59 protein-coding genes and 1 other annotated feature (2 of these 60 cut by a window edge) are annotated in these 57671 nt (G+C 44.9%); of the genes, 28 read left to right on the forward strand and 31 right to left on the reverse strand.

All coding sequences use genetic code 11. From position 1 onward, the window contains the following. A protein-coding gene (gene brnQ / locus FFM75_RS00260; protein ID WP_137627185.1) for a branched-chain amino acid transport system II carrier protein crosses the window boundary here: on the reverse strand, window positions 1–558 show its 5' portion. The gene continues 813 nt to the left of window position 1, outside the view; 558 of the gene's 1371 nt are visible here — the first part of the coding sequence; its start codon is at window positions 556–558; its stop codon lies off the left edge, out of view. Between the two features lie 141 nt (window positions 559–699). Continuing rightward, window positions 700–957, reverse strand: a binding site (T-box leader). A gap of 34 nt (window positions 958–991) precedes the next feature. After that, entirely contained in the window at window positions 992–1828 is an 837-nt protein-coding gene (locus tag FFM75_RS00265; protein WP_137627186.1) for a Cof-type HAD-IIB family hydrolase, read from the reverse strand. A 131-nt stretch (window positions 1829–1959) separates the two neighbouring features. On the opposite strand from FFM75_RS00265, the gene FFM75_RS00270 reads away from it, so the two are divergent. From FFM75_RS00270 to FFM75_RS00285, 4 genes are all read left to right on the forward strand, one after another. Further along, window positions 1960–2832 (forward strand): AraC family transcriptional regulator, encoded by an 873-nt coding sequence (locus tag FFM75_RS00270; protein ID WP_137627187.1) that lies wholly within the window; start codon window positions 1960–1962, stop codon window positions 2830–2832. A gap of 88 nt (window positions 2833–2920) precedes the next feature. After that, window positions 2921–3718, forward strand: a complete 798-nt coding sequence (locus tag FFM75_RS00275) for a Cof-type HAD-IIB family hydrolase (protein WP_137627188.1) — start codon at window positions 2921–2923, stop codon at window positions 3716–3718. Continuing rightward, entirely contained in the window at window positions 3715–4863 is a 1149-nt protein-coding gene (locus FFM75_RS00280) for an MFS transporter (RefSeq protein WP_137627189.1), read from the forward strand. The genes FFM75_RS00275 and FFM75_RS00280 overlap by 4 nt, the downstream gene beginning before the upstream one ends. A 6-nt stretch (window positions 4864–4869) precedes the next feature. Next, on the forward strand, window positions 4870–5484 hold the full coding sequence (locus FFM75_RS00285; protein ID WP_137627190.1) for a sugar O-acetyltransferase: 615 nt from the start codon (window positions 4870–4872) through the stop codon (window positions 5482–5484). Between the two features lie 59 nt (window positions 5485–5543). Here FFM75_RS00285 and FFM75_RS00290 read toward each other — a convergent pair whose 3' ends face one another. From FFM75_RS00290 to FFM75_RS00300, 3 genes are all read right to left on the reverse strand, one after another. Further along, on the reverse strand, window positions 5544–6878 hold the full coding sequence (locus FFM75_RS00290; protein WP_137627191.1) for a dihydrolipoyl dehydrogenase family protein: 1335 nt from the start codon (window positions 6876–6878) through the stop codon (window positions 5544–5546). An 80-nt stretch (window positions 6879–6958) separates the two neighbouring features. Continuing rightward, a complete protein-coding gene (locus FFM75_RS00295) occupies window positions 6959–7927 on the reverse strand; it encodes an ABC transporter ATP-binding protein (protein ID WP_137627192.1) in 969 nt (322 codons plus the stop codon). A gap of 1 nt (window position 7928) precedes the next feature. Next, window positions 7929–9455: an ABC transporter permease/substrate-binding protein gene (locus FFM75_RS00300; RefSeq protein ID WP_137627193.1), complete on the reverse strand. Its 1527-nt coding sequence runs from the start codon at window positions 9453–9455 to the stop codon at window positions 7929–7931. 202 nt (window positions 9456–9657) lie between these two features. On the opposite strand from FFM75_RS00300, the gene FFM75_RS00305 reads away from it, so the two are divergent. Next, entirely contained in the window at window positions 9658–10074 is a 417-nt protein-coding gene (locus FFM75_RS00305) for an Lrp/AsnC family transcriptional regulator (protein WP_137627194.1), read from the forward strand. A gap of 115 nt (window positions 10075–10189) precedes the next feature. On the opposite strand, the gene FFM75_RS00310 is transcribed toward FFM75_RS00305, so the two are convergent. The 4 genes from FFM75_RS00310 to FFM75_RS00325 form a co-directional block, all read right to left on the reverse strand. Continuing rightward, window positions 10190–10813 carry a response regulator gene (locus FFM75_RS00310; protein ID WP_137627195.1) on the reverse strand — a complete coding sequence of 208 codons (624 nt, stop codon included), beginning with the start codon at window positions 10811–10813 and terminating at the stop codon, window positions 10190–10192. Further along, window positions 10806–12059, reverse strand: coding sequence for a sensor histidine kinase (locus tag FFM75_RS00315; protein WP_137627196.1), 1254 nt, complete (start codon window positions 12057–12059; stop codon window positions 10806–10808). The genes FFM75_RS00310 and FFM75_RS00315 overlap by 8 nt, the downstream gene beginning before the upstream one ends. Before the next feature lie 81 nt (window positions 12060–12140). Then, window positions 12141–14198: an ABC transporter ATP-binding protein/permease gene (locus FFM75_RS00320; protein WP_137627197.1), complete on the reverse strand. Its 2058-nt coding sequence runs from the start codon at window positions 14196–14198 to the stop codon at window positions 12141–12143. Between the two features lie 407 nt (window positions 14199–14605). Beyond that, on the reverse strand, window positions 14606–15736 hold the full coding sequence (locus FFM75_RS00325) for a GGDEF domain-containing protein (protein WP_137627198.1): 1131 nt from the start codon (window positions 15734–15736) through the stop codon (window positions 14606–14608). A gap of 311 nt (window positions 15737–16047) precedes the next feature. On the opposite strand from FFM75_RS00325, the gene FFM75_RS00330 reads away from it, so the two are divergent. Beyond that, window positions 16048–17226 (forward strand): GGDEF domain-containing protein, encoded by a 1179-nt coding sequence (locus FFM75_RS00330; RefSeq protein ID WP_137627199.1) that lies wholly within the window; start codon window positions 16048–16050, stop codon window positions 17224–17226. Window positions 17227–17275: 49 nt separating this feature from the next. On the opposite strand, the gene FFM75_RS00335 is transcribed toward FFM75_RS00330, so the two are convergent. Beyond that, window positions 17276–18184 (reverse strand): oxidoreductase, encoded by a 909-nt coding sequence (locus tag FFM75_RS00335; protein WP_137627200.1) that lies wholly within the window; start codon window positions 18182–18184, stop codon window positions 17276–17278. Window positions 18185–18322: 138 nt separating this feature from the next. On the opposite strand from FFM75_RS00335, the gene FFM75_RS00340 reads away from it, so the two are divergent. From FFM75_RS00340 to FFM75_RS00350, 3 genes are read left to right on the forward strand one after another with little or no spacing between them, the layout of a single operon-like run. Beyond that, the gene (locus FFM75_RS00340) at window positions 18323–19282 is read left to right on the forward strand and encodes a Gfo/Idh/MocA family protein (protein ID WP_137627201.1); all 960 of its coding nucleotides are present in this window, start codon (window positions 18323–18325) and stop codon (window positions 19280–19282) included. A gap of 17 nt (window positions 19283–19299) precedes the next feature. Next, complete coding sequence (gene rihC / locus FFM75_RS00345) at window positions 19300–20211, forward strand: ribonucleoside hydrolase RihC (RefSeq protein WP_137627202.1); 912 nt, start codon at window positions 19300–19302, stop codon at window positions 20209–20211. Beyond that, window positions 20211–20468, forward strand: coding sequence for a hypothetical protein (locus FFM75_RS00350; protein ID WP_137627203.1), 258 nt, complete (start codon window positions 20211–20213; stop codon window positions 20466–20468). Before rihC ends, FFM75_RS00350 begins: the two co-directional genes overlap by 1 nt. A gap of 127 nt (window positions 20469–20595) precedes the next feature. Here the strand turns inward: FFM75_RS00350 and FFM75_RS00355 are convergent, their stop codons facing one another. Continuing rightward, a complete protein-coding gene (locus FFM75_RS00355; protein ID WP_137627204.1) occupies window positions 20596–22098 on the reverse strand; it encodes a coiled-coil domain-containing protein in 1503 nt (500 codons plus the stop codon). A 173-nt stretch (window positions 22099–22271) separates the two neighbouring features. Next, window positions 22272–22754 (reverse strand): GyrI-like domain-containing protein, encoded by a 483-nt coding sequence (locus FFM75_RS00360; RefSeq protein ID WP_137627205.1) that lies wholly within the window; start codon window positions 22752–22754, stop codon window positions 22272–22274. A gap of 88 nt (window positions 22755–22842) precedes the next feature. Between FFM75_RS00360 and FFM75_RS00365 the strand changes: the two genes are divergently transcribed. The 3 genes from FFM75_RS00365 (at window position 22843) to FFM75_RS00370 (ending at window position 24456) form a co-directional block, all read left to right on the forward strand. After that, window positions 22843–23754: a helix-turn-helix transcriptional regulator gene (locus tag FFM75_RS00365; RefSeq protein WP_137627206.1), complete on the forward strand. Its 912-nt coding sequence runs from the start codon at window positions 22843–22845 to the stop codon at window positions 23752–23754. Window positions 23755–23852: 98 nt separating this feature from the next. Beyond that, complete coding sequence (locus FFM75_RS13880; protein WP_171001397.1) at window positions 23853–24014, forward strand: hypothetical protein; 162 nt, start codon at window positions 23853–23855, stop codon at window positions 24012–24014. A gap of 205 nt (window positions 24015–24219) precedes the next feature. Beyond that, a complete protein-coding gene (locus FFM75_RS00370) occupies window positions 24220–24456 on the forward strand; it encodes a hypothetical protein (protein ID WP_137627207.1) in 237 nt (78 codons plus the stop codon). Window positions 24457–24523: 67 nt separating this feature from the next. Here FFM75_RS00370 and FFM75_RS00375 read toward each other — a convergent pair whose 3' ends face one another. The 3 genes from FFM75_RS00375 to FFM75_RS00385 form a co-directional block, all read right to left on the reverse strand. Continuing rightward, a complete protein-coding gene (locus FFM75_RS00375; RefSeq protein ID WP_137627208.1) occupies window positions 24524–25069 on the reverse strand; it encodes an acetyl-CoA carboxylase biotin carboxyl carrier protein in 546 nt (181 codons plus the stop codon). Between the two features lie 102 nt (window positions 25070–25171). Beyond that, on the reverse strand, window positions 25172–25486 hold the full coding sequence (locus FFM75_RS00380) for a hypothetical protein (RefSeq protein WP_137627209.1): 315 nt from the start codon (window positions 25484–25486) through the stop codon (window positions 25172–25174). A 148-nt stretch (window positions 25487–25634) separates the two neighbouring features. Next, on the reverse strand, window positions 25635–26105 hold the full coding sequence (locus tag FFM75_RS00385; RefSeq protein ID WP_137627210.1) for an RrF2 family transcriptional regulator: 471 nt from the start codon (window positions 26103–26105) through the stop codon (window positions 25635–25637). A 111-nt stretch (window positions 26106–26216) separates the two neighbouring features. Between FFM75_RS00385 and FFM75_RS00390 the strand changes: the two genes are divergently transcribed. The 3 genes from FFM75_RS00390 (at window position 26217) to FFM75_RS00400 (ending at window position 29061) form a co-directional block, all read left to right on the forward strand. Beyond that, entirely contained in the window at window positions 26217–27413 is a 1197-nt protein-coding gene (locus tag FFM75_RS00390; protein ID WP_137627211.1) for a DUF2075 domain-containing protein, read from the forward strand. A 34-nt stretch (window positions 27414–27447) separates the two neighbouring features. Continuing rightward, the gene (locus tag FFM75_RS00395) at window positions 27448–27957 is read left to right on the forward strand and encodes a YbhB/YbcL family Raf kinase inhibitor-like protein (protein ID WP_137627212.1); all 510 of its coding nucleotides are present in this window, start codon (window positions 27448–27450) and stop codon (window positions 27955–27957) included. 192 nt (window positions 27958–28149) lie between these two features. Continuing rightward, window positions 28150–29061: a hypothetical protein gene (locus tag FFM75_RS00400; protein ID WP_223876576.1), complete on the forward strand. Its 912-nt coding sequence runs from the start codon at window positions 28150–28152 to the stop codon at window positions 29059–29061. 310 nt (window positions 29062–29371) lie between these two features. On the opposite strand, the gene FFM75_RS00405 is transcribed toward FFM75_RS00400, so the two are convergent. From FFM75_RS00405 to FFM75_RS00415, 3 genes are all read right to left on the reverse strand, one after another. Then, on the reverse strand, window positions 29372–29740 hold the full coding sequence (locus FFM75_RS00405) for a DUF1304 domain-containing protein (RefSeq protein WP_137627213.1): 369 nt from the start codon (window positions 29738–29740) through the stop codon (window positions 29372–29374). Window positions 29741–29871: 131 nt separating this feature from the next. Beyond that, window positions 29872–31377 carry a multicopper oxidase family protein gene (locus FFM75_RS00410; RefSeq protein WP_137627214.1) on the reverse strand — a complete coding sequence of 502 codons (1506 nt, stop codon included), beginning with the start codon at window positions 31375–31377 and terminating at the stop codon, window positions 29872–29874. Between the two features lie 390 nt (window positions 31378–31767). Further along, a complete protein-coding gene (locus FFM75_RS00415; protein ID WP_137627215.1) occupies window positions 31768–32346 on the reverse strand; it encodes a M57 family metalloprotease in 579 nt (192 codons plus the stop codon). Between the two features lie 221 nt (window positions 32347–32567). Here FFM75_RS00415 and rpiA point away from each other — a divergent pair, with 221 nt between their 5' ends. Continuing rightward, window positions 32568–33236: a ribose 5-phosphate isomerase A gene (gene rpiA / locus FFM75_RS00420; protein WP_137627216.1), complete on the forward strand. Its 669-nt coding sequence runs from the start codon at window positions 32568–32570 to the stop codon at window positions 33234–33236. 732 nt (window positions 33237–33968) lie between these two features. On the opposite strand, the gene FFM75_RS00425 is transcribed toward rpiA, so the two are convergent. Beyond that, window positions 33969–35285, reverse strand: a complete 1317-nt coding sequence (locus FFM75_RS00425) for an ammonium transporter (RefSeq protein WP_137627217.1) — start codon at window positions 35283–35285, stop codon at window positions 33969–33971. Between the two features lie 371 nt (window positions 35286–35656). Between FFM75_RS00425 and FFM75_RS00430 the strand changes: the two genes are divergently transcribed. Together FFM75_RS00430 and FFM75_RS00435 are read left to right on the forward strand one after the other, a co-directional pair. Continuing rightward, complete coding sequence (locus FFM75_RS00430) at window positions 35657–36619, forward strand: L-lactate dehydrogenase (RefSeq protein ID WP_137627218.1); 963 nt, start codon at window positions 35657–35659, stop codon at window positions 36617–36619. Window positions 36620–36887: 268 nt separating this feature from the next. After that, a complete protein-coding gene (locus tag FFM75_RS00435; protein WP_223876577.1) occupies window positions 36888–37151 on the forward strand; it encodes a hypothetical protein in 264 nt (87 codons plus the stop codon). Window positions 37152–37202: 51 nt separating this feature from the next. Here FFM75_RS00435 and FFM75_RS00440 read toward each other — a convergent pair whose 3' ends face one another. Together FFM75_RS00440 and FFM75_RS00445 are read right to left on the reverse strand one after the other, a co-directional pair. Next, window positions 37203–38642, reverse strand: coding sequence for an MFS transporter (locus FFM75_RS00440; protein ID WP_137627220.1), 1440 nt, complete (start codon window positions 38640–38642; stop codon window positions 37203–37205). A gap of 4 nt (window positions 38643–38646) precedes the next feature. Then, the gene (locus FFM75_RS00445; protein WP_137627221.1) at window positions 38647–39192 is read right to left on the reverse strand and encodes a PadR family transcriptional regulator; all 546 of its coding nucleotides are present in this window, start codon (window positions 39190–39192) and stop codon (window positions 38647–38649) included. 139 nt (window positions 39193–39331) lie between these two features. On the opposite strand from FFM75_RS00445, the gene FFM75_RS00450 reads away from it, so the two are divergent. Beyond that, entirely contained in the window at window positions 39332–40498 is a 1167-nt protein-coding gene (locus tag FFM75_RS00450; RefSeq protein WP_137627222.1) for a hypothetical protein, read from the forward strand. 182 nt (window positions 40499–40680) lie between these two features. Here FFM75_RS00450 and FFM75_RS00455 read toward each other — a convergent pair whose 3' ends face one another. The 5 genes from FFM75_RS00455 to FFM75_RS00470 form a co-directional block, all read right to left on the reverse strand. After that, a complete protein-coding gene (locus FFM75_RS00455; protein WP_137627223.1) occupies window positions 40681–40932 on the reverse strand; it encodes a hypothetical protein in 252 nt (83 codons plus the stop codon). Between the two features lie 62 nt (window positions 40933–40994). Beyond that, a complete protein-coding gene (locus FFM75_RS00460) occupies window positions 40995–42407 on the reverse strand; it encodes a C69 family dipeptidase (RefSeq protein ID WP_137627224.1) in 1413 nt (470 codons plus the stop codon). A gap of 248 nt (window positions 42408–42655) precedes the next feature. Further along, window positions 42656–42790 carry a hypothetical protein gene (locus FFM75_RS14100; RefSeq protein ID WP_263390543.1) on the reverse strand — a complete coding sequence of 45 codons (135 nt, stop codon included), beginning with the start codon at window positions 42788–42790 and terminating at the stop codon, window positions 42656–42658. 160 nt (window positions 42791–42950) lie between these two features. Further along, entirely contained in the window at window positions 42951–43718 is a 768-nt protein-coding gene (locus FFM75_RS00465) for an ABC transporter permease (RefSeq protein ID WP_137627225.1), read from the reverse strand. Next, window positions 43715–44629 carry an ABC transporter ATP-binding protein gene (locus FFM75_RS00470; protein WP_171001398.1) on the reverse strand — a complete coding sequence of 305 codons (915 nt, stop codon included), beginning with the start codon at window positions 44627–44629 and terminating at the stop codon, window positions 43715–43717. The genes FFM75_RS00465 and FFM75_RS00470 overlap by 4 nt, the downstream gene beginning before the upstream one ends. A 154-nt stretch (window positions 44630–44783) precedes the next feature. On the opposite strand from FFM75_RS00470, the gene FFM75_RS00475 reads away from it, so the two are divergent. Then, window positions 44784–45353, forward strand: a complete 570-nt coding sequence (locus FFM75_RS00475; protein WP_137627227.1) for a helix-turn-helix transcriptional regulator — start codon at window positions 44784–44786, stop codon at window positions 45351–45353. Between the two features lie 97 nt (window positions 45354–45450). Here the strand turns inward: FFM75_RS00475 and FFM75_RS00480 are convergent, their stop codons facing one another. Then, on the reverse strand, window positions 45451–45801 hold the full coding sequence (locus FFM75_RS00480) for a hypothetical protein (protein ID WP_137627228.1): 351 nt from the start codon (window positions 45799–45801) through the stop codon (window positions 45451–45453). Between the two features lie 106 nt (window positions 45802–45907). Continuing rightward, window positions 45908–46255: a bacteriocin immunity family protein gene (locus tag FFM75_RS00485; protein ID WP_171001399.1), complete on the reverse strand. Its 348-nt coding sequence runs from the start codon at window positions 46253–46255 to the stop codon at window positions 45908–45910. A 172-nt stretch (window positions 46256–46427) separates the two neighbouring features. On the opposite strand from FFM75_RS00485, the gene FFM75_RS00490 reads away from it, so the two are divergent. The 7 genes from FFM75_RS00490 (at window position 46428) to FFM75_RS00520 (ending at window position 53169) form a co-directional block, all read left to right on the forward strand. Further along, the gene (locus FFM75_RS00490; RefSeq protein ID WP_223876578.1) at window positions 46428–46637 is read left to right on the forward strand and encodes a hypothetical protein; all 210 of its coding nucleotides are present in this window, start codon (window positions 46428–46430) and stop codon (window positions 46635–46637) included. A gap of 14 nt (window positions 46638–46651) precedes the next feature. Next, entirely contained in the window at window positions 46652–47551 is a 900-nt protein-coding gene (locus tag FFM75_RS00495; RefSeq protein ID WP_137627230.1) for an SPFH domain-containing protein, read from the forward strand. A 129-nt stretch (window positions 47552–47680) separates the two neighbouring features. Beyond that, window positions 47681–47872 (forward strand): hypothetical protein, encoded by a 192-nt coding sequence (locus tag FFM75_RS00500; protein ID WP_137627231.1) that lies wholly within the window; start codon window positions 47681–47683, stop codon window positions 47870–47872. 217 nt (window positions 47873–48089) lie between these two features. Beyond that, window positions 48090–48545: an IS200/IS605 family transposase gene (gene tnpA / locus FFM75_RS00505; protein ID WP_137627232.1), complete on the forward strand. Its 456-nt coding sequence runs from the start codon at window positions 48090–48092 to the stop codon at window positions 48543–48545. Window positions 48546–48548: 3 nt separating this feature from the next. Then, entirely contained in the window at window positions 48549–50057 is a 1509-nt protein-coding gene (locus tag FFM75_RS00510) for a hypothetical protein (RefSeq protein ID WP_137627233.1), read from the forward strand. A gap of 341 nt (window positions 50058–50398) precedes the next feature. Continuing rightward, window positions 50399–51703 carry a hypothetical protein gene (locus FFM75_RS00515; RefSeq protein WP_137627234.1) on the forward strand — a complete coding sequence of 435 codons (1305 nt, stop codon included), beginning with the start codon at window positions 50399–50401 and terminating at the stop codon, window positions 51701–51703. 131 nt (window positions 51704–51834) lie between these two features. Next, entirely contained in the window at window positions 51835–53169 is a 1335-nt protein-coding gene (locus FFM75_RS00520) for an MFS transporter (protein WP_137627235.1), read from the forward strand. A 131-nt stretch (window positions 53170–53300) separates the two neighbouring features. On the opposite strand, the gene fba is transcribed toward FFM75_RS00520, so the two are convergent. Further along, on the reverse strand, window positions 53301–54164 hold the full coding sequence (gene fba / locus FFM75_RS00525) for a class II fructose-1,6-bisphosphate aldolase (protein ID WP_137627236.1): 864 nt from the start codon (window positions 54162–54164) through the stop codon (window positions 53301–53303). Between the two features lie 438 nt (window positions 54165–54602). On the opposite strand from fba, the gene FFM75_RS00530 reads away from it, so the two are divergent. After that, window positions 54603–55973, forward strand: coding sequence for an aldehyde dehydrogenase family protein (locus tag FFM75_RS00530; protein ID WP_137627237.1), 1371 nt, complete (start codon window positions 54603–54605; stop codon window positions 55971–55973). Between the two features lie 86 nt (window positions 55974–56059). On the opposite strand, the gene FFM75_RS00535 is transcribed toward FFM75_RS00530, so the two are convergent. Continuing rightward, the gene (locus FFM75_RS00535; RefSeq protein ID WP_137627238.1) at window positions 56060–57061 is read right to left on the reverse strand and encodes an acetoin ABC transporter permease; all 1002 of its coding nucleotides are present in this window, start codon (window positions 57059–57061) and stop codon (window positions 56060–56062) included. A gap of 15 nt (window positions 57062–57076) precedes the next feature. Further along, window positions 57077–57671: the 3' portion of an ATP-binding cassette domain-containing protein gene (locus FFM75_RS00540; RefSeq protein WP_137627239.1), read on the reverse strand. The gene runs 299 nt beyond the window's last position; 595 of the gene's 894 nt are visible here — the last part of the coding sequence; the start codon falls outside the window, past its right edge; the stop codon is at window positions 57077–57079.

Consider the following 57671-nt stretch of genomic DNA (forward strand, 5'->3'; position numbering starts at 1 on the left):
CGCACTAGTAACGGCCGTCGTATGCGCCGCCCCTAATGGCCGCGTAAAGGCGATCCCGAAAATAATCGCTAATAAAATCAAAAATGCCGGATTGAGCAACTTACCGATCGTATCGATAATCTGCGTTGGGCGCCGCGACGCCCAATACGTTAGGCTGAAAAAGAGCAGGGAATAAATCAGCAAAGCCCACGGTGCTTGACTCGTACTGACATGACTGGCAATCCCAATTTGAAATGGGGTGGTCGCCGTCCGTGGTGTGGCAAACAACGGGCCAAGTGTGGCACACGTTAAAATCATAAAAGCCGTGGCATAGCGTTTACCGATGGGCCGGGCTAACTCATAAATCCCATTGCTGCGCGTCACGCTGATGGCGATAATCCCTAATAAAGGCAACAAGGTCCCCGTCAGTAAGAACCCCCCACCAGCGGTTAACCAGTGGGCCCCCGCCAATTGGCCTAAATGAATCGGGAAGATTAAATTGCCGGCACCAAAGAACATGCCGAACAACATTGAACCGATAATGAGATAGTGTTTGAAAGATAATTTGTTCGTTTGCATAAGCTTAACCTCCGTTTAGTCGTTAGTGACGTCCAGCATGGGGCCCACGACACTCGACTTAACCCACCATTACTTGTCTTGCTACTCATATCCTTCAACCCCTCTCTTAATCGCAAAAAAAACGCGTCCTTTGAAATAACTTCAAAGGACGCGTTTGCGCGGTACCACCTTAATTCGTGATGGACTCACGTCACATCACCTCATCGCGTACGGCTGCTCAGTCCAAGACTGCAACAACGATACGTTTGCACGATAATGGGTGCCACCAGTTAACACTCGGTCACCCTCGCATTAACCGTTCTCAGGTTACTTTCACCCCAACGACGCTACTGACGTTTCCAGAATCTGTCAGCTCTCTGTAAGTGGCGTTGCGGTTACTCTCCTGATCATCACGATTTAATCTCATTTATTTTTAACATTTGCAATCATAAACTCATTTTTGTAACTTGTCAACTGCCTCGTTAAAAATAACTTGCGCAAAGGCGGCCGCAATCCCACCATCATCGTTACTTTTAGTCACGATATCTGCATGTTCGCGTGCTAACCAACTCCCATTGGCCATTGCCACGGCAGTCCCGGCCACATCAAACATCGACAAATCATTGGCTTCATCACCAATCGCCATGACCGCTGCCGGGGCCAACGCTAAGTGTGCCATTAACGCTTTTAGGGCCTGTCCCTTACTGACAACGGGATTCAAGACTTCTAAGAAATTTGCGCCCGCCCGAATAACGGCTAGCTCATCGCTAAAGGTTTGGCGTACGATTGGTTCCAGTTCATCCAAAGCGGCCTTTTCGCCACCAAAGACACCTTTGGTAATCTGAAAGTCCGTGGGCAACTCATCTGGTTGGCGAACCAAGAGCCCGGCGTTGTTTTCCCAAGCTTGAACGACCGTAATACGATTCACATCATGGTCAGCCGTATAAATCGTACTGTGCGCATCTAACACATTGAAGCTCGCCTGATGGTGCGTGGCAAACGTTGTCAAACGCCGATATTGGGCATTATCGATTAAATATTGGGCCATCACCTGACCACTGGTCGTCGCAGTGATGGCGCCATTATAAGTAATCACATACTGGTCAGCCCCTTTGATCCCGAGTTGGGCTAAATACGGGGCAACACCAGCCAACGGTCGCCCGGAACATAATACGACCTTGACACCTTGGGCTATGGCGGCTTTAACCGCCGTGATCGTGCTGGTTAAGACTTGGTGCGTTGACGTTAATAACGTATCATCGACATCGATGGCAACTAATTGAATAGACATCCTTTTGACCACCCTCTCTAAAAACGGTTACAATTAAGTTTATCAACTAACCAGCCAATTGGTGGTCGATTATTAAAAGCAATCAGGGTCATTTTACATAACCCAACATCATGCCAATGAGGTGAAGACAGGTGCAAATCCAACATGAAGCAGTCCAAACAATGCCGCGACTGCCATTTAAATATTACGAACATGATCCACAGACAACCATCGATGTGGCGCCGCATTGGCACCAAGGTATCGAGCTTAACTACTTAGTCGCTGGCGCTACTTTAAAGTTTGTCACCGATGGGCAAACGGTGGCTTACCAGCCTGGTGACATTTGGGCCACGAACCGGCGTAGTGTCCACAGTGCCACTGGTGATCCGACCGCTGATTGGGACGAATTTGGGTTGATTATCGATGATGATTACTTACTCAGCCAATTGCCCGCTAGTGCGCATTGGCAATTGACGCTCAACCAACCAGCGACTACGACTCAACAGCCAGCCAGTTACCAACGGATTCGCCAACATCTCCAAGCCATTCATGATTTATTGCATCGCGGGGTCAGCGATAATGTCCGCCTATTAGTCCTCAGTCACTTTTTTCAGCTACTCGTCGAACTTGATCAACATTTCGCGACGACTCAGCCGCAAACAACGGTCAATCCGAATCAATCACTAACGGATCAGATTATGACAACGATCAATGATCACTATGCCGAACCAATCAGTGGTTCAACGTTGGCCGCCCAATATCATGTCTCACTCACCACTTTGAATCAGCAGTTCAATGCGAACTTACAGTTATCCGTTAACCGCTACTTACGGTTAGTCCGCCTGATGCACGCACGGCGCTTATTGTTAGCCACCGATATGAAAGTCGATTACATCGCCATGCAATGCGGCTTCACAACTGCTAAGACGCTCAACCGCAACTTTAAAGCTTGGAAAGGTTTAACGCCGACTGATTATCGCCAAGCTTATCAACGCGACCATCAAATTGATACCAGTTGCCTTTAAAAATGACCCCTCTAGTTCAAATAGACATGCTAAACTACGCTCAGTGATTAAAAACTGAGTGTTTTTTAAATTAAAGGAGTTATGACTGATGATTAAATTAATTGCAACCGATATGGACGGCACCTTCTTGCGCCACGATATGACTTATGACGAAACCCGCTTTGCGGCCTTACATGCCCAATTACAACAACAAGGTATTCGCTGGGTCGTGGCGAGTGGTAACCAGTATTATCAATTAAAGTCGTTTTTTGAAAAGTATCCCGATACGATTTACGTCGCTGAGAATGGGGCCTACATTCGGGACTTGAACCAAACTTATGCCGCCCACACCTTTAATCCCGCCGTAGTCGCCCAAATTTTGCCCAAATTGCAAGCGATTCCAGAATTACAGATCACGGTTTGTGGCCTCCGTCGGGCTTACGTCTTAACGACCGAAGACCCGGTCCACGTCGCCGATGTCAACCGCTACTACCCCGAACTCGCCGCGGTTGCAAGCTTCGATCAAATCGATGACCAAATCTTAAAATTCGCCATTACTTGTCCAGTTGATCAAACCGACGCCATCGTGGCCCAATTACGCGACGCTTTAATTGGCCTCGCCGTCCCGACAAGTAGTGGGCATGGCGATATTGATGTCATTCAACTAGGGACCCATAAAGCGGCTGGCTTACATGAATTAGGTGATATTTTAGGCATTAGTCTAACTGAAATGTGTGCCTTTGGCGATGGTGGCAACGACCTCGAAATGTTACGCGAAGTTGGTTTGGGCGTGGCGATGCAAAATGCGCAACCTGCCGTGAAGGCCGTGGCTGACGACCAAACGACCGACAATGAAAATCAAGGTGTCTTGAACTTTATGGCTGACTTTTTGGTTGATCCCCAATGAGTACCCCTAATAAACTGACGACAACGAGTATCCTCAGCCTCTCGTTTGTCAGTGGCGTCACAACGGTCATCACCGGGATCATCCCACAACTGACACAACAATTCCCGACGGCGGCACCCACGTTGATCGAATGGCTCGTCACAAGTGCAAATCTCAGCGCCTTAATCACGCTCTTGTTGAATCCTTATTTAACCAGACGCTTTGGGAGTCGCCACGTCGTCATTAGTGGCTTGTTGCTCAGTGCCGTTGCGGGTGCCTTGCCGCTACTTCTGACCAACTTAACATTAATCATGGCAAGTCGGATCATCTTAGGTCTGGGCATTGGGCTATTTTCACCCCATGCGATCGGCCTGATTGCGCATACGTATCACGGTGAGTTGCGAGCCCGGTTACTTGGTTATCAGACGGGCTTGTCGGCCTTAGGTAACGCCGTATTACTAGTATTAGCCGGTTGGTTAGTCTTGCTCAGTTGGCGGGCTGTGTTCTTGTTGTATTTGATTTTAGCGGTTTTAGCATTCTTGGCCGTTAAAGCATTGCCCGCGACTACTGAAACCACCACGACCACCCATCAACATGCCAAGTTACCGGCCTCGCGTTGGATCTTACTGGCGTTAACTTTTATGACTTATTTGCTGATTTGGGGCGTGCAATTAAAACTACCGACGCTCTTTACTGAACGCCACTTTGGCAATGCCAGTGTTTTGAATCTGACTTTAGCGGCGATGAATCTCGGTGGCTTGCTAGCTGGCTTAACCTTTGGCAAACTCCACCAGCATCTCCATCGTTATACGTTGATGCTTGGCTACGCTGGCGCGGCTTTGACGGTGTTTATCTTGTGGTGGACGACCAGTGCCCCAATTGGCATTGCGGCGGCCGTTGGCTTTAACTTTATTTACTCGTATACCGGCCCATATTTGGTTTTCACGAGCCAAGCCGACTTGACGGGCCATCAAATCGATACGATGAGTAGTCGCATCACGATTGCGACCATCATCAGTGCTTTCTTTGCCCCACTCGTTTGGAACTGGTTGGGCACGTTGGGGCCAGCCACTTTAACAACCAACGTGTTAGGCTGGATTGCCGCTAGCTTAACGTTACTGACACTTTTGACCGGGCTATGGGCCTGGCGTACTCAGAAAGGATGATTTTCCATGTCAAATCTCAAAAAAATGCACACCGGTGACTTGTACTTACCTGATGATCCTGAAATCGAAGTTGATCAAAAACGCTACTTAGATCGGTTGTACGACTACAATCATACCCGGCCTAGTGAGCCCGAAAAACAACAAGCACTCTTAAAAGAACTCTTCGCCGAAATCGGGCCCAATTGTTACTTGGAACCCCCATTTCATGCTAATTTCGGTGGCCATCACGTTCACTTTGGCGCTAACATCTACGCCAACTTCAACTTAACGATGGTCGATGATACCCATATCTACGTTGGCGACCATACGATGATTGCGCCGAACGTGACTTTAGCCACTGCCGGTCATCCGATTCTGCCAGAACTACGGGCACAAAACTACCAATACAACATGCCCATCCACATTGGCCGCAACTGCTGGCTCGGCGCCGGCGTCATCGTCTTGCCTGGCGTGACGATTGGCGATAACGTTGTCGTTGGTGCAGGTAGTGTGGTAACCAAAGACTTACCAGATAACGTGGTTGCCGTGGGTAATCCTTGTCATGTCATGCGACCAGTTAGTGACCATGACCGTGAATTTTATTTTAAAGATCGCCGAATCGATCCCGAATTATTGTCGTAATTAAAAAAATCTGCTAACTCAGCCTTTAAAAAAGGGATAAGTTAGCAGATTTTTTTATTTTAATACAAATACTGCAAATCACTAGCTGGCGTTGGATAAGCTAAAATCAACCGTTGTAGTTCCGGTAAAGTGAGCTGCTTATCAATCAACAACGCCACATAGTTGACCATTTCATCCGCCAGTTCGCTTAAGAAGCTGGCGCCAACTACTCGGCCGCTCGCCTTGTCAACCACGACTTTCGCCAATGCTTGGGGCGTCTGGAGCCGATAGTACGTAAACCAATGCGTCATGTCTAGTGTCTTAACTTGATACGTGGCTGGTGCAGCGCTCGCCTGAGCTGCCGTAATCCCAACTTCGGCGAGTTTCGGGTCCGCATATACTTCAGTTGGCACCGCCGGATAACTGATTGGCGCACCCGCTTTAATTAAATCCCCAACTAAGTACCGCGCTTCATAGCCGGCCAGCGGGGTCAACTTCGGTACTGGCGTATCACTAACATCGCCAATCGCATAAATATGGGGATTGGCCGTTTGTAAATGGTTATTAACTTGAACGCCACGACGACTATAGGTCACACCAACGTTTTCTAAACCCAAATGATCCACATTCGGCTGCCGGCCGGCTGAACAAACGACTAAGTCCGTCATTAAGTTAAAGTTCGCATCATCGGTCAACTGCAGCCCAGTTGCTTGCGGCGTGATTTTGTTCAAGTTAACATCCAAGTCGATCGTTACGCCCTGGGCAGTTAAGTTCGCCATTAAGGCCTGGACCAAATCAGGGTCAAAGGCTTTTAACGGTCGCCGGTTATGATGAATCAAATGAACCTCAGCACCCGCTGCCCGCGCAATCGTCGCTAATTCAAACCCGACGTAGCCACCACCGACAAAAGTCACGCGCTTCGGCATCGTATTTAGATTTAAGAAATCAGTACTCGTTTTAAAACATTCGTTCCCCGTAATCGGTAGGATCACCGGACGTTGGCCGGTCGCAATCACATAGTCTTTCCCCGTCACGACGGTGCCATCGACCGTTAATTGACCATCTGCCCGAAAGTAAGCTTGACCATGTAATGTCGCGATTGCTTGTGACTTTAAGCCCGCTAACGTACCATCATTAATCCCATCCGTATACCCACGCTTAGTGGCCATCAAAGCTGGCCAATCCACATCAGGGACACCACTCAACCCATGACCTTGCAAGTTTTGCGCCTGCCGTTTGGCTTCCACCGCGCTCAACAGAATCTTTTTCGGGTCACAGCCACGATTGGGACAAGTGCCGCCCCATAAATCAGCTTCAATAATCAACACCGATTTACCTTGGGCACGCAGGCCGCCTGCCATGGCAGTCCCGGCTGGGCCACCACCAATTACGATTACGTCATATTGTGTTGTCATGAATTCTTGTCCCCCTTGGATTTTGTTGTTGGATTTGGACTAATCAAACCAGGTTCAGCAAGCCTGACTTACCTCACAGCTTAATCTGGTTCATGCGTACTCAAATAATGCATCACCGTCTGGCGATCCAAATACCCCCGGACCACTTGCTCTTCTGTGACGGCTAAATAATCATGGGTCGCTAAAGCTTCAAAGGCAGTGCGCAAGGTCGCTTGCGCATCGATTGCTTGGATGTTATCGGCCGCGACCGCTGGTTTAGCCGATAAGTAGCCTTCCACCAGACCGACCCGGCCAACATACACATCGTAAATCTTTTTGGCGCGACTGGCATTAAAAAAGTCGCGGACAAAGTCATTAACGGGATGTTGCGCAATCGCGCTTGGCGTATCAACTTGTAACAATTCACCATGCCGCATAACGCCAATGCGATCACCTAACTTCAACGCTTCATTCATATCATGCGTGACAAAGACGATCGTGTTGTGATACCGCTGATGCAGCTTTAAGACCAAGTCTTGTAACTGTTGCCGTGAGATCGGATCTAATGCACTAAACGGCTCATCCATCAAAACCGTCGTCGGCTGTGAGGCAATCGCCCGTAAGATACCGATACGTTGTTGTTCACCACCTGATAGTTCATCTGGCATCCGGTCACGATAGACCGCTGGATCTAGCCCGACTTCTTGTAGTAAGTCATCGATTGTCGCACTGATTTCTTTTTTGGGGGTCCCCTTCATTTCAGGAATCACGGCAATATTTTGCGCCACTGTCATTGTTGGAAAGAGGGCAATTTGTTGTAAGACATAACCCATATCCCAACGCAATTCACGCAACGGCATCGCCGTCGTATCTTGGCCGTTAACTAAGATCCTACCGGCCGTTAGCGGTTCTAACCGGTTGATCATCTTTAATGATGTGGTCTTGCCACTACCAGACGTCCCGACTAAAACAAATAATTCGCCCTTAGCCACTGTCAAGTTCAGGTCTGGAATAACGTTATTGCCATTAAAATCCTTTTGCACATGTTGAAATTCAATCGCCGTCGTCATCTTAATTGCCCCCTTTCAATAAGCCGTGTTTAACGAGGTAGTGATGGGCTACCGTTGCGGCAGATTCATTTTTAACATTCACTTCATAGTTCATTTCTTGCATATCCGTTTCTGAAATCTTCCCCGCTAACTTATTCAAAGCTTGGACCACCTTCGGATGCTTCGTGGCAAACGCCTTTTTCATTAACGGTGCCCCTTGGTATGTTGGGAAAAAGTGCTTATCATCCTTCAAAATAGCCAAGTTATATTGCCGCAATTCACTATCAGTGGAATACGCGTCGACCAAATTAATCCGGCCTTTACTAATCGCTTCATACCGTAAAGCCGGCTCCATTGACTTCGCGGTCACATCTAAGCCATACGCTTTTTTCAGTCCCTTTAACCCGTCATCACGATCAATAAATTCAAGCGTCATCCCTGGTTTCAAGAGCGATTCCACTTGGGTCAAGTCACTGATCGTCTTTAAATGATGTTGTTGCTTGAACTTTTTCGTCACCGCCAAAGCATACGTATTGTTATACTTCATCGGCTGTAACAATTGCATATCAGCTTGCTTGGCTAGCCGTTGCTTGGCCAATTGGTAAGTTTGATCAGCTGTCATATTTTTCGGATGACTGCCACTCACTAACGTTTCTAAGACTGAACCCGTAAATTCTGGGTAAATATCGATCTGGTCATGTTTTAACGCACTGAACAAGAAGGTCGTTTTACCAAAGTTGGGTTTCAACGACACTTTCACGTGGCTATCATTGGCTTCAATGAGTTGTTTGTACATGTTAATGAGGATCTCAGGTTCAGAACCTAACTTCCCCGCAATCGTAATCGTTTCCGTCCGGTTGGCAAATACACTGTAAGCCCCGCCACCACCAAGCAACACTAAAATAATGCCGAAAACCGTCAGTGCGCGTTTAGGTTTGGCTGTTTGAAACCACCGAATCAGGGCACTTAACACGATTGCTAGTAAGGCTGACGAAATCGCCCCAATCAATAAGAGTGACGTGTTGTTACGATCGATGCCTAACATAATAAACGTCCCAAGCCCGCCTGCTCCAATCAAAGCGGCTAACGTGGCCGTCCCAATAATTAAGACGACCGCCGTGCGAATCCCAGCAATGATTTGTGGCATCGCAATCGGTAACTCGACTTTAAATAACTTGCGCATGCGCGACATCCCAAAGGCATCCGCCGCTTCTTCAATCGACTCATCAATTTCATCGATCCCTAAGTACGTATTTTGAAAAATCGGGAGTAAGGCGTAAATGACTAACGCAATCACAGCCGGTACGGTCCCAATCCCCACTAGTGGAATCAGTAATCCCAAAAGTGCTAGCGACGGAATTGTTTGTAAGACACTGGTTAATTGCAGTAACCCTTCGGCTAGCTTCGGTCGCCGGACCGCCCAAATCGCTAACGGAATCGCGATTACCATTGCAATCACTAAAGCGGCTAATGAAATTCCCAGATGTTGCCAGAGCGCCGTTAATAAGTCCCCGCGACGTTCCATAAATGTTTGTATTAAGGTCTGCATAATACCCTCCCAATCCCTGACTTCTAATGTGTTTTATCGTAGCATAATCATTTCCAAAACCGCAGCAAAACGCTTTACGATTTCAGCTTACCTGTAACTTCAAAAGTTCAACGATTATTAGTTTACTTGTTTTTGTCAGAACTGTTAAGATGAAAAATAAAGGGTTTGCCCCTTAAAACTTTAAAAAATAAGGTGTTTATTTATGACCGACCCCACTGACCTCGCAATTCTCAAAGCATTAAATCAAAATTGTCGCCTTAAAGTTAGTCATCTTGCCAAACAAGTTCATCTCACGGCCCCAGCGGTCGCTGCCCGCATTGATCGTTTAGAAACTGATGGCGTCATCAAACACTATACGATTGAGACTGATTTGACCAAGATGGGCTACCAACGCCAAGTGTATATTCAAGTCGGGCTCAAGCAGCGGCAACACTCGGCTTACTTAGCTTTTATTCAAGCCAATCGCAATGCGATCCGCCACCATTACCGCACGACTGGTGAGATGAATTACTTAATCGAAGGCGCCTTCTTCGACAGCCAAGCCCTTGATGCATTTCTACAAGCTTTAAGTCAACTTGCCACCTATCGCGTTATCGATATCGTGGCAGAAGCTTTTTAAACGCTTAACAGCAAGTGACTACTGCATGCTAACGACACAAAAAATCTCACCAGCCTAATTGACCTTTCAATTAGGCTGGTGAGATTTTTATGTTAAAACCGACTAATCAGGCCGGTTAAATTTCAATCAATTGGTGTTTCAAGGCATACGCCACCGCTTCAGCCCGCGTAAAGACCCCGAAATCATTGTAGATTTGCGTTAAATGGGCTTTGATGGTCCGCTCACTTAAATGCATCGTCGCCGCGATTTCTTTACTATGGTAACCTTGCGCCACGGCGGTTAAGATCGCTTGATTTTGGGGACTGAGTGGGGCAGCGGTTGTCGTCGTCGCCGGTTGAAAGGCTTTGGCTGCAATCTCAGCTTCTAGCGCCACTTGGCCGTTTAACGCATTATGCAAGGTTTGAATAATCGTCTCGCGCGTGGCATCTTTTAATAAGTAGCCCTTCGCACCTAATTGCATCGCTTGTTGAATCGGTGCTTGATCATCAAAGGTCGTTAAAACGACGACCGGCACTTGATTTTGTTGGGCTCGTAATTGCCGTAACATCGTGATACCATCCATCGGTTGCATGCGAATATCTAGGATAATGATGTCTGGGGTCACCTTAGCCAACGCGTCCAGACCTTGTTGGCCATCAGTTGCTTCCGCCACAACTTCAAAGTCATTGGTTGTTTCTAAAATCGTCTTTAACCCTTCTCGTAACAATTGATGGTCATCGACTAACATCACTTTAATCATGCTTATCACCCACTTTAATTGGTATTAAAAACGTCACGGTCGTGCCTTCACCAGGTTCACTAGTTAATTGGAGTTGGCCGCCAATCGCCGTCATCCGTTCTTGCAATCCGACTAAGCCAAAATGGCCAGCGGGTTGTCGCATGGTGGCTTTGAACCCTTGACCAAAGTCGACCACTTGAACTTGATAGGACGCCGCTTGCCGTTGTCCGCGAATGATCACCGTATCGGTCTGCGCATGTTTGACCACGTTAGTTAGCGCTTCTGAGATACACCGTGAGACTTCGGTCAAGACATCCGGGGTGAACTGGGGCAAATCTGGCAACTTCGTTTGTACGGTAAGACCATAATTTTTTTGGAAGGTCTCGGTCAACAATTGCAGCCGTCCCAGGAGATCACCTTCACTAGCACTGCGCAAGTCCGTCAACGTTAACCGAGAATTTTGCAACGTTTTCCGGGCAATCGTGACGCTCCGTTTGATAATTGGTTTGGCCCGGGTCACTTGGTCATTATCTAATAAATTATCAGCGGCTTCCAGTTGCATGACCACGCCGGCTAACCCTTGCGTTAACGTATCATGTAGTTCACGGGCCATCCGTTCGCGTTCGTTACGGGCGGTAGAAGCTTCCAGCTGTTTATACGCCAACTGTAATTCAGCCAGGACTTTTTCACTCTTCATTCGTTCATCAACTTGGCGACTATAAAAGCGCCAATAATAAATCACAATAAACGCCGTGAACAAACTCGCCTGAATCATGATCGCCATCCGCATCCAACTCGTATTAAGCCCGTAAGACACCCAAACAGCACCATAGGTCAACCAAATCAGTGCCAACACCCACCATTTATTGCTGACCAGATTCAACCCTTCAATTAACATCAGTGGCAACATCCCCATATATAACAGTTCTTGACCACCATGTAGCCAAGTCCCGACACCCACGGTCAATGCTAATTGGCAAACCATCACCCCCCACTGACAAAATGGTTGCCCAATCAAACGCGGTAATAGCCAGATCAAGCCCCCGACCAGGCCCACAAAAGCCACCATCACCAGCCAAGTTTTCCAAGGGGTATTGACCACGCCCAAGCCACCTTGACCATATTGACCGGTCGCAATTAACGTTGCATTATGCATCCCTAACGTTAAACAAGCCACGATCAATAACCAAGCGAGACTGGCGGGGCGACCTTTCGTTAAAATTTCTCTTTGCACAGCTTGCTGTACTGGTTTCGGTTTTGGCGGCATGATTGATCCTTCCTTCCGTAAAAAAGTCGTCCTCGACTTACTGAGGACGACTTTACACTAGTTTCTACTAGAACACCAACCTTAATCAGCGGCTAACGCATCGATTGGATTCAATCGTGCTGCGCGCCAAGCTGGTAAGATTGCCGCTAATAATGCAATTGCCAACGCAATCACGAAAGTCGACACAATGTTACCGACTTGAATTTGAATCAAGTTATAACTGGCAATCTTATAAAGCACTTGATTCAAACCGGCACCAATGCCATAAGCTAAGCCGGTCGCTAATGCGGCACTAACGACCCCGATGATCAACGATTCACTCGTGAACAACCGTCGAATATCGCCACGGCTTTCACCAAGCGCTCGTAAAATCCCAATTTCTTTCTTGCGGGCACTGACCGACATGAACATCGTTACAATGATCATCAAGGCTGACACCAACAGTGAGATGCCGGCAATCGCCGCCAATACCGTTGTCGCTAAGTTGACATACGTATTGACCGTCGACAACATGCTGGCAATGCTAGTCGCCATAAATTGACGCTTGCCATTGGTCTTCAACTTGTTGATTTGTTTCGTCACCGCGTCATTATGTTGCCGTGAATCAACCTTAACAGTCACTGAAGTTGCTTTAGTATTGGCTTGCTTGCTAGCCTGCATCGATTGCATGGTCGCATAGGTCACAGCGTTCGCGCCACTCCCAGTACTACTATTCGTAATCCCAGCAACGGTTAAGCGTCGTTTGACGGTCACCGTTTTACCGGCTTTATTAGTTGTTTGATATGAGACCGTGACTTTTTTACCGACTAACTGTCGCCAATTTTTACTTGACCACTTTTTCGCAATTGAACTTTTATCTAGCACAATTTCGTTCTTACCAGCTTGATGACCAGCTTTGATCGTTGATTTCCGGTCATTGGCCGACCAAGTCGTTAAGGAACTCGCCGTATAGTCTTTTTTGCCAATCTTGATCGTCGCATTGCTAGCGGTTAAGCCGCCTTGTGCACTCGTCACATGGTTCAACTGACTCAAACGCTTGATTTGTGCCGTTGAAAAAGTCTTGACTTTACTAGTGCTAGTGGCCGCCGTCGTCGTTACACCACCAGCCGCACTAGGACTCGCGCCCCCTTGTTGGGCTTGCGCCTGTTGTTGCGCTTGGGCCCGTTGGCTACTTTGACTGCCACTGCCCTTAGTCTGACTCGTCTTGGTATAACGCGCGACGGTTACCACCTGGGGATTGACCATGTTATTGATTTCTTGATTAATGTAGCCTTTCAACCCATTACCTAACCCATTGAATAGCATAACGGCAAATAGGCCGATCGCTGTCCCGATAATAATCAGCAAGTTCCAACTCCACGTGTATTTCAAATGCTTGAACGCGGTGTTCAACGGGACATACCAAGGTAACTTACGGGCCGCAATTTGCGGATTTTGTTCATCGACTGGATAAGCCGACTTCAAGCGTTCATCCGACGTAATCTTACCATCGGCTAACCGCACGATTCGGGTCCCCGCATCAGCCACGGCTTGCGAGTGGGTCACACAAATAACCAAGCGTCCTTCAGCAGCGATTTGGTCTAACAACTGTAAGACTTCGGCCGTATTTTGTGAATCCAAAGCCCCAGTCGGTTCATCAGCGATAATGATTTTAGGATCACTCGCTAAAGCCCGGGCAATAGCGACCCGTTGCTTTTGACCACCAGATAACTGGTTCGGATACTTTTTAACTTGATCACTCAGCCCCACTTGGGCCAATAACTCATGAGCCCGTTGTTCCCGTTGTGACCGTGATAATTTCGTCATGTCTAATGAAATCAAAACGTTATCTAATACCGATAGATGACTGATTAAGTTATAGGATTGATAAATATAGCCGATGGTCTCGCGCCGATACCGGTCCATTTGCTTTTCTTGATGATGATCAATGGCTTGGCCTTGCAATAAAACTTGCCTCTCAAATTGGCGATCCAAACCACCGATGATGTTCATCAAGGTTGATTTACCACCACCAGATTCACCTAAAATGGCCACAAATTCACCACGTTCAAACGTCAAATCAATCCCGTTTAAAACCGGGAAAGCTTCTTTACCCAAGTAATACGACTTATGAATATCCTTTAACGCTAAATAACTCACGCGCTAATCACCTACTTCTCTCTTAATTAGTGTGCTAAGTTTAACGCGCCCAACTTACTTTGTCATCGAACGTTTGGACAAACTTAACTGCCCTTTTGGGTAATCAGTTGGTTTGGAAGTAATTGTCGCTTCCGATTGAATTTTTTTGATAAACATAAGTGCGTCCCGTAGTAAATCGCTGCACATACTGCCCAATCACAAGTTATACCAAATTGACAGATTTAACGATACCAATCAAAAATGAGATCACCAGTTTTCGGTGATCCCATTTAATTTAAATCATGCAACACTTTTAGCTGTCCAGCAGCATGATAGCATTACTGCGGCTTTCTAGCCTTGAACCGGTCTACAGCCAACGGCATGATGACCAATCGTAAGCGGCAATTACCACCAATTCAACTTTTATCTTAATCACTAGTAATCTGCATCCGACCATGCTGTTTAGAATAATATAAGTGTTGATCGACGCGTTCATAAAAGGCCCGCGCGGTCGCATCGTTAGCGCTCCACGCCGTCACCCCCACTGAGATCGACAGTGCTAATTGTTGTTGGCCAAAGCGAATTGGGGTGTGGTTGATTGCATTGAAGATTTGATCCACGATCGGCCGCGCCGTTGCCAAGTCATAGTTTGGGAACAACACGTTAAACTCCTCGCCGCCGGTCCGGTAAAGCTTCACATGCGAGTCATTGACATCTAGTACCGTTTGCGCCACATCGACAACTTGCTTTAAAACTTGGTCGCCGGCAGAATGGCCGTACGTATCATTCATCTGTTTAAAATGATCAATATCAAACATCATCATCGTTAACGGTTGGTGATGGTGGCGACCTTTATTGACGTAATATGTTAACGACTCCGTAAAGGCCGCGAAGTTTTGCGTCGTCGTTAAAGAATCATGATTGGCCGACCATTCGAGTTGTTGTCGTAATTCACTATCGTGTGAGAGCATCGTGACATACAGATACAGCAAAATAACAAATACGATGTAATACAACCATTCCAAGCGAAACGTCATCCATGAGAACTGGTATTTAAGCTTCATCCAAAACCACAAAAGACCGCCTAACGGAATCGTGACTAACAAGTACAATCCAAAGACACCGCGATACTGGTGAAACTTTGTGTACAACACACTCAACGTGACAAACATGGTCACTAAGGTCACGGCATGGGCCCACGATTCCCAAGACATTAATGAGCGGTTAAAGAGCATAAAGGCTAATAATAGCGGACATAAGAAGTAATATGGGACGCGAATATTCAGGAAGTAGCCACAAAAAATGAGGGCAATTAATTGAAAGTTCATGAACTCCCACGAATACGTGGCGCCGACCACGATCTCTTGAAGACTAAAGACAAAGACAACCATGTGAGCTAGCCCGTACCACGCTTCTAAGTTCGCGTCACTAATCGACCAGTGCCGTTCGTGTGACCAAATTCGGAGTGTATTTACCGACGCCCAATACAACGTAATTACCCCTAAAATAAAGAAGACCCCCGTTACAAACGGTGGCACTTGCCAACTAAACCAAGTCATCCCATCACCTCTTCCCCATATCGCATCCTTAACTGGTGCCAGTTAATTGTTATAATTATATTGATATACATTTTCGCATAAAATTGGTTTACTATCACCCGTTACGCAAGTTATCTTAGTAAAACATAACTTAACGGCCTATTCGCAACGGTTGAAATTTATTAGATTGTTAGTATAATGTTATCAGTCCGTCAATTGGTCTATAATTTTAATTTCAAACGGTCGGCTACTTGTTAGCCGGCTTATTAACGCCACTTTTGGTTCAATTCAATAAACATTATAACCTTAGTCATAACTAATGAGGTGAGAACTTGTATTATATTGACGATTTTTTTCGGGATGTGTTAGATCCGCGCGCCGTGATGATCGTCTTATTCACATTAGGGTTAATCGTCACTTTAACCGCCATCACTTACACATTGGAATATCACGTGACGCATCGTTCGGCCAAATGTCATCGTTGTCTACACTTACTAGAAGGCGGTTTGGTCATTATCGGGATCGCATTATTGCGCCAAGCCTTTTTGACCCAAAATTTAGGTAACTTGTATAGTTGGGGCTATGTGATTGCCCAACTGACCATCCTATTGCTTAATTTATACACGATGCATAATCGCGTCATCGTCACGATCAACATCGTGGCGCCAGTTGCTTTTTACGTACACGCTACTCATGCCAACGCTGTTTTTTCCCGACCAGGTTTAGCCCTAGTCATGTGGGTCCTACTGAGTGCCACGATTTGGTATCTTTATCGCCACCAAACAACGGTTTTAGCCCATGAGCTGATGTTCATTGGCTTACAAGCGAGCTTTGCAGTCAGTTGGTTTTTATTGATTTGGAGCGTCTATCCGTTCAAGTTGCTTTATTTAGTCAATGTGATTGCCCTATTCGTGACGTACATGCTCATCATTCGTTTCTTCATGAACCGCATCGACCGGACCATCACGCATTTTCATCAGTTAAATCAGGCGGCCAATCATGATGAATTAACCGGTGTCTTAAACCGCGCCTGCTTTGATACGGTAAGCAACACGACGCTTAACCAGTACCAACCAACTAGTATGACGATGGCGATGTTTGATATTGACCATTTTAAGCAATTCAACGATCACTATGGTCATCTCGTTGGCGATCAAGTGTTACGCCACGTCGCCCAACACTTTCGGCAAGCACTCATTCAGCCTAACAGTCACCGGCAACTCTTTCGTTATGGTGGTGAAGAATTCATCATCCTCTTTCGCGATGAAGCTTTGCCTAAAGTTCAACAAGCCGTTGCCGCAGCCCAACAATCTTTGCGTCAAACGCCACTGCATTATCAAGATCAGAATTTAACGGTGTCCGTCTCAATTGGGATGGCTGGCTTACGGCCAACTGATACGGATTTTAATACGTGGTTTCAACGTGTCGACCACGACTTATATTTAGCCAAAGCCGCGGGTCGAGATTGCTTGATCATCGAAGGCGTTATCCGCCCCAATCAAGCCCATTAAATAGTCAAAAGGAGTTGCAATCGCAACTCCTTTTTGTGTATTTCAATCCTTAATTTTGATGGCGTGGCGTCCCATGTTGATAGTGCCGATGACCTGTTCGCTGGGTCTTTTTGCCCGTAACTTTGGCTAATTTGGCGGCGCCATTAACGGCTTGGCTCATCAAGGCATCGAATTGACGGTCCGATAACCACTTCCGCGCCGTTAATGAAACCCCAGCCCCCATACCGGCATGATAACGTGTCTTGGGCCGGCTGTCATTGACCGCGCGTACCATCAATTTTGCAATCACGCCTGGTTGCGAGGCAAAGTTATCAAACAATGACAACATCGCGCCAACTTTACGTGCTTGCGTGCCATAAGCAGTCTCGCCAGAAACGGCCAATAATTTCTTTTCAGCAATGCCGGCCCATTCGGTCTTAATGCCACCAGGTTCAATCATCACGACATCAATGCCTAACGGCGCTAGTTCCATGCGCAAAGCATCGCTCATCCCTTCAATCGCATGTTTGGTGCCCATATACCAGGCACTCAATGGTTGATAAATCTTGCCGCCAATTGAAGACACGTTAATGATGCGGCCACCATGTTGTGCCCGCATGATTGGCAAGACTAATTGCGTCAAGCGCATCACCCCAAAGACATTCACTTTGAATTGATATTCGCCTTCAGCTAAGGGAACATCTTCCAGCGCACCATATGACCCATAGCCCGCATTATTGATCAACACGTCAAGCCGCTGTTGCTCCGCTTTGATTGTGGCTACGGCCGCCACTAAAGTTGCTTCATCAGTAACATCTAGTTTTAACACGTGCACCCCGGCCGCGGCCAAGTCAGTCATCTTTTCAATTCGACGCGCAGCGCCATACACAATATTGCCTTGCGCTTGTAACTTCAAGGCTGTCGCTTTACCAATTCCCGACGACGCGCCCGTAATTAAAATTACCCGTGGCTCTGTCATAATATTGCCTCCAATTATCCTAAATGATTAATGCCATGCTACGCCTTAACGCCGGCAATTGCAATCGGATTCACAAAAGCGAACTACGCGTAAAAATGGTAAACTAAACGTAGTGATTATTGAAAGGGTGTGGCCAGGATGTCGGTTAAATTTGGAATTTTGAGTGCGGCCTCGATCGTCCCCCGCGTTGTTGCGGGCATGCAGGAGTCACCACTAGCAACTGCCCAGGCAATCGCCGCGCGTTCGCGACCAAAAGCAGAAGCTCTCGCGTTACAGTGCCAGATACCAACGGTCTATGATGATTATGAAACCTTGTTAAACGATGATCAGCTCGATGCCATTTATATCCCGACTTATAATGCCGGCCACTTTCCTTTAGCTAAACGCGCCTTACAACATCATCGGGCTGTCCTGCTTGAAAAGCCCTTTACTTTAACGGCGACTCAGACTCAGTCACTATTTGACTTGGCTGCGGCACAACACGTCTTATTAATGGAAGCGCAAAAAGCCGTCTTTTTACCGATCACCCAGCAAGTAAAACACTTGCTACAAACTGGCAAGATTGGGCAAGTCCGGACGATCAACATTTGCGAGTATCATCCTAGCGGTAATCCGACTGGTTGGTTTACGAACCGGGCTGCTGGTGGCGGGGCTTTGTATGGCAGCGCGGCTTATCCACTGGATTACTTACAATACTTATTTGATCGTCATGACTTGCAAATGACCGGTGTGGCGACGATTCCAGCCGGATCAACGGATACCCAAGCTGCCTTAAGCCTTAGCTTTGGCGATTGTTTAGTCAATCTATTGATTACTTCAGCCCAACCGCAACCAAGTCAGATGGTCATTCACGGTGACTTAGGGACAATCACGATTCCTAATTATTGGAAAACCGATCACGCCACTTGGGCCTTAAATGGCCAAGCCCCACACGTGTTACAGGCCACCCAACAAAGTGAATTCGTGTTTGAAATCAATCATTTTTGCCAGTTATTACAGACTGGACAAACCACGAGTCCGGTGATGACGCCAGCACTAACGCAACAAACGATCACCTTAATTGAAACTTGTTATCAACACTGGTACCACACTAACTAATTCTGGAGGAACTAACCATGCCAACAAAACTCATTATGGATACTGACCCCGGCATTGATGATGCTGCGGCAATCACAATTGCCCTAAACCACCCTGACTTTGACTTACAACTCATTACAACGGTCGCGGGTAACGTCACCGTTGATAAAACGACCTTAAACGCCTTAAAGTTAACCCGCTTTTTCAATCGCAATGTACCGGTTGCGGGTGGCGCTGCCCAACCATTGATCAAACCATTTGAAGATGCGGCCCGCATTCATGGTGAATCTGGCATGCCTGGCTATGACTTTCCAACTGATTTAGCTGATCCACTACCTATCACCGCAGTTGAAGCTTTAAGAGACCAAATCATGGCCGCTGACCAGCCCATCACATTAGTGCCAACTGGGGCTTACACGAACATTGCCCTACTATTCAAAACTTACCCCGAAGTACTGCCACATATTAAAGAAATCGTGGCCATGGGTGGCGCGCTTGGCAAAGGAAATATGACAAGTGCCGCTGAATTCAACGTCTTCACTGATCCACACGCCGCTGCAATCATGTATGCCGCGGGGATTCCCATCACGATGGTCGGCTTAGATGTCACGATGAAAGCCCTCTTGACACCGGCAACCATGCAGACTTTACCAACTTTAGGCCGGGCCGGTGAAATGCTCCACGCGTTATTCACCCACTATGGTGATGGCGACAAGACCGGGATTCCAATGCATGATGTCAACACGTTATTCTACTTATTGCATCCGGAAGCGTTCACGACCCAAGCCATGTGGATCGATGTCCAAACTGATGGCCCAGCGATTGGCGAAACCGTTGGCGATATTCGTGGCGCTTATCATAACGGTCAAACTAATGCCAATGTCTGCGTCGATATTGATGCACGGGCCTTTAACGATTGGTTCTTAGCCGCCGTTAAAGCAATCGGCTAATGCCACCGAAATCAGTTTGGTGGTTACAAAGCGGCGGGATCATACTTTCAGCGGGCGTCGTCCTACTGTTGTTCGGTGGCGCCAGTTGGCCGCTAGCCGCCATGCTGTTGACCGCTTTACCCTTAAATTGGGGCGCACTACAACTCAGTCAGCATTATTCGCAAGCGACACTCGTTCGCTTTTTATGGTGGCTCGGATTAATTGCCATCTTAGATTTAGTTTTAGGCTTGATTTGGTTTAAGGCCCTACACGGCTAACCGTCTGTCTTAACCTTATAAAAGTGCCCGCCGCAATGAACCGATAATGGTTCATTGTGGCGGGCACTTTTGGCGTCTACTTGCTACTAAAAAACGTCGGCAGTTTTCACCACCGACGCGCCTTAATTTAATTCATGGGACTGCTGGATTTCAAAATTTCTGGTGAGCGTAACACGGTGATATAACCGTAACCACTAGCGTCAAAAGAAATGTTTTCAAATTCCTTGGTCGTATTAAAGGTTATATTATGCAAATCAGCATCCGTTAACGTCTCGTCATTTAGTTTAGCTAATGGTAAGGACGTCAATGAATCGTCACCTAACAAGTATAAACGCCCATTGTAAGCATCATAGGCCAAATTTTGGTTCACATCGGTCGTTTGATTATTGATGATCGCCTTTAGCTTAAAGGTCAAGACATTCTTTTCATAGGTGCCTTGATACAAGCGATAACTCGTGCCACTGAAGAACCCATAATAGGCATGACCTGACGTATCAAAGGTCAACACCCCTGGATGATGACTACTGTCGACACTATAGGTCGTGCTAGTCGTCAAATCAGCTTGATCAACCAATTGTAGTTGCGGATTAGTCGCATTACTACTATATAAGAACAGCCGATTATGCTTACTATCATAGCCTAAGGCTTGCCCATGGCCGGTACTAATCGTTGGCCCGGCGACGGCCACTGCTTTAATTTTGGCATAATAAGCGGCAACTGTTTGACTCCCAGTCGTGTTCTTCTCTTGTGCCAACAAGGTTTGATTGGTGGCTTGTTCAGTCTTAATCGTGGCTTTCAACGTCTTAACTAACTTTTGTTGCGCGGTCTTTTTCGCTTGCCACGATTTGATCTTTGCTTTACTCTTAGTCACCCGTTTTTTAGCGGTCGTTAATTGCTTTTGATATTTTTTAACTAGTTTTTGGTACTTGCGCCGTGTTGCACTGCGATAACGCCGATTAGTCGCTTGCTTTTGATCTGCCTTAATCGTTTTAGTTAAGGCCGTAACTTTAGTTTGCGCGGTCTTTTGGGCTTTTTGCCAATACTTGAGCCATTTCGTTTCATTGGCAATATAGCCATTCCGCTTCGTCAAAGTGGCATTGTTTTTCGTTAATTGCTTATTATTAGCCGCAATTTTCGCTAACACCGCCTTTAACGCTGCGTTGGACTGATCAAATTCGGCTTGATGCGCTTGGCCTTCGGTCGTCGTCGGGTCAAAATAATCATAAGCCATCGCCAGTTCGCCTTGTTTACCGGCAGTATCTAGCCCTAACTCATGAAAAGCTTTTAAGTCGATTTTGACCAAGTTCCCATTATTATTGTCGTTGTAACTTTCAACTAAGTATAAATTCGTCCCAATCTGTACGCCGCCTTGATAGTTACCCCGATGCGTGTCAGCAGTTGAAAAGTAACTCGGCAAATACAAATAGGTGCTATAGGTGCCACTACTATCATCCGTGAACGAATGCGTGACTGAGTTATAGCCATCCGCATACCCCGTTTCGTCATACGTTGCTGGTTTGACTTGTTTGACACCATTATTGGTCACCGTTGTCGTTGCGGCGGCCGTCATTGGTAACGCGAGTAACGTCATGCCGACCGCTAAACGTCCCAATAATCCACTAACCTTCATCCTTAAGAACCCCTTAACCTGAACCATAATAAATAATTTTATAACCAATACTTATCACAGTATATCATTGCCGGATGTCTAAGCGGTTATCGAGCCGTTACATCCTAACAATTTTGTAATATTTCAAGGGTTACTAAAAAAGTCTGGGGAAATCCCTAGACTTTTAAGGCTATTTAGGCATCAACCGTCGTTGGTAACCGCAGTTCAACTGCCGCATCCATCGGGTCACCGTTCAATAAGGCTTCCACGATATAACTATCACCCGTATATAATTCGGGGCGTGTTGGCAAGATTTGGCCAAAGAAGTCACTGATCAGTTGGTCAAACAACTGGCGACTAGGTCCGCCTTGGGCCCGCAACACAATATAGTGACCGCCCGGAACGGTGCGCGTTTCAGTATCGGTAGCCGTGACCGTTGTGTTGGCACCTGCAAAGTATTCCAGTTGATCTTGATGGACCCCACTTAGGGCAAACCCAATGTGATCGCGACTACCGGCCATTAACGCCCCAAATTTACCTGACTTTGCCAAAGCACCAAAGTGTTGCGTCTTTAAGTCCGAGACCGTTTGGATATTAGTCATCGTTGGTAATGGGAGTTGCGTGGCATAGCCAGTTAACGTTAAAGCGTCAAAAGTTTCAATCGTGTAAGTTGTCATCTATTATTCCTGCTTTCGATTTGATAAACTTAGTTTACCAAGCAATAGTTGACAACTAGCTGTCAACTATTAAAAATAGGAGAAAAAAATGCGCATTGCTCGTTTAATTAATCTGATTATGTTGCTGCTACGAACGGATCACGTCGCGGCCAGTGAATTGGCCCAACGCTTTGAAGTATCCAAACGCACGATTTATCGTGATGTTGAAACGTTGAATCTCGCTGGAATTCCCATCTATGCCACTCGTGGGCGTAACGGTGGGATTGGCTTAATGCCCAATTATAAGATCGATAAAAAACTGTTAACGGCCGATGATATTCGCAACTTACGAATCGCCTTAAACAGTGTTCGAACCCTAATCGAAAATCCGGAACTGACAGCGACGATGCAAAAAATCGATGCCCTGTATGCGGCCGATAATGTCACTGATACGTTACTGATTGATCGTCCCAACTGGCCAGGATCAACTGAACTTAAACAATTGGCTGAACGAATCGATGCGGCCATTGCGGCCCACACTTACTTAACTTTTGCCTACAGTGACCGCAATGGTACCTATACCACTCGCAAAATTGAGCCGTATCGCTTAGTCTACAAAGGCGAACGGTGGTACGTCCAAGCTTACAGCTTGGAACGGCAAGCTTTTCGGCTGTTTCGATTGTCGCGGATGCAAGCCTTGACCTTTTTAACCACCACGTTTGACCCGCGACCAGTGCCGGCGCTGAACTTTGACTTCAATACCCGCTTACAGCCGGCTTTAACGACGATAACCTTAACAGCTGACAATTTAGTCCGTGATCAAGTTGTCGAACGCTTTGGTCCCCAGGTCATTCAAACGCAAACTAAAACTAAATTCACCGCCCAAGTAGCGTTGCCGAATAATGAATCGGCTTATCGGTTTATCTTATCTTTAGGTACCCATGTCCAGCTTTTAGCCGGGACCGCTTTTTCAACTGACTTTACGGATTATCTACATCAACTGACGTCAAACTATCACTAAGCAACGTTTGAGAACGCTTTCTTGTACTTTATGTGACGTTTATTGATTCAACTAAAACTATGCTAGGCTTACCTTAACTGAGAAATGAGGTGGCTATGATGACTTTAATTTTAGTTGTACTGGCATTACCGGTTATCGCGGTGGGCTGTTATTTAGCTGGCGGTGGCTGGGTTGATAATGGTTACGAGTTATATCGCAATTATTGTCGGTCTCATTTATCATTACATGACTTTCTAGCGTTGCTAGTAAACGTCAAATAAGTACCCACGCTGCATCGCCAAGCACCTTGCCTTGGCGATGTTTTTTGTCACTGGTGTTAAATTTATTTTTTGAGGGGCCCTAACGTTCAAGACAACTTTTTGTCCTTTTATGTCATTTTCCCCCATCATTCACGGTAACGGTTTATGATTCAAGTTGTAAGGCACACTAAATTAGTGCAAAAAATGGCGTTGCGGGGGCGGCATAATGAAACGTTGGCATCAAGCATGGTTAGATGTTTGGAACTCAGTGGAAATTTTGACGGTAATTATGATTCCAGTTTTGTTTGGCATCAAGGGATTAATTGATGTTAACTTGAACGGTCAATATGACTTTATGAATTACTTATTACTGTTTGGGGGCAGTGTTTTAGGGGCCTTTGTCTTCTTTGGCTTACTAGAATGCATCGATCAGTTCAGCAGTTTTTGGCACAATCGCTATTAAGCAAAAAAATCCTAACGCCTGATGTGGTCAATTCATGACCACCGTAGACGCTAGGATTTTTTTTAGTTTAAATATCGCTTGGATTATCAAGAATCAATTGAATCAATGGTTGACCAAAGTTCACTTCAGCGCCATTCTTCACTAAGATCTGTTTGACTTGACCAGCTTGTTTCGCCACTACTGGCCGCATCATTTGCATCGCTTGAATCAAGCCGACTTGTTGACCCACACTCACGTGATCACCGACCTTAACATACGGCGGTTCTTCTGAGGAATGCGCCGGATAGTAAATCCCGACCACTGGTGCTGTGACGCATTCTTTAGGATCAATTTGTTCAGCAACCGGCGCTGCACTGACCGGGGTCGGCGCAGCTTCAGCTGGTTGTGGTGTTGCCGGAGCGGCAGTGACCGGGGCATTTGGAATCGGTGTTGGTTGGGCCGGTTGTGTCGGTACCGGCGTAGGTGTTGGGGCTGGGGCAGCGGCGACTGTTGGCGCCACCGCCTTGCTCTTTTTACCCAACTGGACTTCGAAGTCCTTATCCCGATATTCAAAGTTGGTTAAATTGCTTTGCTCAAATTTGTCCATTAACTGATAAATCTTATCTAAATCCATCAAACAACCCTCCAATAGTTAGTTTACGCTACTGATTATAACGCAAAGTGTACCGCAGGATTGTTGTGGAAGTGTGAACGCTTCATTAAGAATTCGTCAAACTTAAGCCGTGGCAATTGCCGGCGTCGCTAATTTGAATAAGAACAACGGTGCGGGTGATTTACCCGCAGTTGCAAATGCCAAGACCGCATCGACGTGGTCCAACTGTAATAAGCGGTTGTCTAACTGCCACAACTCACGTTGATAATAGTCATGACAATATTGAACTAAGTTCGTCAAAAAATTGCCAATCGCTTCATCGACCGTATCACCACGGCCATCGACGCCCCAAAAATCGGTCGATTCGACCCAGTAGCGTTGTTCGGCTAACTCCCGATAACGCCCTTCTTCATGAACCAAAACTAAACGGGTTTTCATTGCTAGGCCCCCTCATTAAAACTGTGCTTTAATTGAGGTCTAAGATACCACGTGCCTAGCTTACCGACAATAGTTAACGGCGAACCCGTTTGAAATTAAGGTTCTTAATCACACCCACCTTAATTTGCAAACAAGTCCGCCGTTTTAGTTAAGAATCCAAACCCGCTGTCCGTTCAAGAAAATAACCATGTTGCTGAATGTCGCGCTTCAAATCTGCCATCGTGAACTGATGGTAGTACTTGCGATATTGCCGATCCGCCACCGTAAATAAATCAGTCAAGGTTTCACTAATATTAGCCGCAATCGCTGATTCATCCGCAGCATCATCCGTTTGTGAGTGGCCCGTGATAAACCGCGCATAACTCAGCGTTGGTGGAATCGTTAAGTCATACAAGTCCCCCAAATTCATCTCGGCCAACGTTTGTTCCAATTGATACCCCCCGTTTTTACCGACCGTCCCGATTAAATATCCTTGCTTATGTAAAATTGACAAAATATTGCGAATCATGACCGGATTTAAGTGCAACGATTGCGCTAGTTCCCGGCTAGACACTTTATTAGGCCGGTGTTCGTCTAAATACAACAGACTATGCACCGCCACAGAAAAATCAAGCTTCACAATAATCCCTCCCGCTACTTTAATAGCTTAAGTTTACCACCAATTGTAATTAGTATCATTTCAATTAGCTCGAAACTTACGTTATAATGGCGCTCAGGAGGCTTTTTTCGTATGACAACTGAACTAAGTGCCGCCACCTTTAAACTGGCGGACCAGGCCGCGCTCTCACCGGCCCAACAAAAACTCGAAACCCAATTAATGACTTTTATTAAGACACACTTAAATACCCCCAAAACCGGACTTTTCGTCATCCATGGCGATGCCGGGACTGGTAAAAGTGCCGTCTTGGCGGCTGCCTTTGCCAAACTGCAAGCAGCTAGCCGCAGTACGACCGCTAATCCTTTGCAACAAACTAACAATTATCTGGTCGTTAATCACAATGAAATGCTTAAGATTTACAAGCGCGTCGCTGGGATCACCCCAGAATTGCGCAAAAAGGACTTTCAAAAACCAACACCATTAATTAATCGACTCGCTAAGACGGACCAAATGGCCGATGTCGTTTTTATCGACGAAGCCCACTTATTATTGACGCAACCAGATCGCTATAATCGTTTCGATCATCAAAACCAATTACAAGAACTCATTAATCATAGTCGCGTGGTGGTCCTCGTTTTTGACGCTCGCCAAGTCCTTAAGCTCAAAAGTTACTGGCAAACTGACGCCCTAGCACCCTTTTTACAACAATACCCGCACCAACTATTCAACTTAGATGAACAGTTTCGGGTGACCGGCAATGCCAGCGTTATTGACTGGATCAACCACTTTACGCAAGGCCAATTGACCGCCAAGCCTCACGATGCGCACTTTGACTTTCAAATTTTTGCCGATGGTCAACCGTTATATGACCGGATTCGGCAACGGGATGCGACCGCGCAGCTCTCACGCGTGATTGCCACGGCTGATTTTCCTTATGTCGTCAATCGTGGGACTTGGTACGTTACCGCTGGTGGTCTCAAGTTACCTTGGGACAAGGTCAATTTAACGGATGACCCTTGGGCATTGCGGCCAGAAACGTTGAACGAAGTCGGCTCGATTTACACGATTCAAGGGTTTGACTTAAACTATGCCGGCGTTATTTTGGGGCCATCGGTCGGCTACGATGCCAAAACAGATCGCGTCATCGTCCATCCAGACCGGTATGAAGATCAAGAAGCCTTTAAAAATCGAGATGACTTAGGCCAACTTGCGCCATTAAAAGCCCAAGTCATTTTCAATTCCATCAACGTCTTAATGAAGCGCGGCCGTTATGGGCTGTATCTATATGCCGTTGATCCTGCCCTACGCCAACGGCTGTTAGCGTTATAATGAACTTAACCATATTAAGAAGGGATGATGCAAGATGCAAGTCTCAATTCCAACGACTAAAGGTGTCTTAGCCGCGAAGTATGCCAAGCAAGCCGCCCCAGACCAACAATACAAAGGCCATCCGATTATCTCATTTCCAGTGACGATTCAAGATGTGCCTGCGGGAACCGAAAGTCTCGCTTTTGTCTTTTACGATCACGATGCCATTCCTGTTGGGGGCTTTACGTGGATTCACTGGATCGCCGCCAACCTACCAGCCGACACGACCTTGATTCCAGAAAATGCCAGTCAAACCGGTAGTGTGCCCATGATTCAAGGCAACAACTCTACGGCTGGCGGTTATACTGGTGAAACTGATTTGAAGGTCACCCAACATTATGTTGGGCCTTATCCGCCTGATCAAGACCATGATTATACCTTTAAGTTGTATGCCTTAGATACCGTCTTACCGGTCCAACCAGGATACTGGTTAAATGATTTTTACAAATTAAGTGCTGGTCACGTGTTAGCGACTGCTAAGACCGTGGTGATCGGCAAACAATAACAAGTTTAAAACAGGTTGCTTTAATTAGCAGTCTGTTTTATTTTTATATTCAAATAGAATAATCAAGCCGTACAACTAAACCAATATCAAGCTTTATCACCTGAGTGATCGGATATAGTGTGTTATAATCGTCAACAATCGTTTCTAAAAATATTATTTTTTTATATCAAAGTACACAAAGGAGTTTTGACGTTGACGTTTTTTATGACCCGCTCAACTCGCGATTATCTGATTGGTTTTGGTTTCGTCTTATTAATGGTCGGCTTAGCCACATGGCAACAAGATTACGAAATCATTTTGCCCGAAATTGGTGCGCTAACTGCTGGCACGTGGATTTACCGCAAGTCGGCTTGGATCAACCGGCCAATCAAGATTTTTCTAGCACCAGCCGGTACCGCGGTAATTGGCTTTTTGGTCAACCGCTTATCACTTAGCTATCCCATCAAAATCTGGTTAACACTAGGTTTGATTTTAGGTTTACTAACCGTCTTACAATCAACCTTAGCGCCAGCTTTTGCAACCGGTCTGTTGCCGATTATCGTTAACGCGACACATTGGGTCTTTATCGTGGCTATTATCGGCTTTACTTTGGCACTCATGGTCGGGGTCTACTTACAAGGCGCCTATCAACAAGCCAGTCCCGGACCAAAGTTACAATGGCAACCGATGCTCGGCTTTATCGTCGCGGTAACGCTTTGGATCGGTATCGTTTGGTTCATTGGCAAGCCGCAAATGGCCGGGATTCCACCGGTTCTAGTCGTCTTCTTTGAAGTCTCACAACTCCCGGTCTATCGCGGTAAAATGGCGGTTAAACATATCGTGGCACTTAGCGGTGCCGCTACAATTGGCGTCATCAGCTATGCCCTGCTAGGTTCATGGCTGCTAGCGACACTAATCAGCCTACCGTTAATTTGGCTCGGATTGCGGTTATTAAAGATTGCCCTGCCCGCTGCTTATGCCTTTCCGCTATTGGCCTTAGTCTTACCCACCAATATGTTTCAGGCCTTACCATTAACAGCCACTTTAGCAGCTTGCTTTTTCATTGGGGCCGTCTATTGTTATAAACAACTTTATCAACGCTTGCGTACGCCAGTTGAAGATTAGTCGGTTTGTAGCGCCGAACTGACATGCCAAAATAGCCGTCACACCAGTAAAATAGTGTGACGGCTATTGATATAAGCATTCAAATAAGTGACCATTTTGGCTGTAGGTCAGCAGTAATGGAAGTCGCCGTGCAAATGGCGATAGTTCGACGGTACTTTCGGCGAACTTACCCCATCAGCATCTTTTAAGCTTGGATAAACCCGCCAAGCTTAAAAGTGAGGTTTGAGACCGTCCTTTGGCTCGAACCGGTCGCCACGGCTACTGGAATTATTGCTGACCGGAAGCCGCAAACATCCGTTTTCTCGTTCAGCTAAGCTAAATAAACCAAGATAAATGCAATCAATGCTGGCAACCCTTGCACCACAATAATTGATTTACTAGCGGTCGCACTACCATAGACGGCCGCTACCATCACGCAAGCTAAGAAAAACAGCGTAACTCCAGTACTGGCTGCGGCCGGGACCACAAATAAACTAAACAAAATCCCAACTGCTAAAAAACCATTATATAAGCCTTGATTACCAAATAACGTCTTTACTTCTGGCATTTGAAGTAACCGCCGGGGTACCCCAAATGCGCGAGACGCCATCTCACTATCCGCGTTAAACATCTCCAACCATAAAATAAATAAATGTTCCGCGGCAACTAAAATCGCCATGATCATTGCTGCAATTGCCATCACGTTCATCCCCATTTCCTCAGTTAATCTTAGTTTAGCAAATTTAACTAACTGAATAAACTTAGGGCCCTTCTAAAAAGCGGCAAGCCACACAGTCGTGACTTGCCGCTTCATTATTATTAGTTTAATCGTTACATGCCAGGCATCCAAACATCTTCTGGTTTAACACCTTGTTCTTCCGCAAACGCATTGCGTAAAGTATCCATATCCATTAAATGATAAGTCTTTGGATGATCTGGATCATATGATTCGATTTGGGCCATCATCCCACCATCTTCATGTTCGATGATGTGGCAATGGTACATGTAAACCCCAGTCAAATCAAACCGAACTTGAATCCGGACCGTTTCACCAGGATTGACCCCAACCGTATCCTTCAAACCATGTTCATTCGGATAGACTGGGCCGCCATTGCGTGATAAGACTCTGAATTGCGTCCCATGCACGTGGAATGGATGAACCATACCGTTTTCGGTACTATTCGTGTTCCGAATCTCCCAAATCGCAACATCATGAACCTTTTGACGGGCATCGATTCGTTGCATATCGAACTTCTTACCGTCCATCGCAACTTCTTCATCCATCCCGTCCATCGTAATCTTGCGCACTGATAACCCAGGGGTTGGTTCTTCGGCCGGCAAATCAACCAAATGATCAGGTAACGTCGTATCATCTGGGGCAAAAGCCTTGATTCGGAAGTGGACCAACGGCGTATCATCAGTCATTAGCGTGACTTCATCGCCTGGTTGATACTTGCCAAAGTCGACGATGATTTCATCACGTTCCGCACAAGTTAACATCACTTTATCCATGTAAACCGGTGCTGGCATGATACCACCATCTGAACCGACTTGCGCAAAGGTCAAATCATCGTCAAAGTGCAACCGCCATTCACGCCGGTTAGACCCGTTCAAGATCCGCAACCGGACGCGTTGGGTGGTGACATCAAAGTATGGATTAACGGTCCCGTTGATCAGCGCCGTATGGCCTTGAACACCATCTGGATCGTAGTCAGCTCGATAATCGAATTGGTTATCTTCATGAAATTCACGATCTTGTAAAACCAATGGAATATCATCGACCCCATAATTGCGTGGGAATGGGAGTTGATCTTCAACGTCATCTTGAATAATGACCATTGCCGCTAATCCCTTCCAAACTTGGGTCGCTGTCGATGGACATGGATGCGCATGTAACCAAGTCGTCGCGGCTGGTTGCATCACGTCAAAGTCAATGTGATTGGTCTGCCCGGGATAAACCGGTGCATGACAACCACCGTCAGTGATTGGCCCTGGTACATCTAACCCATGCCAATGGAACGTGGTTAATTCTGGTAACTTATTTTTCAAATCAATATGGGTATGCTTGCCATTGCGAAAAACTAACGTCTGGCCTAAAAAGCCTGCATTGTAACCCCATGTTTTCGTCTTCTTCCCAGGTAAGAACTGGGTTTCACTCGCTTCAGCAGTAACAGTATAATAATCATCCGTTGCCGTTTGCTTATCTGGCTTCAATAATGGTGGCACTGCCAATGGTTGCGGTGCAATCGTTGGTGTTTTTAAAGGAATGTATCCTCCATCATGCGTATTAAAAGCTGGTTCATCAAAAAAATAATCAGTATAGACTTTCTTTGCCATTATGACATCCCCTCTAAAATTCTAAACAGTTATTACAAATTGATTCACAACTAAGTGTCAGCGCTTACTGATACCGTCTTTAGTTTAGAATTGTTTCAATTGAGTGTCAACGTTTACAGGGTGTTATTTTTTAAACGTAATTGACCGTTTTCTTCTATAGTAACCAGCCTGTTAGTTGTGCCATTTTCCACGATCATAATGAAAAGATAAAAAAAGAACCTAACCCCAAAGTCAGATTCTTCGTTTACTATCTTTATTAAACGACCCACGCCTCGGCTTATCTTCAACCGAGGTTGGAAGATCGACTAGTTGCGTCAATTCAGCAACCGAGTGGGGTTTAGTACTTACTAATGGTGATCCTCCGTAATTGATAGCCGCAATCAGCTCAGCCTACTGTAAACTTAATGAACTCTTGCCAACCGGCATCAAATCCCGTTTGGCAACGGCCGTCTTATCAACACCCGCAATGCCGTTGTAACGATTATTTGCCATCATTACACTGTGCGAATTGCTGCTATGTTGAAGACCGATCACATGACCTAATTCATGTTCAGCCACATGGACTCGATCAGCCTTAGAGTATTTATAAGTCGACAAATTCTTACGCAATAATTTAACCGTCGCGCTCGTAAAGTAGCCCGCCGAATCAGCTTTCGTAAACGTAATTCCGGCCAACATATGGTACTTACCAGTTGTTGCCGTGCTCGTTGTCAAGACAATATCATGATCTTTGGATGTGCCAGCGACAAATTTAAAGTCACCAGTCTTATTCCAAGCCTTGATTGCCTTTTCATAAACACTCCGGTAATACGTTGACTTGGTATTAAATACATAGGTCACCTCTGGATGCCGCCAGCGGTGACTACTGAAAGGGGTGGCTGCTGAAGAGGCTTCAGCGATACTGCCAATATTTAAGGTCAACAGTACCGCAAGAACCATTAAAACCAACCGCATTCTCTTTCTCATCATTGTGGTACCTTCTTTCGCTTCACTGAAGGTAGCTATCAATGTGCCTTTAGTTTAAGGCCAGCTACCTGTAATTTTTTCATTCAGTGTCTGAAATTCCCCAAAAATATCACGTGTCCTGAATTTTCCGTGTTAGTTAATTAGGCAATCCAATCTTTTTAAGTACCGCTCAAATCCAAGTGGTAAGATGGACTTATTCTTAAAGAATGGAAGTGTCGCCTAATATGTCTATCAGCAAAAGTATCGTACAACAGGCGCTTTTACTTATCAAACCCGGAATGACGGTTGGGTTTGGTGGTGGTTCAACCGTGGGCTTATTGGTAAAGCAAGCCGCTAACCTTATCAACGAAGTACAAGTTTTAACCCCTTCACCAACTACTCGCCAGTTGGCAACTGTGCTCGGTTATACCGTGATCGATCCCCAATATTGCGACCGAATCGACCTGGCATTTGATGGTTGTGACCAGCTTGATCACCACCATTCCGCACTCAAAAGTGGTGGTGGTATTCATACCAATGAAAAAATAATCGCAACCCTGGCCGATGAGTATTGGCTAATGGCGCCGCAAGCCAAGCTAGTCAACGAATTTGACACCAAGGACCCCTTGGTTTTAGAAGTCTTACCGTATGCGCTTGCATTAGTTATGCATAAAGTTGCATCTTTGGGTGGTCAACCAACCGTTCGTACGGCCGAAAATCGAGACGGGATGACGCTCACTGACAATGGTAATTTCATTATTGATTGCCACTTTCCAAGCTACCATAATCTGCCTAAAATTAACCAACAGTTATCAGCTTTAGCTGGTGTAGTTGAGACCTCCTATTTCGACCATTTAGTGACCAATGCGATTATTGGTAACCCCGAAAATGACACCATAAATTACTTATATTAAATTTTGTTTACAAGAGTAAATTTTAATAAATATTAATAATTTAAGCGATTAATTGTGTATAATTTATTCGTATAAAATGGCATTTACTATTAATGATGCTTATTACGTTTTTAATCAACTGCGCTTATCAGTCGCTAAATGTCATCGGTATAGAAACCTGTTACGACGGTAATTATAGCATTTAAGCGCTTACAATAATAGCAAAACTAGTATTATTCTTTATAATCATTAATAATACCTATCCTGATAGGTACAATTTAGATGGGTCATTTTACTAACTAAAACGAGTATTATGATTACTTATGAAATTGGCGAATTAGTATTGTTTTTTGAACGCGCTGATTAGACATCTATTGACGGCTAATAACCGTTCTAAACTACGCGCGTTAGTTATCACTAGCAACTGACGATAACAGGTGCTAACTATTCCCTATCAAGTTCAATTATTAGGTCATAAAGGTTGCTTATCAGGTCGTGATTAATCGAATTGGCTAGCGTCAATGAGTTTGCATAAAAATTAGCAGATTATTGGCTAAACAGCGCAATTACCATTAGAAATGCAAATTACTAATCAGCCGATAAACTTCAATCATCAGGATTATCAGGTCAAGCTTTAGCCGGATAATGGGTATTAACAATGGTAATAATCAAGATATTCGGTATTTAGCCAAAAATTATATCATTATAAAAAGCACTTGGATTGATTAATCCAAGTGCTTTTCTGCATTCAATTCATCGGAATCGCTCATGACCATTCAGTAATTGTGATAATTGTCCTTTGAACTCATCACTATGCCGTTCAATTTCCGTCAACTGGGTACTCATTGTCACTGTGTAATCAGCAACCTCCCCATGTTCGCCTTGATCAAGTCCTAACTTTTCTTCAGCGACATCGACCCGCATTTTAACAAAGCGTTTCAGTACAACGATAATCACGATGCAAAGTACTGTTGTAAAAATAATCGTAAACGCCGTTGCCAGCAGTTGCAGCCCGAATAACTTGAAGCCACCGCCATAAAACAAGCCATTCAAGCTAATCGACCCATTGACCGTCTTAGTGGCAAATAGCCCAGTCAAAACACTGCCAACGATCCCTGAAACACCATGGCAGCCAAACGCATCAAGGGCATCGTCAATACCTAACCGTGGCTTCAACAATGTAATAAAGCCGTAGCTCGTTAACGTTGCAATAAGACCAATGCTAAACGCCCCGGTAGTCGTAACATACCCGCACGCAGGTGTGATGCCGACTAACCCACAGAGGGTCCCGGTACACACACCGACTAAAGTTGGTTTACCCTTGGTTAACATATCTAAGACCATCCAAGTCATCATCGACGTCGCAGTCGCGACTGTCGTGGTCAAGAACGCTTGGATCGCGATACCATTCATTGCTAACGCTGAACCAGCGTTAAACCCATACCACCCGATCCATAAGATGGCTGTTCCCAATAACACCCATAAAATATTGTAGTGCTGTGTTTCATGTTTGCCATAGTTATATCGCGGTCCTAAGAAAGCCGATAAAACGAGTGCCGTAATCCCCGCATTAATATGAACCACGGTGCCACCGGCAAAGTCGATCACCCCTAAGTGGGCCAAAATACCGTTATCCCAAACCATATGCACCATTGGATAATAAATCAACACCGACCAACAAATAATAAAGGCCAGTAAAAATTTAAACCGAATGCGACCAACCACCGCGCCAACAAATAATGCTGGCGTGATAATCGCAAACATCATTTGAAAGATTAAGTAGAGGCCATTTGGAATCTTAGTCGCTGTCAGGGCGGTTAAATGAACGCCATGCAGCCATAACGCTTGTAAATTACCGACAATCCCACCTAAGTTACCTGAAAACGACAGTGAATAACCAACGAGTAGCCATAGTAAAATCGCTAACCCACAAATCATAAATACCGACAACATCGTATTGACCACATTCCGTTTAGACACTAGGCCACCGTAAAAGAACGCTAAACCGGGTGTCATAAACAATACCAATATGCTAGATAAAACCAAGAACGTTGAGTTCGCAGCACTCATAATCACAACCCCAATCTGTACCATTTGATGTTAGAAATTATAACATTGGTAATTAAAAAAAGGTGAGAATATTGATAAAAAAAGTTATTTTTGGCTTAATTAGCCGATGCGTTACGTTAATTTAGTGACTTTCACTAAGTTGGACGTGACCTTTTATCACATCAAATCATCTTATTAATTATCTTAAGTAAAGGTCGGCTAACAACCTGGCTATCATGAATAAGCACTTAAGATAATAAACAACTCAGTATTAAAGCGGTTGCGTCATTGACACGCCAGTGGCAGCGTTGTAAGCTAACAATCGTTACATTATAAAATGATTAAATTTTACATACTTAGTTTCTTAATAATTAAATGGAGGTACATAGTTTATGCGCAAATATGCCATTATCGGCGTCGGCCACGTTGGTGCGACCGTTGCCTACACCCTAGTTTGTAAAGGAATTGCTGATGAACTGATTTTAATTGATACTAACGCTGCCAAAGCACGAGCGGAACAATTGGATCTACAAGATGCCCAAGCGCGGTTGGATAGTCGCACGATTATTAAAATCAATGATTACGCTGAATTAGCTGATACAGACATCTTATTTATTACCAGCGGCAACATCCATGCCTTAGATCACGCTTCTGGTAACCGCTGGGCCGAGTTTGAATATACCAAAGAAATTGTTCAAACTATCGCGCCAAAAGTAAAAGCAGCCGGCTTTAACGGTGTTGCTATTGATACGATGAATCCGTGTGATGCCATCACCCACTATTTCCAACGGGCGACCGGCTTATCACGTGCCCAAGTTTTCGGTACTGGCACCTTTCTAGATACCGCACGGATGCAAAAAGTCGTGGCTGAAGTGTTTGATTGTGATCCCAAAAATGTGAGTGGTTACGTTTACGGCGAACATGGTGAATCCCAATTTACCGCTTGGTCTACGGTTCAAGTGAATGGCGTGCCAATTCAAGATTTAGTCGCGAGTCATCACTTAGATTTAGACGCCCTCGAGGCTGAAGCCCGGCATGGTGGTTGGGCCGTTCATTCTGGTAAAGGTTATACGAGCTTTGCCATTGCAACTTGTGCCGTTAAATTAAGTGAAGCCGTCTTCGCTAACGCTCGGTTAGCCTGTCCAGTATCCGCGTACAGCGAGCAGTTCGGCACTTACGTTGGGCAACCCGCGATCATCGGCAAACATGGCGTTGAAAGTGTCACAACCTTGGCTTTAACCACTGATGAACAAGCCAAGTTTAAAAATTCTGCCCAAACGATTATCGAAAAGTTCCACGCTTTTGATGATGTTTTAGCCGCAGCACCCGTGACTACCGTTCAAAAACCAGCTTAACGCTTAGCGTTTGGGTCTCGACCCAAACGCTTTTTTTATACACTAAGCTGATAGTCACAGTTAATTAATTGATTAACGTAACCGGTTCAATCCTTTAGTAGCCTAGCTTTTGACAGAACTTATAATTATTACAAAACTAATATTTATTAAAAATTACCCACTTTTTGTTAAAAATATACAATTTCACTGCCACCGACCGGCAAAAGATGGTAGAATTTCACTTAGGATATTATTTAAGACGTTTACTATTTTTGATGGGATGATGGGTATGCAACAACCAACTAACCGCCACCGGTGGCTCATGATTATCGGTTTAACGATTATTAGTGTGGGTTGTGCCCTATTGGGTAAATGGGGCCGTACGGTGAGTGTCATTTTAATTGGACTAGCGTTAGCCGCCTTAACTAGTGCTTGTCTCCGGTTTTGCAGGGTCCGGGGATTCAGTCAAACTAGCGGCATGTTATGGTCACTAGTCATTGCTGCTGGCTATGTATTAGCTATTCTAGGCAGCTACGACTACTTTCGGGGTTAGCAATTGACTTACAAAAAAGACGTTTGGCAGTTTTAGCCAAACGTCTTTTTGTTATTTAGTTGTTGGTTGGCGCTGCAACAAGCGTACACCAGTAATCACCGTCGCAATCAAACAGATGACCAATGACACGATAAAGGCCACGCGCATCCCGGCAATAAAAATTTCCGGATGTGCTGGCAAATAAGACGTGACTTTATAGCCTGCGGTGTGACTCATCGCATCAAAGAGGACCGTCGTCGCCGCTGAAATCCCGATGACCATGCCAAGTTCACGTGCTAACGCATTAATACCGCCCGCAACCCCGAGGTCTTTAACCTCAACTGAACTCATCACGATCGAATTATTTGGTGCTTGAAAAATCCCATTACCAAGCCCGACCAAGCCGATAAAGAACATGAAGAACCATAATGGTGTCGTTAAATTCGAGACCATGTAACCAATCTGACTGATCGAGATGATCACTAAACCGATAAACGTCAACAGTTCTGGCCCAATCTTATCTGAAATCGCCCCCGCAATCGGAGCCACGATAACTTGCACGATGGGGAACGTCATTAAGGCATACCCCGCATAGTTGGCCGCCAACCCCCGCGCATTTTCTAAATAAAATGGTGAAATCACATTAAAGAAGAAGTTCGCCACAAAAATTAAAAACGCACACAAAATACTAATTGAAAACCGGGCATTCTTGAAAAGTTGTAACGCCAAGATTGGATGATCAAGGCGCAATTCTAACATCACAAAAGCAACCAAGGCCACTAATGCGACCGCAAATAAAGCTAGAATCGCCGGCTTAGCAAAGCCGATTTCTTGACCAATAAAAATGCCGGCAAATAAGGTGACCATCACAACCGCAAACAAACTCGCACCTGCTTTATCGATTGGCGAGTCGTTGGTCGTAATATCCTTTGGCAAAATCAATTGTCCCAAAATCATGGCAATGATCCCAACCGGGACGTTGATCCAGAAAATATAGCCCCAACTTAAATGCGCTAAAATCAAGCCACCAATACCTGGACCAGCGATACTGCCTAACGCCACAAAGGAGCCAATCATCCCCAAGGCCCGGCCTCGTTCTTGGAAGGGAAAGACTTCGGTAATAATCCCATTATTCGTGCTCATCGTCATGGCAGCCCCAACAGCTTGAATGACCCGCGCACCGAGTAACATCGCTAAGCCTGAATTAAACCCACAGAGCAAAGACCCAATCGTAAATAAAATCGAGCCAATTTTAAAAATCCGAATCTTACCGTATTTATCGCCTAACTTACCAAATAATAACAATAGCGCACAAATAATAATCAAATAGATTGAGACGACCCATTCGGCCTGATTCATCGGAATCGATAAATCTTTACTCATCACTGGTAAAGCGATGTTAACGATACTGCCGTCAAGCGTCGACATAAACGTAAATAGACACACCGCGACTAAGATCCACCAGCGGTGTTTTTGGATTTGCGGATCAGCCGCAAAAGATGGTTGTTTCATAAACTTACTGCTTCCTCTCTTTTTGAACAGTTTGTCGCAAAGCGGCAACCCAATCAGCTTGGGCTTGCGCCCGTACCTGCTGTAATTGATTGACCAATAAAGCATCGTGAATATCTTCGGCCAACATATGTGGATTGACTGCCAGTTGTTCGCGTTGCACAGCTAACCGTGTCAGTTGTCCCAATGCAAATTGATGATAATCTTGCAAGATGGTCGCCTGCTGATCAGCTGTGAATAGATGCAAAAAATTGAGTTTCATTTGAAACGTCAACTGGGTCTGCTTATTTAGCGCTACCGGTGCTAAGCCAATCGTCATAAACCGCTGGCGACCGGCTGGGGTGATCGTCGCGACTTTTTGTGGGCGCTTCGTCTCACCAGGCTCAAACGCCAAGGTCAACAATGACGCGGCAGCTAATTTGTCTAACAATGGATATAACGCACCAAAACTGATTGTGAGTTCCTGACCGACAACGGTCGTTAGTGCTTTACGTAACTGATAGCCAGTCATCGGATGATCCATCAACTGGCCTAAAATGAATAATTCGTACATATTTACCACCTAACTTTTAGTGCTTAACTAGTATATGTATCTTTTAGATATATTGCAAGCAAAAATGCTAACTAAAATCGCCGCGTCGTTTCCGAAACGTGCTATCATGGAACGATACAACACAAAGGGGGTTAGACCGATGAGTTCAATTATAGAAGACTTACAGCTGGCACAACGCCAAGCAAATCTCATCAATCTTTATCAAGCCGATAGTGAGGTCGTCTACACCGGCTATATCGATAGTCTGGCACCCGATGGCGTCGTTGTGAACACTTACGACGACGCGGGCTTGCAAGACGGCGCGGTCTTCATGCGCTACCGGGTGATCGATGAAGTTGAGACCATGAGTGAAGATTTAGACAACATGGCTTTTCGCATCGCCAATGCTGACCAGGCCGGCTTAAGCACCGTGCCGCAAACACCAGCACACTTTAATGCCCAACAAGCCGAGTTGACTCAGATTTTAGCCAACGCTTTAACGACCAAGCAAGTGATTTTACTAGTACTTGCTGACAGTGATAACTATTTAGAAGGTCAAGTCCAGTCATTAATGGAAGACCAATTCACGTTTCAAGCCTTTGACAAATTCAACTACAAAAATCATGCCAGCCAAACGATTGATAATGACGCCGTCGGTATTATCGAATTTCGCGGCAACGAATTAATGTTAGAAAGCGCCTATGTCAAAACTGACTTCACCCATCAAGATGCCATCAAAGCGACTGGCAAACGGGCTATCAATGATACTTTGACCCACGCTCAGGCCCAACAACAACTCGTTGCGATTGATTCGGCCGATGGTTCCGGGATGTTTTTCGTTGGTTTTGTGAATACGTTAAACGCTGACAGTGTCATCATTAATTTAGTTGATATGACTGGGCAATTTGGTGGCTACACGTTATGTCGCCGATCATTAATTGAATCGGTCACGATTCAATCTGACTACTTACAAACCATGCGCGGCTTCATTGAACTGAACCGCCAATACGAACTAAACGTGCAACCCGTCTTAAACGACGAACGGCTCTTTGATGGCACAACTGATTTATTTGAAAGTTTGATTCGCCAAGCTGGTAACTTTAATACGTTACTACACCTAACAACTAGTAATGCGCTATTACCCGCAATGACTGGCTATCCAGGTTCCTTGACGAATGGCCATTTCATCTTTTATAACGTTGAAGATGACAACCAAATTAATCGAGTCGGCACGTTAGTCGAACTCAATCAAGTCGTTGAATTATCTTTTGGCTATATGGATGCTTATTTATTAGAAAAACGTCTTAAAGATACTGGTAATTTATAGCCCTGACCAAAAAGAGGTCCTCACTCACTGAAAATGAGTTAGGACCTCTTTTTTGCTTTTCATAAAGTTGATAACTGCCGCAGTTGGCTACAAACAACCTTTTAACGGTCACCATTAAACTCATCCCATCATAAAGAAACCACCTGCTCAATTAACGAGCAGGTGGTTTCTTTTAGACTAACTTATTTTTTATCTTGATCGTACCGTTTTTCAACGTGATAGGTTTTACTGTCAGTTTGAGCTTGTTCCGTGGGAATGAGATCATCCGCATAAAAAATCGAATAACCATGATCCTCGTTTAGCGGTTTGGCAATTAAAATGCCCCGCTTACGACCTTGACGGGCATTATAAATATCCGCACTCCGGAGCGCTTCATTATAATCGTGGGATTCCGAAATGGCATCACCCGGATTGAATAAGACGTTTTCATCCATTGCTGATCACATCCTTTGGCTTGATAACTCTATTATACACACGTTACTAACAAACTAAAATTTTAAAGATTGATGTCTACATTATAAGTCAGCTTCGATAACGTTAACCCTTTGGTAATCAAGCGACCAATCAAGTTTTCAGCCTTGTCACGCATATCGGCGACCATCGCTTTGTCTTGTGTCGTCAAATAAGCCGTCAATTCATCGCCAGTCAATTTCGCCGCTTCGGCATCCGTCTTAGCCACAAATTGTGCTAATTCAATTCGACATTCCTTCAAGTAATCAATGTCGTCTCGCACGAAATCAGCATAATGTGATTCCACGATCATCGACAAAGTCCGGTATAACCAATAGGCACTCTTGCGGTCATACGTTAATGGCGTGTTGGCGAAACTAGGATCCGTTTCAGAAACATTGGCATGGAATGGCAAGAATGGTGCAAAGGCGGGCATCCCAAAGGTCATCCACATAATGGCACTTTGTTCAGCGGGCACATCGTTACGAATTTGCATCACGTGTGAGTTTTGGGTCCGGTTCATGGCAATTGGCCGGAACTTCTTGGCTTCAGGTGAATCCGTGAATGGATCATACTTAGTTTCGTTGTAGTGTGACCCTAAAACATATTCAACATCTGCGACTGAAATCTTTTTAGCCGCATGACAAATGAATGGGAGTTCACTTGATTGGGGATCTTGTTCGATTTCAGGATTGAAATAACGTTGGCCATACCAAACCCGTGGGGTATTGTAATGACGGTCTTTTTCGTTATCTGTCCCAAAGATGTGCCGGAAGTTAAACCCTTCCTTATCAGGATTCAAATGATGTTCGCTAACAAATTCTTGAATGCCATCTGACCACATGAAGTTTTCAGGTTCATCGAAGTCGACCCATTGAATGGCCACTTGATTTGCGGCAACAGCATACGCATCGTCTGGAATCCGTTGGGCAACCCAATGATGACCAGTGACGATTTCCATATACCAAACGTCATCTTTATCATTGAACAACACCCCATTACCTTCAGGCGAACCATACTTGGCAATCAGGTTACCTAAATATTCGACCCCACCACGGGCAGAATCAATAAAAGGTGTCACCATGGTTGGTAAGGAATCTTCCGCTAATCCGTTCTTGACGAATGGATCAAAAGTCAATGTATGTTCATTACCATAGACACTTTCCGTTGAAGAAACACCGACGTTCTTTTCGTTAAAGCCGTTTTCTTCAAAGACCCCTTTTTCAGCAACTTCAATATTAGGAACCGCTTGATAGCGATAGCCATCAGCTGGCAATGGCGCCGTAAAGCCATTCTTACCAGAAGTTAACGTTTCGTGCCGGCCGTGAACGGCTGGGTGCACGATAAATTTTTGTGGGGTAATTGGCATAAAGGTATCATCGTTACGGGCAATGATCGTCGAACCATCAACCGTCGCCTTTTTACCAACTAAAATGGTGGTACAAGCTTGTTCGTACATGCAAACAACTCCTCGATTTAAGTTTATGAATCCGTTTTACATTCTTAATTTTACACTGTCTAAAGGAAAATACTACCGTGGGTCCACGGCTAAACTCGAATTCTTACGTAATTTTAATCGCTTAGCGGTGGCTATTTCACGACTAAACCTTTAACCAGCGCATCAGTTTAGTCCCGTTCCATTAATTTCTTTAATGAATTATTCTTATTTTTAAAAAATCATCGCCACACTTTCTTCACAATTCGTTGTTATGATTTACTCATAGCAATTAAGGATTCCCCTCCAAGATTGCTACTATAACAATTAACATTCTTTTCATTTACTCCTCCAAAGTAATGAAATCCGTCAAAGCCAATAACTTTGACAAGCTTAATGAGCGGCATGTGAACGTCCCCCCGCTTATATGAATAAACGCTCATTAAGTTCTCAACATACGCCTCCCCAGCGTATGTTGACCTACTCCTTTTGACCTTCGTATTCCCGTACGAAGGTTTTTCGTTTCCCCAAAAACTTTCATTTTGCCTAACGCTTTAGCGTAATAATTCAAATACGACGTTTGGAAAAAAGCCACGCACCGACACCAACAAAAATGACTGCCCAGATCAATTTTCCCGCAGCTAACTGACCTAACGTTAAATGCGTCACATCCTGATAATCTCGATTGGCATACTGTTCCTGTAAACACATCATGTTAAACGGGTTCCACCGGGTCAAAAAAGTGACCGTTTTAAAGGTATTCAATACCAAGCTCGATAGCCCCTCACCCGAAAAGCACACGACAACACCGACTGAAATGGCAACAGCACTATTGTGACCGCTACTCGCCAACAAAAAGACCAACCCGATAATCATCAAACTGCCGTATAAATCCAACCCGGCATTGATACCGAGATTAGTCAACAACGATAACTGATGGTGATAACGCGCCAAGACGTTGAGCCTCGGATTAAAAATCAACTGCAAGCCTAGTGTTACTAACACCGTCAGGATATGTAACAACAAACTATAGCTTAGAATCAATTCAAACTTAGTCAGGTAAACTTGCCAACGACTTTTAGCCTGCACCGCGAGTTGTTTGATCGTGCCATACTCGAATTCCATCGACACACAGCTCGCGGCAACAACGATTAGCAACATCATCAACCATTGAAATCCCACGTATGCCGACGCCACATTAAACCGCTGGTCGCTCAACGTTGACTGGGTCGTGGTTATTGCAATGCCACTCATCAGTAGGATTAACAAAACGATACACCCCCAAGTACTCCGTTTTGCACGCAACTTCAAACATTCTAATCGCAATAACTTCATTCAAGCTCACCCCTCACTGATTGTCCCAATTGGCGCAACAAGATCGTTTCTAAATCAACTGCTTGCTCACCAATATAGGTGAATTGAACCCCTTGCGCGATTAATCCCGCCAACAACGGGGTTAGAGACGTTACTCCCATAACCACTAGTCCGTCTGCTTGTTGAGAACAAGCATAATGATGCCGTTGCAACCAAGTGAGCGCTTGGGCATCAGCCGTTGTCTGCAGTACTAACTTCTGCTGCTGATTTTGCTGCAAGTCTTGCATCGCTGTCTGCAAAACCACCCGGCCATGGTCGATCACCATGACCGTGTCGATGACTTTTTCTAACTCACTTAAAATATGACTAGAAATTAAAAAAGCCATCCCTTGCTGTGCCAATCGTTTCATCAAGTCCCGTAATAACTTAACCGATTGTGGGTCCAAGCCATTCATCGGTTCATCTAAAATAACCAGTTTAGGCTTGGTCACCAACGCCATTGCAATCCCCAGCTTCTGCCGCATCCCCAATGAATAATGCTTAACGGTCTGATGGATATAAGCCGACATTTGCAAGGCTGCAATGACCCACTTAAGCTGGCTTTCGTTTTTAGTCACTAGTTGTAACTGTTGCCACCCGGTTAAAAATGGATAAAGGGCGGGATTTTCAATCAAGGCACCAACATTGTCTGCCAACACGGCATGGTGTTGCGGCGTGACGCGTTCATTAAGCAGCGTAATGGTGCCTTGATTAACCTTTACCAGTCCTAACATGGCCTTCATAATCGTCGTTTTGCCAGCACCATTAGGCCCAATCACTCCCATGATTTGCCCGGCCTTCATTGAAAAATTGACATGCTTCAAAACCACATGTCGCCCATAATGTAATGTCACGTCTTGAACCATCACCAGTTTGGTTTGATCCGTTTTCAATATTGTCATCCCCTTTTCACGACTAATTTCAGCATACACGCTTAACACTGGCTAAAACGGACTGCTAGAGATTATAGCTTGTCATTTTTCGGGCTTAATCTTATGCTAGAGAAGCTAGCAATCCTATTATCACAACGAAAACGAGGGATGATCTATGAGTACCGTCACCTTAGGCGCAACTTTAAAACAACTTCGACAACAACAACAATTGACCCAAACGACCCTTGCCGAGCAACTACACGTTTCACGTCAAACCATTTCGAGTTGGGAAACTAATCGAAATCAACCTGATTTAGAGACGCTACAAACCTTGGCAACTTTCTATCAATGTTCTATTGATGACTTATTAACTGGTTCCCGCAAGCAACCCGCCGTAGCCGCGACACCGACCATCAATCATTGGGCCTACCTGGCGTTGGCCATTTTAGTCGTTGAACGCGTCACGCAATTCTCCACAGCAGCGGGCTTTCTTTGGATCGACTTCATGCTAGCTTCACTACTGGCCGTGGTAATTGGGACGACATTAAGTCAGCATCACAACGTTGCCCATCGTACCGCGATAACTTTACTAAGTTTTGCCAGTTGGGGCCTTCTGGCACTCGTTAGTGGCACGATTAATCTAGCATCAATGGGCTTTGGCTTAATGACGACTTGCCAAGTTTGTGGCTTGATCATCTTAGTCAAAACCGGTCTCAGTTATCGTGCTTATCGAAAAACGCCTTAATGCCTTAAAGTTTCGCAGTAGTTGCGAGTACACAAAAAGACGCGACCGATTCTTGTCAGGCGCGTCTTAATTTGATTTATTTTAATTACGACCGGTTTTAGCGGGTACGGGTCAACCGGTCCCATTTACCTAAATAGCCCAAATGATACAGATGTTGATGTTGATACTTCACCATCGCTGGATCTGAACTGCGATTTTCTAACGCGAACCAGCCTTTGCGATTATAACGACGCACCGTCATTTTCAACGTATGGGCCTGTTTACCCCGACCCTGCGTTAAATAAGCTACTTTGCCTTTAAGCTGAATCTTCAACATATCATGATGATAACGCTTGACCCAAGTGCCACGTGCCGCCACTGGCAAAGTGGCCTTTTTAGCTTGGACTGGCGTGACCAAGACCGCCAATATCAACATGAACCCCAATAGACTTAGCCCAATCTTTTTCATTTTTATCCCCTCCAGTGATGATTATACCTAAAAATCGGCCGGTGCTAAATGCGCCCAATAAAAAAGCGTCTCCACACCAGTCCTGATGCGAAAACGTCAATACAATTTAGCCAAACATCATCGGCGCTATTACCAACCCAGTCGCTAACACTTGGCGTCTTAAGCCTTCATCATCAATCTTGCCAGCTTGAACATCAGCTTGTACTTGTCGATAGATGGCTAACAAGCTCGCCGGTAACTCGTGATGATGCACATAATATTCCGACATACCATGCGACAAGGTAGTGACAACTTGGGCGTAGGACTGATCATCATCTGCCAATCCAGCCGCTGCTGCCAGCAATAAGGCCTTTAGCTCGGCATCGGCCATCACTTTTGGTTCATCATACGCCGCACTCATTTGGTGCATCAACGTTGCGGTTAATTGTTCTGTTTCAGCTTGACTCATTGCCATGTTAATCCCCTCAATTTTCCCAATCATGGACACCTTTTAAATTGACCTAATTCTACGCTAATTTTAGTCCTTGTCAATCAGTTTTAACCTTACATTTGACCCTGATGTCAGTCAGATTAAACCCTACCATTCCCCTAACAAACAGCTTATAATTAACTCATCAAATAAAAAGGTGGGACCCGATATAGAAGGATACTTAGATCAACGTTTAATTGGCCAGCGCTTTACACTCACAACGACTGACTTAATGGATGGTGTGACCTTTTTTGGTATCTTCTATCATTTACGGGCCACGGTATCACTCCACGTTGGGGACCTAGTGGAAGTTACCGCCGCCGATGCCCATGGCCTGATGGTCACTGTCATCGAACGCCGCCGTTAGGGGGATTGCATCATATGTTCGCATTAATTATCGGCATCATTATTCTGCTACTCATTATCAGTTTGGTCATGGCATCTATTCGCATCATTACACAACCAAATCAAGGGGTCGTCTTGACCTTCGGGAAGTTTGAACGGGTGTTGAGTTCCGGCATTCACTTCATCAAACCTTATATTTCACGCGTCATCGTAGTCAACACGGCCCAAACACCCGTCGACTTAGATCAACAAGTCGTGATCACTAAGGATAACGCTGAAATCTCAGTCAAGATTTCCCTTAAATACCATGTCACGAATATCGAAGACTTTGTCTTTAAAAATGAAGACTCCGTGCGCAGTATGATTCAAGATACACGGGCAGCTTTGCGGGGGATTATTGGGAACAAAGAACTCAACGAAGTCCTAAACGGCACCCAAGAAATCAACGCCGCGTTATTTAAGGAAATTTCTTCGGTCACCGCCGGTTATGGTTTAAACGTCGACCGGGTCAATATTGACTCCGTTAACCCTTCTGCCGATATCCAAGCATCGATGAATAAGTTACTGCAAGCAACGCGGGAACGGGATGCGACGATTGCGACCGCTGAAGGGAAAAGTAAATCGATCACCTTGGAAAATGAAGCCAATAACCGCGCCTTACTTGCGACTAACAAGGCCCAAAATGAGGCCCTGGTGAATAGTGCGAAAGCCAAAGCGACCGCAGTCCAAACAGAAGCCGATGCTGACGCTTATCGAACACGCATCTTAAATGACGCGTTAAGCCAATCATCTGAAAACTACTTCATCTTCCAAAACACCGAAGCCGTTAAAGCCTTAGCAAATGGCGACGCAAATACTGTTGTCTTACCTAACCAAACTTTAGACAGTCTCGGTTTGATTCCGGCACTTAAAAAAGTCAGTCAGCTGACCAAATAACGATAACGCGGTCCCCACAAAGGGGCCCGCGTTTTTAATTTTGGTGCCTTAACTAACACAGCTTTAGACTTGTGATTCAAGTCAAACCGCCTTAAACTCAAAGCCACTTTTAAGTTTGGGGGCGGTCAGATGCAACTTATTAGACCAATCATTTTTTATAAGACCATGCGTTTTTGGGTTGAATTGCTGTTTGTTTGGGTCGTCTTTGCCGGTTATCCGCGCATTTATGCGACCGCTGGCGATGTCATTGCGTATGGACTGATTTTGATTCTAAGTTTAGCCACTATTTTTAGCACCATCATCAAACGCGTCAAACATTGAATTTAAGCCACCATCAGCAATTGATTGGTGGATTTTTACAATTTCAGACCGTAAAGCCCACTGATTTATCTATGGGATATAAGGTCGAAAGCCTACTCATACAGACAAAACATTAGCACTATGGAGTGGGTTTGATAGCGTTTTCTAATAATCGGAAGTGCTATTTCTATACCGGCTTTTGTGTCATTAGATTCATAAAAATGATACAATATATATTATGAAAACCAATAAGACAGACGACTACATTAATCCTAAATATAAAAATGTCTACCGACATACACGTACCACAGTAAGTTTGTTGAACTATCACTTTGTTTTCACACCACACTACCGTAGGAAGATATTTGCCATACCCGGAGTTGGCGAACGTGTTGAACAGCTCATTCGTGAAAAGAGTTCTGCACTGGATGTTGAAATTCTTAATTTCACAGCCAACGTGGATCATGTGCATTTGTTTGTTAATATGCCGCCAACACAAGGTATTCCACAATACATGCACGCAATCAAAGGATACTCATCTAAAGTAATTCGTGAAGAATTCCCACAGTTGCAAGCTATGGCAGCCTTATGGACGCGTAGCTACTTCGTATCTACTGCTGGAAATATCGCTAGTTCAACTATTCAAAACTATATCGATAATCAAAAAAAATCAGAATATAAAAGGAGGACGTAAATCATGGATGGGTCAAAGCAAGTCGCGGTCTTGGAACTTCAGTTAATCACTAATAAATATCAAGCTAGATTTCTAAACGAGTTGCTTTGGCAACACTATGACTACTATCGAGCAATTGTCAAATATGCTAATCATCAAATAAAGTATTTGCGACGTAATCGTGACTATCAACGGCTGATCAAGCTAAAACGTTCATGGAAATTAAAGCGGACTAAACAACCGACCAAAGCCAATAAAAAGATTGTCAATGATCGTCTAAAAGTGATTATGCAAGCTTACGGGCTTGATTCAGACCAAGGTAGTAAGCAACGCCACTCAATTGGATTCAATGGTTTTGTGAAACACCACGTTAATCCAAGATTTAAGGGGCTAATGTCAGTTGCTATGCAAGCAATCATCACCGATGTCTGGCAAGGAATTGATAAAGTTCTATACCAAGGTTCCAGACAACTGCATATTAAACGATTTACGCAATTCACTATTAAGTCGAAACAATGGAATACGCAGTTCGCAATGGATTTAAATCACCGTATATTCCACTTCAAACGTGGTAAGCATCGTTTTAAAACCGCTAGATATCAAGCTTATGAACGTGAGGTTTTGTTTAGTGAATATCGACAATTAAAGTATATTCGTCTGATTCAAATTGCTGGTAATACCCATACTAAATATGCAATTCAAATCACTTATGGTGGCTTGCCACCACGGAAACGACGGACAACACGAGCATCTAGCCCGGTAGGACTTGATATTGGCCCATCGACTTTTGCTTATTATCACCACGATAAGGTGAACTTAAGCGTGCTTAACCCGTTCTTTGGTGATGATACGTCTAAGATCAAACAACTCCAACGTCAGATGACACATTCACAAGTCGAAAATAATCCTGATGCTTTTGAACTCACTGCTAACGGCAAACTCAAGTACATTAAGGGTCACAAAGTACGTCGCACCAATAACTATAAGAAATTGCGTCGTAAATTGAACTACTTGTATCGGTTGAAATCTAACCATCGTAAATACTATTTTGAAACACTCTCAAATGAATTAGTAGCATTAAGCCGTGATATCCGTATGGAGAAGGTTTCCGTAGCTGGTTGGCAAGCGGGCTTGTTTGGATCATCTATCACCAACCAAGCCCCTAGTCAATTAATGGCGATCATTAAACGAAAACTCGCGTTATTTGGCTATGAACCAGTATTAATAAACACTGTCAAAGCTAAGTTAAGTCAGTATCAGCACGATACCAAACAATATTACCAAGCCAATTCAGATCTAGATCATCGTGCTAAGAAAATCAACATGAATGGTACTGAATATAATGCGCAACGGGATGTCTACAGTGCTTTTCTAGCAACTAAAGTATTAGATGACTGCACAATCTCTGATATCTCCAATGATGAATTCAGACATTTTCTGATTAACCAAGAACAAATGGTTGATCGTATCAAAGCAGAAGACAACATGATACTTGAATCCATGGGAATAAGTTATCACTACGCGATTTCATAATCGACAATTTTAACGTCATTGTCGACGAAAACAGCAAGTGGTGCAGAAACGTTCCACGCCCGTTTGGACAAAAATGTTCTGTCGGTGGCAGCTGCCATATTGAAGTCTACGATGGTGTCGCAAGGCACTAGACGTGGTATTCGGGTCAAAGTCCCGTTAACTCATTGAGAGGCTATGTCCGGAACTGGGTTAAACCCCAACTTCCAAGGAGTAGTTAACGCTTCAATGTGCTTTGTTGCAGTTACCACCCAAGAACCCCACTGCTTTAGCGGTGGGAGTTTCAGAACTATTATCCCGCAATTAACTGTGCTATATTGAACTTAATTGGAGGTAATCGTTAAATGAAAAAATTGGGGATTATGGGTCTCATGGCAGTTGCGGGGGTCACGCTGATCGTGAGTCAACCGTGCTTAAGTCAAGCCAGCCAGATACCACAAACACTTAAAACATACAAAACTAAACCAACGTTTTTACCATTAAACGCCGGCAACACTTACTTATGGAACGCCAGTCATACTGCCCATACTGGGAATTTAAAGGCTTATCAAACCACCACGCTCACGGCAACTAAAAAAGTCACGATGACCGTTAACGGTGAAACTCAGACTTACTATGCGGTAAAAAACACGCGCAAAAAACTTGCGGGTTATGTCCTAGCAAGCCAAGTCGTTGCGGGTCATTATGTCAAAGGTGGCTTTTATAGCTATCCAACTAAGGGGATCTTGTTATCAACCGTCCGTTACCGCACTGGTGACGACGCCACGCAAACCAGCCTGTTCGGGGTTAAAACCAAAGCTTCCCTAAAGCCCTACACCAAGCACCCGAGTTTAGCCCAGATGAAAAAAACATTGACCTTCTACAATCAAAATCAAAAAAATAAGAATCTGCCTACGATTCTTAAGTGGCGCGCAGCTTCGGGGGTCCGGGTCGCTATGGACGACGTTTGGACGACCACCAATAGCGCCGATATCGTTAAAGTCCCCATGTTAGAAATGTTCGTTGGCGATAAAGCGGGCCATTCGTGGGCTGATAAAGCGACCTACAAAATCTCAGCGGACTTAGCCGCCCTTAATGGTAAGCCGAAAAAGACTTATGGGACTGCGATGACTTATACGGTGCCATTTGACGGGTTATATTACAACTTCCCATCAACGACCGCCACTTACGTCATGGCGGCCACTAATATGGACTTAAAACACCTTTACCAAACCGGTTATGGTCCCAAACACAATTTGGCACTGATCGATCTTGATGGGCATCCACGCTATGTCGCCACTAAAAATATCTTGAGTATCGCCAATACCAAGCCGCAGCTTAAACATGGCATTTGGTATACCACGCAAGACCCAACCAAGACGTCCGTCAAACGACTGAAAACTAGTCGTAGCAAATACTATCGCGTGGCTAGTGAAAATGGCTTTATCCAATATCACTACACTAAGGGGAGTTGGCAACCACAATACTCAATTATTTTTGATCGTAACGACCGCGTGGTACAAGTCAAACTTACTAAAGCGACCGGTACTTTGGCTGATATGCAACTTAGCAGGACCAGTCAAACCATCGCTAAAACCACGACAAACAACGCGAAGTTATTAGCTTATCTTTACAAACCGGTCAGTTACTATACGAAAGCCGCACACTGACTTTAACCGCCCAGCAACTGCTGTGGCGGTTTTTTCGAACTTTTAAAACACTCTACTTCGGTTCCAAATCTCGTTAGGGTACAATTGAACTGTGCATTATATAATAGTTTTAATTTTCGGAGGCGATCATTTTGCAACAGCCTTGGCAAACCGCGTGGCCAGAACGCATCAGTTACGGCCTCAGTGACGCGGCTGATAACTTAGTTTTTCAAATGATGACCACGTACCTGTTATTTTTCTATACGGACGTTTACGGCCTTTCAGCGAGTGCGGCGGCAATTTTATTCATTGTTGCGCGCCTAGCCGATGTGGTTGAAAGTCTAATTATTGGGCTTATGATCGACCGGACCCATTCACGCTTTGGGAAAAGCCGCCCGTTCTTTCTCTGGTACGCCTTACCTTATGTGATTTTCGCCGTTCTGACCTTTGTCACCCCTAATTTTGGTAGTACCGGCAAACTCATTTGGGCTTATGTAACCTATCTAGGACTTGGATTCTTTTACACCGCCGTCAACTTGCCGATCACGTCGATTTTACCGACAATGTCGCAAAACGAACAAGAGTTGACGCTACTAGGGGTCATCCGCCAGTTCTTTGGGAGTTCGGTTCAAATCATCGTGGCGGTCTTTACGTTGCCACTGGTTGCCTTCTTCGGGCGTGGCAATCAACAGCACGGCTTTTTATACACGATTATCTTATTTGGGATTATCTCATTAGCGCTAATTCTTAATACCTTTTTCCAAGTGCGCGAACGATTCAGTCAGCCAGAAGCCGACCATCAGCCATTAAAAGATGTTTGGCAGATGCTCAAAAAGAACCAACCATGGCTGATTATCTCAGTCGTGATCTTGCTTTATTGGTTAACGACTGCCATCAAGAATCAAACCACGATTTATTACTTTAAATATTTACAACACAGTGAAAGCTTGGTGCCAATCGTCAATGGCTTCACCTTTGCCGCATTGATCGGTGTGGTCTTAATCGTTAGCACCGCCAAGCGCATTGGTAAAAAGCAAACGATGTTGACCGGGATCGCAATCGCCACCGTTGGTCAATTGATTTTGGCTTTCGGCGCGATGAACCAACAATTACCTTTGATCTTCACCGGGACCTTTATCAATTCGATCGGTAACGGCCTCATTATCGGCTTAGTCTCTATTATGATTGCTGATACGATCCGTTATGGCATGACCATGGGCATTCAAGCCGAAGGTATCTTAGCCTCCACTGATGATTTTGGCGTCAACGTTGGTTTAGGTTTAGGTGGACTGGTCACAGCGGGACTCTTCCATCTATCCGGGTACGTCGCCAATCATCAACAAAACGTCGCCACCCAACAGATGATTACCTTAAACTACGCTTGGTTACCGTTGATTTTATATCTCATCATGTTCGTCGTTTTACTATTTTATAATGAAAAACAACTCATGACGGCAGTCAATACGCATATGCAAGCTAAAGTTTAAGCCGTTGGCAAGAATTAAATACACAAAAAGCCGTTGCCGAAAATAAATTCGACAACGACTTTTATTTTATCTACAAGTTCATAAGAAAAGCCGACCGGAGTCGACTTTTCCTGATTCAATAATCAGCTAAATTACTTAGCTTCTGGAGTCATGAACCAGCCAATACGTGATGAAACAACATCAACGATAGCTTTCTTACCAGGAGCCAATAACTTACGAGGATCGTAGCCTTTACCGATTTGGTCTGCGCCAGATTCGATGTAAGCACGGGTTGCGTTAGCAAAAGCAACTTGGTTTTCGGTGTTAACGTTAACCTTGCTGATACCTAACTTAACAGCCTTAACGATTTGTTCCTTAGGAATACCAGAACCACCGTGTAATACCATTGGCATGTTAACGGCTTCTGAGATTTCTTGTAAACGATCGAAGTGTAAGCCAGTCCAGTTTTCTGGGTACTTACCATGGATGTTACCAATACCAGCAGCTAAGATGTCGATACCAGTGTCAGCTAATTGCTTAGCTTCTTCAACTGAAGCTAATTCACCTTCACCGATGATACCGTCTTCTTCACCACCAATTGAACCAACTTCGGCTTCAACAGAGATGCCTTTAGCATGAGCCAATTTGACGATTTCCTTAGTCTTTTCTAAGTTTTCAGCAAATGGTAAGTCATGGCCATCAAACATAACTGATGAGTAACCAACTTCGATACATTCTTTAGCAGCTTCGTAGTTACCATGGTCTAAGTGCATTACAACAGGAACAGTGATGTTCATGCTTTCCATAGTATCAGCAACTAAATGCTTAACTAATTTGTAACCGCCCATATATTTAGCAGCACCCATTGAAACTTGGATAATAACTGGTGTGTTAGTATCTTGGGCACCCTTTAAGATGCAACGAGTCCATTCAAGGTTGTTAGTGTTGAACGCACCAATAGCGTAATGGTTCTTGTATGCGTCTTGTGTCATATCAACAGCATTTACAAATGACATAAAAATAACCCTCCTAGGTTAATTAAGAGATACGATTTTTGAATCACATTCATTTTAGCACACTTTACCTAGGAGTGATAACCGATTTTGCGATATTTATTAACGAAGCTAACCCGCTAGATTGCAGGAGTCGCTAAGGTCTTTCAGATGTAATCGCTTTCTATTATATAAATATTTTTATTACCGGCTCGTTCGTTCGGTAGCCAACCACAAGTTTAACTACAGTTTACTTTGTGAACTGAATAACATGATGCTACTGTATCAGCTTTGTAAACGTTTTCAAAAGTTTCACAATTATTCCTTGATACGCCAACGTTTTAGGCTGATATCGAAATCAAATTGTCACTTAAAAGTTTTCATTTACATTTGTGAAGAAGTGGTTATAATAGAACATGTGAAATAAACAACAAGACTTATTCGCTTGGGAGGAACCACTCGATGTTGAAAGAAATTGATGAAAAAACTGAAGTTAAGCAATCAATCGATCGTTTAGTGTTAAACGCCTCTTTGGCTGCCAATCGCTTGGAAGTCATGGACCAAGACCAAATTGATGCTGCCGTCACTGCCTTAGCCCATGCTGCCCACGCAGCTCGTGGGATGCTAGCTGCCATGGCGATTGAAGAAACCGGTCGCGGCAACTATCGCGATAAAGTCGCTAAAAATGACTTTGCCGCTAGAAATGTCTACGATTTTATTAAGGATGACAAAACGGTTGGTATCATTAACGATGACCCCGTTAGTGGCATCACCAAAGTTGCCGAACCAGTTGGAATCATTGCCGGGGTAACACCGGTCACTAATCCCACGTCGACGGTCATCTTTAACGCGATGTTAGCTTTAAAGACGCGTAATCCAATCATCTTTGGCTTCCATCCCTTTGCCCAAAAGTCTTGTGTTGAAACCGGCCGGATCATTCGCGATGCCGCCATCGCTGCTGGGGCGCCTAAAGACTGGATGCAATGGATTCAAAAGCCTAGTCTGGCCGCCACGGATGCCTTGATGAACCATAAAGGTGTCGCCACGATTATTGCGACTGGTGGTTCTGGCATGGTCAAATCCGCTTATTCCACTGGTAAACCAGCATTAGGCGTTGGGCCTGGTAACGTGCCTTGCTTCATCGAAAAAACAGCCGATATCAAGCAAGCCGTTAATGACGTCATCGTCTCGAAGTCTTTTGATAACGGGATGATCTGTGCGTCAGAATCTAACTTGATCGTCGATGACAGTATTTATGACCAAGTTAAAGCTGCCCTCAGTGCCAACGGCGTTTACTTCACCAAGCCTGAAAACGTCAAAGCGTTAGAGAAAACCGTCATGAACTTGGAAAAGCAAGCCGTCGATCCAAAAGTCGCCGGTCAAACCCCATGGCAAATCGCCAAGTGGGCTGGCTTTGATATTCCAGCGGATACGAAAGTTTTAGCCGTTGAAATTCCAGATATCGGTGGTGACCAACCCCTTTCACGTGAAAAGTTGTCGCCAGTTTTGGCTGTCGTACATGCCAAAGACACTAAGGCCGGCTTTAACTTAATGAAACGGAGTTTATCACTCGGTGGCTTAGGTCATACCGCGACCTTGCACACGACCGACGAAACTGTCATGACTGATTTTGCGCTGGAAATGACCGCATGTCGGGCCTTGATCAACGTGCCATCATCACAAGGTGCGATTGGGTTCAAATACGATAACGTTGCGCCTTCCTTGACTTTGGGTTGTGGCACTTGGGGCCATAACTCGATTTCGCACAACTTAGAAGATTGGGACCTCTTAAATATCAAGACCGTTGCCAAACGATTACACAAGATTCGTTAAACCTTTTAAAGATGTCTAGTATTGCCGCCAAATAAAGGCGCCGCTACGCAGCAAGTGATTCTTGCTCGTAACGGCGCCTTTTTAGGTTATATTTTTTTGAATTTAAACGCATCACTAACATGATCCGGCCGATATAAGATCCAGCGCCCGATACTCCACGTTAAGTAAGCGACGATCGGTCCCATTAAAGTACTTTGATACCACGGCACTGATTCAGAATAATTGTTCGTCACTAATTGTAATAACAACGTTCCGAAGCTGGAAAAGCTAATGGCAACAGTTAAGTACGCAATCACGAGCCACAAGAAGAGTTGGCGACATTTGGGAAAAACGAGGTAATCGCCCATATTTTCTAGGGACAAGTGCTCAAATGCGACTCGTCCTAAATAGATCAAGCCAATAATGATGATTAATGACACCACGACAAAGACACTAAAGCCGGTCCAGGTTGATTGATCAATATTGCCTAACCAAGCGACTCGCCAGAGCTTAACGCGAAATACATCGGCAACAATATTTGAAGCCCCTTCTACTAAGAAAATCAAGCTCCCAATAAAAATCACGGTCGTTAAAGCACTCGCCACGACTTGACCCAGGATCAGGCCCCAAGTTGCCGTAATCATTAACATCGCCACTAAAAATAATAATTGACTGATCAAATAGCGTAAATCAGTCCCCCAGTTTAAGTTATAAACGGCAGTTGGCCGCTTAATCAAGCGCAATAAGCCCAAGAAAAGCACTTGCATCCCAATATACCCCACCACGACTGTCTCAATTAACAAGCGGACCTTTTGCCGATAAATTTGGCGCCGGGTGACCGGTAAAGCGAACAAGTAGTGATTAAAGTCAGTATGGTTATCCCAAGCAAAGACCAACCACCCTAAGATCGTCGTCGCTAGAAAGGCCACCATCAACATCGTAATATCACTATTAGACGCCACGTAACCAGTATTGGTGAATAACCGACTTTGGCTGTGGACTAAATCGGTCGCGGCCTTGATGCCGGCAACTAGCATCACGATTAAGGTGGTGGTAAATGCCGCGCGATACCGGCGCCACAAGAGTTGCCGTAAAGTTTGCTGTGTCATAATTGTTGCCCCCATCTAAGATAATAAGTCGTAATCATGTTCATCCGTCAAGTTCGCCATAAACAAATCAGTCAATGACAATGGTAGTGCTTCTTGAAAGACTGGTTCCGTCGCCGCCAAAGCAGCTTGGAGTGCCGGGGTGAAGTCTTCAAAAACAACCACGATCACCCGTCCAGATACACTCACGATGCGGCCATGTTCTCGCAATAAAGCTGGAATTTGTTTTTCGCGATAGACCAACTGCAACTTTCGGGCTTGGGCCCGCATCGTTTCCAGCTGATAATCATGAATAATGTGACCATCTTTTAACATAATCGCGCGGTCAATAATGCCTTCTAGTTCACTCAAGTTATGCGATGCAATCATAATCGCCCGATTACCATTCGCCACTTCATCGATCAAGATACTCAAGACGTTCTTACGAATGATGACGTCTAATCCATCTAACGGTTCATCTAAAAACAAATAGGGTGCAGCGGTCGAGACACTCAAAATGATTGTAAACAAACCAAACATCCCTTTAGAAAAATGGCGAAGTTTCCGGTCAACGGGTAATTGATACCGGGTCATCAAGCGGTCAAACTTCGCCTGGTCAAATTTGGGATAGGTT

This window comes from Lactiplantibacillus daowaiensis, assembly GCF_005405085.1.
In the GTDB taxonomy this organism is placed as follows: Bacteria; Bacillota; Bacilli; order Lactobacillales; family Lactobacillaceae; genus Lactiplantibacillus; species Lactiplantibacillus daowaiensis.

Coding starts and splice junctions, on each gene's coding strand:
- FFM75_RS00265 (WP_137627186.1), bottom strand. CDS start 1,828: ATGTCTATTCAATTAGTTGCCATCGATGTCGATGATACGTTATTAACG.
- FFM75_RS00275 (WP_137627188.1), top strand. CDS start 2,921: ATGATTAAATTAATTGCAACCGATATGGACGGCACCTTCTTGCGCCAC.
- FFM75_RS00280 (WP_137627189.1), top strand. CDS start 3,715: ATGAGTACCCCTAATAAACTGACGACAACGAGTATCCTCAGCCTCTCG.
- FFM75_RS00285 (WP_137627190.1), top strand. CDS start 4,870: ATGTCAAATCTCAAAAAAATGCACACCGGTGACTTGTACTTACCTGAT.
- FFM75_RS00290 (WP_137627191.1), bottom strand. CDS start 6,878: ATGACAACACAATATGACGTAATCGTAATTGGTGGTGGCCCAGCCGGG.
- FFM75_RS00295 (WP_137627192.1), bottom strand. CDS start 7,927: ATGACGACGGCGATTGAATTTCAACATGTGCAAAAGGATTTTAATGGC.
- FFM75_RS00300 (WP_137627193.1), bottom strand. CDS start 9,455: ATGCAGACCTTAATACAAACATTTATGGAACGTCGCGGGGACTTATTA.
- FFM75_RS00305 (WP_137627194.1), top strand. CDS start 9,658: ATGACCGACCCCACTGACCTCGCAATTCTCAAAGCATTAAATCAAAAT.
- FFM75_RS00310 (WP_137627195.1), bottom strand. CDS start 10,813: ATGATTAAAGTGATGTTAGTCGATGACCATCAATTGTTACGAGAAGGG.
- FFM75_RS00315 (WP_137627196.1), bottom strand. CDS start 12,059: ATGCCGCCAAAACCGAAACCAGTACAGCAAGCTGTGCAAAGAGAAATT.
- FFM75_RS00325 (WP_137627198.1), bottom strand. CDS start 15,736: ATGACTTGGTTTAGTTGGCAAGTGCCACCGTTTGTAACGGGGGTCTTC.
- FFM75_RS00335 (WP_137627200.1), bottom strand. CDS start 18,184: ATGACAGAGCCACGGGTAATTTTAATTACGGGCGCGTCGTCGGGAATT.
- FFM75_RS00340 (WP_137627201.1), top strand. CDS start 18,323: ATGTCGGTTAAATTTGGAATTTTGAGTGCGGCCTCGATCGTCCCCCGC.
- rihC (WP_137627202.1), top strand. CDS start 19,300: ATGCCAACAAAACTCATTATGGATACTGACCCCGGCATTGATGATGCT.
- FFM75_RS00350 (WP_137627203.1), top strand. CDS start 20,211: ATGCCACCGAAATCAGTTTGGTGGTTACAAAGCGGCGGGATCATACTT.
- FFM75_RS00355 (WP_137627204.1), bottom strand. CDS start 22,098: ATGAAGGTTAGTGGATTATTGGGACGTTTAGCGGTCGGCATGACGTTA.
- FFM75_RS00360 (WP_137627205.1), bottom strand. CDS start 22,754: ATGACAACTTACACGATTGAAACTTTTGACGCTTTAACGTTAACTGGC.
- FFM75_RS00365 (WP_137627206.1), top strand. CDS start 22,843: ATGCGCATTGCTCGTTTAATTAATCTGATTATGTTGCTGCTACGAACG.
- FFM75_RS13880 (WP_171001397.1), top strand. CDS start 23,853: ATGACTTTAATTTTAGTTGTACTGGCATTACCGGTTATCGCGGTGGGC.
- FFM75_RS00370 (WP_137627207.1), top strand. CDS start 24,220: ATGAAACGTTGGCATCAAGCATGGTTAGATGTTTGGAACTCAGTGGAA.
- FFM75_RS00375 (WP_137627208.1), bottom strand. CDS start 25,069: ATGGATTTAGATAAGATTTATCAGTTAATGGACAAATTTGAGCAAAGC.
- FFM75_RS00380 (WP_137627209.1), bottom strand. CDS start 25,486: ATGAAAACCCGTTTAGTTTTGGTTCATGAAGAAGGGCGTTATCGGGAG.
- FFM75_RS00390 (WP_137627211.1), top strand. CDS start 26,217: ATGACAACTGAACTAAGTGCCGCCACCTTTAAACTGGCGGACCAGGCC.
- FFM75_RS00395 (WP_137627212.1), top strand. CDS start 27,448: ATGCAAGTCTCAATTCCAACGACTAAAGGTGTCTTAGCCGCGAAGTAT.
- FFM75_RS00405 (WP_137627213.1), bottom strand. CDS start 29,740: ATGGCAATTGCAGCAATGATCATGGCGATTTTAGTTGCCGCGGAACAT.
- FFM75_RS00410 (WP_137627214.1), bottom strand. CDS start 31,377: ATGGCAAAGAAAGTCTATACTGATTATTTTTTTGATGAACCAGCTTTT.
- FFM75_RS00415 (WP_137627215.1), bottom strand. CDS start 32,346: ATGATGAGAAAGAGAATGCGGTTGGTTTTAATGGTTCTTGCGGTACTG.
- rpiA (WP_137627216.1), top strand. CDS start 32,568: ATGTCTATCAGCAAAAGTATCGTACAACAGGCGCTTTTACTTATCAAA.
- FFM75_RS00425 (WP_137627217.1), bottom strand. CDS start 35,285: ATGAGTGCTGCGAACTCAACGTTCTTGGTTTTATCTAGCATATTGGTA.
- FFM75_RS00430 (WP_137627218.1), top strand. CDS start 35,657: ATGCGCAAATATGCCATTATCGGCGTCGGCCACGTTGGTGCGACCGTT.
- FFM75_RS00435 (WP_223876577.1), top strand. CDS start 36,888: ATGCAACAACCAACTAACCGCCACCGGTGGCTCATGATTATCGGTTTA.
- FFM75_RS00440 (WP_137627220.1), bottom strand. CDS start 38,642: ATGAAACAACCATCTTTTGCGGCTGATCCGCAAATCCAAAAACACCGC.
- FFM75_RS00445 (WP_137627221.1), bottom strand. CDS start 39,192: ATGTACGAATTATTCATTTTAGGCCAGTTGATGGATCATCCGATGACT.
- FFM75_RS00450 (WP_137627222.1), top strand. CDS start 39,332: ATGAGTTCAATTATAGAAGACTTACAGCTGGCACAACGCCAAGCAAAT.
- FFM75_RS00455 (WP_137627223.1), bottom strand. CDS start 40,932: ATGGATGAAAACGTCTTATTCAATCCGGGTGATGCCATTTCGGAATCC.
- FFM75_RS00460 (WP_137627224.1), bottom strand. CDS start 42,407: ATGTACGAACAAGCTTGTACCACCATTTTAGTTGGTAAAAAGGCGACG.
- FFM75_RS14100 (WP_263390543.1), bottom strand. CDS start 42,790: ATGCCGCTCATTAAGCTTGTCAAAGTTATTGGCTTTGACGGATTTCAT.
- FFM75_RS00465 (WP_137627225.1), bottom strand. CDS start 43,718: ATGAAGTTATTGCGATTAGAATGTTTGAAGTTGCGTGCAAAACGGAGT.
- FFM75_RS00475 (WP_137627227.1), top strand. CDS start 44,784: ATGAGTACCGTCACCTTAGGCGCAACTTTAAAACAACTTCGACAACAA.
- FFM75_RS00480 (WP_137627228.1), bottom strand. CDS start 45,801: ATGAAAAAGATTGGGCTAAGTCTATTGGGGTTCATGTTGATATTGGCG.
- FFM75_RS00485 (WP_171001399.1), bottom strand. CDS start 46,255: ATGGCAATGAGTCAAGCTGAAACAGAACAATTAACCGCAACGTTGATG.
- FFM75_RS00495 (WP_137627230.1), top strand. CDS start 46,652: ATGTTCGCATTAATTATCGGCATCATTATTCTGCTACTCATTATCAGT.
- FFM75_RS00500 (WP_137627231.1), top strand. CDS start 47,681: ATGCAACTTATTAGACCAATCATTTTTTATAAGACCATGCGTTTTTGG.
- tnpA (WP_137627232.1), top strand. CDS start 48,090: ATGAAAACCAATAAGACAGACGACTACATTAATCCTAAATATAAAAAT.
- FFM75_RS00510 (WP_137627233.1), top strand. CDS start 48,549: ATGGATGGGTCAAAGCAAGTCGCGGTCTTGGAACTTCAGTTAATCACT.
- FFM75_RS00515 (WP_137627234.1), top strand. CDS start 50,399: ATGAAAAAATTGGGGATTATGGGTCTCATGGCAGTTGCGGGGGTCACG.
- fba (WP_137627236.1), bottom strand. CDS start 54,164: ATGTCATTTGTAAATGCTGTTGATATGACACAAGACGCATACAAGAAC.
- FFM75_RS00530 (WP_137627237.1), top strand. CDS start 54,603: ATGTTGAAAGAAATTGATGAAAAAACTGAAGTTAAGCAATCAATCGAT.
- FFM75_RS00535 (WP_137627238.1), bottom strand. CDS start 57,061: ATGACACAGCAAACTTTACGGCAACTCTTGTGGCGCCGGTATCGCGCG.